This window comes from Streptomyces sp. NPDC088350, assembly GCF_044753545.1.
Taxonomy (GTDB): Bacteria; Actinomycetota; Actinomycetes; order Streptomycetales; family Streptomycetaceae; genus Streptomyces.
This window is the reverse complement of record NZ_JBIVNL010000003.1, coordinates 224,784-281,340: the sequence shown is the minus strand read 5'-3', so window position 1 is coordinate 281,340 and position 56,557 is coordinate 224,784. Positions and strand designations below refer to the sequence as shown.

Here is a 56,557-nt window from a genome sequence, read left to right as displayed (position 1 = left end):
CGGTCATCAGCCGGTCCCGGATCGCCACGGCCTCCTCCACGTGCTTGAGGCCGATGGCCTGCTGCGCCAGTCCGGGGATGGGGAAGGTACGGGTCACGGCGCCGGCGGTGACCACGAGGATGTCGTAGCGCAGCTCGTAGGCCTCGCCGCGCACCGGGCGGACGGTCACCGTACGGTCCGCGTCACGGATCTCGGTCACCGTCCCCGCGATCAGCCGGGTACGGCCCAGATGCCTGCGCAGTGAGACGACGGCGTGACGCGCCTCCACCGACCCGGCCGCCACCTCGGGCAGGAAGGGCTGATAGGTCATGTACGGACGCGGGTCGACGACCGTGACCTGCGCCTCGCCCGGACGCAGCCTCTTCTGCAGGCCCCATGCGGTGTAGAAGCCCGCGTAGCCGCCGCCGACGATCAGAATCTGTCGCATGATTCCCTCTGCTTTGTTGTCCGTCACCCCATAGACCGCGCGGGCCGCGCCGATGTGACACGCGGGGGTGGCTCGGTTCGCGTTCCCGCGCCGGTGCGTCCGGCTCGGACGGTCGCTATCGAAGTGACTCACCGGGGTCGTTCAGGAGCTGGTGGACGGCCGCGTCGACGTCCAGATGGCATTCCTCGGTACCGGCGGGCACCATCGCGAGGGTCCGTCGCAGGAAGGCATCCAGGGCTCGCGCCGGGACGGTCACCACGACCGCCTCCTGCCTGGGGCACGGGCAGAGCGCGATGTGCACCCTGCCCGCCCACGGGTGCCGGGAGGGCCAGACCTGAATGTCGCCGACGCCGACGAGCTTCTCCAGCCCGTCCAGCAGGAGTTCGCGGCCGACCACCCAACGCACGGTCGCATCGGTGTACAGGTGGAACGTCAGGGACACCGCGTAGGGATCGGCTCTGTCGTAGGACAGGTCGAGCATCACGGGCCTGTCCACTCCTTCGGCGACGACCAGGCGGACACGCATCCGGCACATCATCAGAGTGAAGCTGTCGGGTTCTCTCATCACATCACCGCTCGGTAAACCGGTGGGATCAAGGGGTTTCGGACGGCACACGGTGTGCTGCGTCGTGTGCCTGATCGTGTGATTCGGGCACATCACGATTCTGCGAGACCTCGTAGGCTCGCGCCATCAGTCAAACGACCCCCGAGTCGCCGCGCAGTCACGTTACTGATGTTTGTCCCGGTGAGCCGGGTGCACGGTGAGCCCCAGCCTCCTCGCCGTGCGGCGGGAAGGACGGTGCAACGTACGGAGTACCCATGTCACCAGGCGCGCGCGTCGAACCGCTGCCCCCCGCCCCTGCCGGACACCTGCCCTCACGACGGCCACGCCACCGCCCGGCACCGGCACCGCACAGGGCCGTACCCGAACCGTCGAGTGACACCGTGTGGTGGGACGCGGACGGCGGCCCGCCCCCTGAGGTGGTGGGCCGCGCCCGGCAACTCCAGGAGATCAGGGCACTGCTCGGTCCGGTCACGGCCGCGGGCCGTCCCCTGCTGCTCTCCGGGGAGCCGGGGGTGGGCAAGAGCGTCCTGCTCGGCGAGGTCGCCAGGGCCATGTCCGGGGCTGGTGCCCATGTCCTGTCCGCCGTCGGCGTCCGGTTCGAGGCCGAACTCGCCTACGCCGGTCTCCACCAGCTCCTGTCGCCGCTGAACGACCGGTTCGCGCGGATGGAAGACACTCATCGGAAGGTTCTGCGCAGTGCGCTGGGCTACGGCGGTGCTCCGGTGCCCGACGGGACGCACGTCGCCGACTCGGTGCTCTTCCTGCTGCGTCAACTGGCAACCGAAAAGCCTGTGTTCCTCGTCGTGGACGACCTCACCTGGCTCGACCTGGCCAGTTCGGCGGTGCTGGGCTTCGTCGCCCGGCGGCCGGCGGGCAGCCGTATCGGATTCCTGGCCGCCTCCAGGTCGGGAGCCGAGACCTTCTTCGAGGGAGCCGGTCTCGCCCGGTACGAGGTGCCGCCGCTGGATCGCGACGCGGCCGTGGAACTGCTCGGAGCCCGCTTCCCGGGGCTGGCCGCACCGGTACGCGACCGTGTCCTGGCTCAGGCGCAGGGCAATCCGCTGGCGCTCGTGGAACTGCCCGTCGCGCTGAGCGGCCCGCAATGCGGCGCGCCGGCCGATCCGCCCGACGTACTGCCCCTGTCCCCACGCGTCCGGAGCCTCCACGCTTCGCGCGTGGCCGGCCTCCCGGCCGCGTCGCGCCGGCTCCTGCTGCTCCTCGCCCTCGACGACACCGGGGATCCGGGTGTCCTCCGCGCCGGGTCGGAGGACCCCAAGGCGCTGGCGGCGCTGGCGGCGGCGGAACCGGACCGCCTGATCACCGTCGACGGCGCGAACCGCCGGGTCTCCTTCCGCCATCCGCTCATGAAGGCCGCGGTCATCGGGACCAGCACCCTGACCGAGCGCTGCCAGGCTCATCGCGCGCTCGCCGACATGCGCGCGGACACACCCGAACGGCGGGCCTGGCACCTGGGCCGGGCAACCCTCGTTCCCGACGAGCGTGTCGCCGCACTGCTGGAGGAGGCCGGGCGGCGTGCCGCCCGCCGGGGTGACGCCACGGCAGCGGTCGCGACCTTCACCAGGGCCGCCGAGCTGAGCCCCCGTCCCGCGGACCGAGGACGCCGGCTGGCCCGGGCCGCCCACCTCGGTGCCGACGCGGCCGGTGACCTGCGCGCGGCGTCGGACCTCCTGGACCGAGCCCGGCGCGCGGACCTCACCGGGTCTCCGCTCGCCGCCGCCACGGCGGCGCTGCTCCTGCTCAACGGTGGTGACGGCGACCTCGACATGGCCCATCGCGTCCTGGTGGAGGCCATCGAGACCGGCGCCCACGGATACGACGCCGGGGACGAAGCCCTCGTCGAGGCACTGCACGTCCTGCTGCTGGTGTGCTGGGCCGGCGGTCGGGACGACCTGTGGGAACCCTTCCACGCCGCGCTCGACCGTCTGAAGCCGGCCCCTCCGGCGCTGCTCTCCGCCTGCGTCCGGATGCTGGCGGACCCGGCCCGCACCGGCTCGACCGGCCGTCGGGAACTCGACTCGGTCCTCGCCCGCATCCGGAACGAGGAGGACCCGGGACGGATCGTCCGCGCCGGTACGTTCTCCGTCCACCCCGACCGGCTCGCGGAGCTGCGGAACGTCTCCTGGCGTGTGATCCGGCAGGGACGCGGGGGCGGTCACGTCCGCCGGCACCTCGACGCGCTCATGCACCTGTGCGGACAGGACTTCCCGGGCGGCCGGTGGGAGGAGGCCGCAACCCTGGCCGCCGAGGGCCTGAGGATCTGCGAGGAGCGCCAATACCCCTTCTTCTCCTGGTACTTCGCGTACCACCAGGCCCTGCTCGCCGCCGTCCGCGGGCATGCCGAGGAGAGCCGGAGCCTGGCCGACCGGATCACCCACTGGGCTGTGCCTCGCGGGGCCTTGGGCGCGGTGGCCCTCGCCGACCACGCCCGCGTCCTCGCCGAACTCGGTACGGGCGACTACGAGAGCGCGTACCGCCACGCCGTGGCGATCAGTCCCGCCGGTCGACTCGCGCCGTACGCCCTGTCGTGCTGCATGGACCTCGTGGAGGCGGCGCTGCGCACCCGGCGTACCGCTGAGGCGGAGGCACACGTGAGCGCCATGCGGGAGGCCGGACTGGCGGCGCTCTCCCCGCGACTGGCGCTGCTGGTGGCCGGCTCTGCCGCGCTCGTCGCGCCCGAGGACCGCGCCGTCGGCTTCTTCGAGGAGGCCCTCGCCGTTCCCGGTGCCGAGCGCTGGCCCTTCGATCTCGCCCGGATACGGCTGGCCTACGGGGAGCGGCTGCGGCGTATGCGCTTCGTCACCGAGGCCCGGGCCCAACTCGTCGCGGCGGCCGAGGTGTTCGAGCGCCTGGGCGCCCGGCCGTGGGCGGACCGGACGGCGGCCGAACTGCGCGCCACCCGCCGGTCCCGGACCGGGGCCACGCACGGTTCCGTGACGCTCACCGCACAGGAACAGGAGATCGCCGCACTCGCGGCGTCCGGGATGACCAACAAGCAGATCGGCGAACGGCTCCACCTCTCGCCCCGAACCGTGGGTACGCACCTGTACCAGCTGTTCCCGAAACTCGGCATCGCCTCACGTGCGGCACTCAGGGACGCGCTCGCGTCCCTTTCCCCCGGCGCCGCGTTCTAAGACTGCGGCGAAGGGGGAGACCCCTGTGTTCCGGGCCGGCCCGGCGGCAGTGCGGCGAGGGCCTCGCCGAGCGTGACACGGGAGGTGACGCCGAGCTTCGGGAAGATCCGGTGCAGGTGGGCCCCCACGGTTCGGTGGGAGAGGAACAGACGTTCACCGATCTGCTTGTTGGTCATCCCGGAAGCCGCCAGTGCGGCGATCCGGTGTTCCTGCTCCGTCAGCTGGACGGCCCCCAGGTCCTGGTGCGCCCGGGTGGCGGCACGGCCGGTGGCACGCAGTTCCTCGGCCGCCCGCGCCACCCAGGGGGCGGCCCCGAGACGGCGGAAGGCCTTGAGGGCGGCGGCGAGGTGCACCCGGGCGTCCTTGGCGGCCCGTGCACGACGCAGGTGTTCCCCGTAGGCCAGGCGGACCCGGGCCAGGTCGAAGGGCCAGCGCTCCGCCCCGGGAACGGCGAGGGCCTCCTCGAAGAAGCCGGCCGCGCGGTCCTCGGGGGCGGCGAGCGCGGCCGAGCCTGCGGTGACGAGTGCCAGCCGGCTGGAGATGCCGGGCAGGCCCGCCCGCCGCATCGCGGCGACATGGGCGAGCGCCTCGGCCCGGCGCCCGCTGCGGACGGCGGCTTCCACGAGGTCCATCGGAACCCACAGGGCCAACGGGGCATGGGGGGCCAGCACGCCCGAAGGGCTGATCGCCGATGCGTGGCGGTAGGCCGCCTCGTGGTCACCGCGTCCCAGGGCGGACAGTGCCGTCATGTGCCGTGCGAAGTGCTCGATGGTCCGAGCGCCGCGAGGCACCGCCCACTCCGTGATACCCCGCGCCAGTTCCCGCACCGTGCCGTCGTCGCCGTGCGCCGCGGCGAGCAGGCCCCGGGCCCGGTGGAACTGCTGGGCCAGCAGCCCGTAGCCGTGGGCCTCGCACAGCGCCAGACCCTCCGCGGCGAGACGCCCGCACTCGTCCCACCGACCCGTCATGAAGTCGTCCAGGCACAGCACGACCAGCGCGATGAGGGCCGAGGTGACGGCGCCGCCTTCGCGCCCGTCGTCGACGACGGGCCAGAGAGCGGCGCGGCACCCCGTCGCCCGGTCCACGAAGAGTGCCGCCATCGCGATCCGTTCGACGCGGCTCGGGTCCGCTTGCAGATGCAGGTCGTGGATCACCGCATCGAGCAGGGCGAGGGAGGCCGCGGAGGAGCGTGCCGGGTCGGCGTAGACATCGCCGAGCAGTTCCTGGAGGGGAGGCATCGGCACGGTCAGCTGGGACATCGCCGCGTGATAGGCGGCCCAGAGCTCCGGTCTGCCCGCGCACAGACACACCCTGCGCAGGGTGCACAGCGCCTCGAAGAGCGACTCGTCGTCACCGTCGGACCTGCCGTCGCGGGTCGTGATCGCACCGACGAGCAGCCGGTGCGCGGTGTTGACGTCACCGTCGCGGTTGAGCAGCACGTGGGACGCGGCGGCAGCCGCCCGCAGGGATCCCCTGAGTTCGGGGTCGGCGCGCCGGGCTTCCACGAGCAGTTCCGCCGCCGTGCGCAACTCTCCGGCGACGTCCGCGCCCACGAAGGCCGCTTCGGCCAGCCGCCTGCTGCGGTCCACGGGGCCGGGAGTGAGGTCGGCGGCCCGTACCAGCGCGTTGAACGCGCCGACGGCGTCGCCGCGCCGACGGACCCGATGGGCGGTGTGTTCCAGGAGTGCCGCGACCCGCTCGTCCGGGGCGGGTGTGGCCTCGGCCAGGTGCCACGCCCGGCGGTCGGGCTGATCGGTCAGGGCCTTGGCCAAGGCGTGGTGGGCTGCCAGGCGTTGACGGCCGGTCGAGCCCGACACGATCGTCGCGCGGATCAGCGGATGACGGAAGGACACCTGCCCCAGGCCGCGGTGTTCGACCCGCAGCAGCTCCGCCCGCTCGGCCGGGGCGAGCAGGGACAGCACGTCCTCGCCGGGGGCGGCGGCCCGCAGGACCGGCAGGTCGCCGCTGTCCTCCAGCGCGGCCAGCAGCAGCAGTCGGCGGGTGGGTTCAGGCATCTCCGCGACCCGGGAGGCGTACAGGGTCTGCAGCCGACGGCTGAGCGGGAGCACCTCGGACAGCACCACTCCGGCGCTGCCTCGCGAGTCGTCGAGAGCGGCCGGCAGTTCCAGCAGGGCCAGCGGATTGCCCTGGGCCTGTGCGAGGACCCGCCGCAGCTCCCGCCCGGCGAGCAGCGGGAACCGGGCGCCGACCAGGCCTGCCGAGGCCGTGTCGTCCAGCGGCGACACGATGAGTTCGGGAAGTCCCGAACGTTCGAAGAAGCTCTCGTACCCCGGCCGTGAGGCGGCGAGGAGGCCGACCCGGCTCCCGGTCAGCCGCCGGGCGACGAACGCGAGCGCCGCGGCGCTGGCCCGGTCGACCCAGTGCAGATCGTCGACGACGAGCAGGACCGGGCGGGTGCTCGCGACCCGGCGGAGCAGCGCCACCACGGCCCCGTAGACGACCAGCCGATCCACCGGTGCACCGTCGCCCGTGCCCAGGGCGACGGTCAGGGCCTCGCGGTGCGCCGGGTCGAGCCCGGCGCACGCGGGCAGCAGCGGTTCGAGGACGTGGTTCAGCCCGGAGAAGCTCAGATCCACGAGGAACTCGACCCCGGCGGAGCGCAGCACCAGCGCACCCGCCGCGGTCGCCGTCTCCGCCGCGGCGTCCAGGAGAACGGACTTGCCGACGCCCGGCTCCCCGGACAGCAGCAGCACCCCACCGCCGCCGAGCACCTGGTCGACGTACGACCCCAGCAGTTCGAGCTCCCGGTCGCGTCCCACCAGCCCCTCGGCCGTGCTACGCGGCATCGACCCGGCACCGGACACAGCGGCCCCCTTCGAGAACTGACGTGATGAACTCCCCGCCTCCCGGCCCTGGTTCAGCCGGCGGACGGCCGCGGGGCGCGCAGGTGGGCCCGCTTCTCCAGCTCGTTCTCGTCGACCAGCGTGAGCATCGGCAGGCCGGGCGCGCCCAGCATGACGACGACGTACTGGGCCGGCGTGTCCGACGAGGCGTTGCCGTTCTGGTAGTGGATCACTTCACCGCCCGGTTCCCAGAACGTCTCACCGGCCCTGATCACGCGCTCGGGTTCGCCTTCGAGTTCCCACCGGACGGCGCCTTCGGTGACGTAGCCGAAGCACGGCCCCGAGTGCCGGTGCGGTGGCGTCCCGGGGTGACCCGGCGGCCACTCGACCAGCACTGTCATCGCCGCAGCGCCCTCCGGTACGAAGGGCGGCCTGACGTCCGCCAGCATCCTGGGGCCGGTCCCTTCCTGGCCCCCGTGCCCGCCGTGTCCATCCGTTGATCCGGTCTCCAACACCGTGTCACACCTCCGTCGATCCAACGTGCTTCACGGGAGAAGACCGGGCACGGCCCGCATGTGTGACACGACGGGTGGACGACGTCCAGGACGCAGTCGAATGACTGAAGCGACTCGCCCCCGGATCAAGGAGGCTGGAGCAGTCCCCGGGCCGGCGGCGAACCGTCGCTTCCGGGGTGCCGAAGCCACCGTGCCCGGTATTCCGGATGCCGGTGAGCCGACTCCGCGCCGCGTTCACACGGCATCACCACGTTAGGGATCACACTATGTTTCGACACGCGTTTGGGAACGCGCACCGTCGGTCCGATCGTGCGGGCGGTGCCGCATGACCGAACAGAACGGCGGTCTGACCATCGGCGTCGACCTCGGCGGCACGAAGATCGCCGCAGGGGTGGTCGACCCCGGCGGAGAGGTCGTCGCCCGGGTACGCGTCCCCACCCCGCACGACCCGGACCGGATCGCCGAGGTGATCGCCGAGGCGGTCCAGCGGATCCGCGGGAACTGGGACGACATCCGGGCGATCGGCGTCGGAGCCGCCGGGTACGTGGACGCGGACCGCTCGACGGTGCGCTTCGCGCCCAACCTCGGCTGGCACGACAAGGCGATCCGGGACATCGTCCAGGAAGCCACCGGACTGCCGGTCGTCGTCGAGAACGACGCGAACGCCGCCGCATGGGGCGAGTTCATCCACGGAGCCGGTGCCGGGCACGACGACATGCTGATGGTCATGGCGGGCACCGGCCTGGGCGGAGGCATCATCAGCAGAGGCCGGCTCTTCCGCGGTCGCTTCGGCATGGCCGGCGAGATCGGCCACTACCGTGCCGTCCCCGACGGGCTCCCGTGCCCCTGCGGTCAGCACGGCTGCATGGAGCAGTACGCCAGCGGAGCGGCCCACACCCGCCGCGCCCGCGAGATGGCGGCCGGCGATCCGGCACGCGCCGCGGCGGTGCTCGCGCTGGGCGACGGCACCCCTTCCGGCGTCGAGGGGCACCATGTGACCAAGGCGGCCCTCGGCGGCGACCCCTTCTCCCTGGAGGTGTTCGCGCGGTCGGGCCGCTGGCTGGGCCAGGTCCTCGCCGACCTCGCGTCCGTCCTCGACCCGTCCGTCCTCGTCATCGGCGGCGGCCTCGGCGACACCGGCGAACTGATCAGGCGTCCGGCCGAGATCTCCTACCGCCGGGCCCTGGGCGGCGGCGAGCACCGCGTCTACGCCGAGGTCCGCACCGCCACCGTCGGATCGGACGCAGGCATCGTCGGCGCGGCCAATCTCGCCCGCCTCCACGAACTGCTCTCGTCCCCGGCAGCCCGTCTCTGACCTGCGGCGCACACGCCGACGGGCCCGAAGAGCGGTGTCCGGGCGCCGGCGCAGTCGTCATTCCGATCCACGTCCGCCACGACCGGTGGGTGGACCCGCCCGGCCGGGAGTCCCCACCCGCACGTCCGCGCACCCGGTCCTGAGAAGGAGCCTTGTCCATGACCGCGAACGCCTCTTCCAGGGGGCCGGCCCACTCAAGGGCCGCGCTCACTCCGACCAACCTCCGCCGTATCACGGCCATCTCGGCCGCCGCCTCGATCGGCGGCTTCCTGTTCGGCTACGACAGCGCCGTCATCAACGGTGCCGTCACCGGAATCCAGCACCGGTTCGATGTCACCTCCAGCGAGACGGGCACCATCGTTGCCTCCGCGCTGCTCGGTTCCGCCTTCGGAGCGGCCGTCGCCGGGCGCCTCGCCGACCGCATCGGCCGTCCCCGTGTGATGCACCTCGCCGCCGTCCTCTTCGCGATCAGCGCGCTCGGCTCGTCCATGCCCTTCTCCGCCTGGGACCTGGGAGCGTGGCGCGTCATCGGCGGGACGGCGATCGGCCTCGCGTCGCTGATCGGTCCCACCTACATCGCCGAGGTCGCACCGCCCGACCACCGCGGTCGGCTGGCCTCCTTCCAGCAGGCGGCCATCGTGCTCGGCATCACCGCCTCCCAACTCGTCAACTGGGGCATCGCCCAAGGGGCCGGCGGCAGGAGCGAGAACCAGCTCGGTGCCCTGCACGCCTGGCAGTGGATGCTCATGGCCGCCGTCGTACCGGCGCTCGCCTACCTGTTCCTCACCCTGCGCATCCCGGAGTCGCCGCACTACCTCGTCGCCACGGGCCGTGAGGTCCAGGCCCTCGCCGTAGTGCGCGACCTGCAGGGCACGTACGCCGGCGCCGAGGACCGGATCGCCGAGATCCAGCACGCGCTCAAGACCGACCACAAGCCGCGGGTACGCGATCTGCTGGACGGCCGCTTCGGGCTGCTGCCGATCGTGTGGGTCGGCATCGGTCTGGCCGTCTTCCAGCAACTCGTCGGCATCAACGTCATCTTCTACTACTCGTCGCTGCTGTGGCAGTCGGTGGGCATCGACCAGGCCAACTCCCTGCTGATCAGCCTTTCTACGTCCATCGTCAACATCGTCGGAACCGTCGTGGCGATGCTGCTGATCGACCGGGTCCGCCGCAAACCGCTCGCGCTGACCGGCTCGGCCGGCATGGCCGTGTCGCTGGCCTTCGCCGCCTGGGCGTTCTCGTACAAGACGGGCAGTGGCGGCGATCTGTCCATTCCGGACACGCAGGGCACCGTGGCGCTGGTCGCCGCCCACTCCTTCGTCTTCTTCTTCGCGGTCTCCTGGGGTGTCGTGCTCTGGGTGATGGTCGGCGAGATGTTCCCGCTGCGCATCCGCGCCGCCGCGATGTCGGTGGCGACCGCCGCCAACTGGATCGCCAACTGGGCCGTCACCGAGAGCTTCCCGCGCATGGCGGACTGGAACCTGTCGTCCACCTACGCCGTCTACGCGGGCTTCGCCGTGCTCTCCTTCGTCTTCGTCGCGCTCCGGGTGCGCGAGACCAACGGCAGGAAACTGGAGGAGATGGGATGACGACGTCGCGCACTGCTCTGCTGAACAACCGTGCCCTGCCGGCCCGTTCGGCGGCGGGCTGGTGGTCGGCCGCGTCCTGCCGAGGCGCCGACATCGACACCTTCTTCCCCTCTCCGGGAGACCTGGCGACCGTCCAGCGGGCGCTGACGATCTGCGATCGGTGCCCGGTGCGGATCTCGTGCCGCCGCTACGCGCTCGACCACCGGGAACGGCACGGGATCTGGGGCGGCCTGACCGAGGAGACACGCGAGACGCTCCTGCGCATCGGGCCGCCGTCGCGCCTTCGGACCCCGCCGGAGAGCCGGGGCGCGAGCGGAGGTTAAGTCGTCCTACCGATGGTGCACGAGCGACGAGGGTGTAATGGGCCGAGGCTAGGATGTCGTGCGATGTGACCCCCTGCACGGAGGAAGCCGCACATGCTCAGCCCAGCAGCCGGGGCCCTCCCGAGGCCGAACGCGGTACCCGCGCGATGATCGGCCGGGACGACGAGCTGCGCGTCCTGCGCGGGCTGCTGGCGGACGCGGCGGACGGACGCGGCGGTGCGCTGTTGATCCACGGCACCGCCGGCGTCGGCAAGTCCGCGCTGCTGCGCACCATCGGCGTCGAGGGCGCCGAGGACGGTTTCAAGGTGCTGAGCGCGGCCGGGGTGGAGACCGAGCTGTGGCTGCCGTTCGCGGCCCTGCAACTGCTGCTGCGACCGGCGGCCGACGGCATCGGGAAGCTGCCCTCCCCGCACCGGACGGCGCTGGTCGACGCGTTCAGTGCGACGCAGACCGAACCCCACATCTTCCGGGTCGCGCTCGCCGTACTCGAACTGCTCGCCGACGAGGCCGACCGGCAGCCGCTCCTCCTCCTCGTCGACGATCTGCAGTGGATCGACGCGTCGAGCCGGGACGTCCTCAGGTTCGTCGCCCGGCGCACCCGCGACCTCCCCGTACTGATCATCACGGCCTCGCGGCTCCACGCCCCCGACTCCTACGACACGGGCGCGCAGCCGGATCTCCCGCTGCGACCGCTCGCCGGGCCGGCCGCCGCCGAACTGCTCGACGCGGGCGCGCCGGACCTCCTGGCGTCGACACGGGCCCTCATCCTGGAGCGCGCCGAGGGCAACCCGCTGGCCCTGGTCGAACTGCCCAAGGCGGTGCAGGACACGGCCCCGCAGCTGGACGATCTGCCACTGACCCAGCGGCTGGAGGACGCGTTCGCCGCGCGCACGGACTCCGTGAGCCCGGAGTGCCGCACCCTTCTGCTGGCCCTGGCCGCCGAGCCCAACGCACCCCTGAACCGCCTGCTGGACGTGGCGAGCCGGCTGCGGGACACGGTGGTCTCCGTGGACGCCGTACAGGAGTCGGTGGACGCCGGTCTGGCCAGTCTGGTCGGCCGTACCCTCCAGTTCCGGCATCCGCTGATGCGCTCGGCGATCTACACCCGTGCCACTGTCACGGACCGGCTGGCCACCCACCGCGCCATCGCCGCGGCCATGGCCGACACCCCCCAGCACCAGCTCCTCCACCTGGCCGCCGCGACGCTCGGCCCGGACGAGGAACTCGCCGCCCGGCTGGAACGTTTCGCCGGCACGGCACTGGCCCGCGGCAAGGTGGCGTCGGCCGTCCCGGCCCTCCGCCAGGCGGCCGAGCTGGTCCAGGACCCGCGCCGTAGAACCGAAATCCTGGTCCGGGCGGCGGAGTCGGCCAGCGAGATCAACGACCGGGTCCACACCCAGTTGTTGCTGGGCCGGGCCGACATGAGCGAACTCGGCCCGGTGGAGCGGGCCCGCCTCATGGTCGTGTCCGACAAGGCGGCGTTCGAACCCGACGACCCGCACCGCCGGATCGAGGACATGGTGACGACGGCGGCCGGTGCGTTCGACACCGGAGACGTACAGGTCGCCGAGAACCTGCTGTGGCGGGCCGCCGCCCGATGCTTCTTCCAGGACGGTGACGCACGTGTGCGCACGCTGGCCGCGGCCGAACTGGACCGCTGGAATCCCGACCCGGACGCTCCTGTCGTCCTGACGGTACGGGCGTACACCGAACCGTACCGGCACGGCGCCGAGGTGATCGCACGGCTCGACGCCCTCCGGCCGGACCACCAGGACGGCCGGATCCTGCATTTCCTCGGCAGCGGCGCGATGGTCCTGGGCGATGTCACCCGCGCCGCCCGGTACCTGTCGCTGGCGGCCTCGGTGTGGCGCTCGCAGGGCAGGCTCGGGCTGCTCGCCCGCTCACTGGCCGGCAGCTGGCCAAGGGTGTACCTCGGTCAGCTCGACCGGGCCCGCGAGGAGTCCGGCGAAGGACTGGCCCTGGCCGAGGAGACCGGGGAATGGATCGTCTGGCTGGGCATGAAGGCGACCGGGAGCCTGGTGGCGGCCCTGCGCGGAGAGACCGAGGACGCGGCGCGGATGCTGGGCGAACTGCGCGGGCACCGGCTGTTCCCCGGCATGCCGTTCGCCGCCGTGATGGCGCAGCAGGTCGAGGGCCTGCTCGCCCTCTTCGACGGCCGTACCACCGAGGCGTACGACGTTCTCGCGCGCGCGTTCGACCCCGCTGACCCGCACTACCACTCGGTCAGCCGCTGGCTGCTCGCCCCGGATCTGGCGGACGCCGCGGTGGCCGCGGGCACCGTGCGGCAGGCCCGGGAACTCCTGGACGGACTGGCCGAGTCGGCCTCCCGGCTGCCCTCGGAAATGATGGTGGTGGCCCAGGCCTACACGGAAGCGGTGCTCGCGCCGGACGACACGGCGGAGGAGCGCTGCACGGCGGCGCTGGCCGCGCTGCCCGCCGGCTGGGTCCTCGCCCGGGCCCGACTGCAACTGCACCACGGCCGCCGGCTGCGCCGGCAACGGCGCTACGTCGACGCCCGGAACCCGCTGCGCGGCGCCCGCGACGAGTTCGACCGGATCGGCGCGCGGCCGTGGGCCGAGATGGCCCGCGAACAGCTGCGCGCCGCCGGTGAGTCGAGCGGCCGGCGGCATGCCAACACCAGCGACCGGCTGTCGGCCCAGGAGATGCAGATCGCGGTGCTGGCGTCACAGGGGCTGAGCAACCGGGAGATCGGTCAGCGCCTGTTCATCTCGCACCGCACCGTCGGAGCCCATCTGTACCGCATCTATCCCCGCCTGGGCATCACCAGCCGCGGCAAGCTCGCCGCGGCGCTCTCCGCACTCCAGGACGGACACCCGTCGGCCGACTGATCGACTCACCGGCTGCCGGCACCGTCCTCGGCGGCGGAACTCCCGACCGTCAGGCTCGGGCCAGCGCGGTGCGGAGCTTGTTCCGCGACTTGACGTCGAGCTTGGTGAACACCTTGTGCAGGTGCCATTCCACCGTGCGAGGGCTGATGAACAGCTCGGCGCCGATCTCGGAGTTGGTCATTCCGTCGGCGGCCAGTCGGGCGATCTGGGCTTCCTGCGCGGTGAGGGCCTCACGCACGTCGACCGCGTGCTGCCGTACCGACTCGCCGGTGGCCAGGAGTTCGCGACGGGCGCGCTCGGCGAAGGCGTTCGCTCCGAAGCCGTGCAGCATGTCGTAGGCGGTGCGCAGTTGCTCGCGGGCGTCGACGCGCCGGTTCTCGCGGCGGAGCCACTCGCCGTACACCAGGTGGGTGCGCGCGAGGTGGACGGCGGCCCGGCTCCGCGAGAGGCGCTCGACGGCCTCGCGGTACAGCAGGTCGGCGGCCCGGCCGTGGGCGAGCAGTGCTCTCGACCGGGCCAGAGCGCCGAGGGCCCAGTCCGTGCCGGCGGCGAGGGCTTGTTCCTCCAGCCGGTGCAGGGCCGCCTCGGCCGCCTCGAGAGCATCACTGCGGGCACCCGCCTCGACCAGTTCGAAGAGGGTGAACCCGAAACCCGCCAGTTCCTCGTGCTCCCATGCCCGTTCGGCCCTTGCCAGGGCTTCCTGGTAGCGGCCCAGGCCGTTGTACAGCACCGCGATCACGTAGTTGCTCAGCCCGATCGCCCGCCCCTCGCCCCAGGTCGTCGCGTCCCGGACCCTGCCGTCCGTCCACTCCGCCACCAGGACGTCGTCGCCGCGCCAGACCTGGAGGAACGCTGTGGCGTACCCGAGGGGCGAGTTGCCGGTCACCTCCGTCATGGTGTCGGACTCGTCGATCAACGCCGAGGCGAGGTCGAACTCCCCGGCATGCACATGCTGGATGGCGCGGTAACAGAGCGCCAGGGGAAGGAAATTGAGCGCGCCGGTCTCGCGAGCCGTCCGGACCGCGCACGTCGTCAGTTCCTGGCATGTCTCGTCGTCCCACATGTCACTGGCGACCAGCCACGTCAGCCAGAGCCAGCGCATGACGTCGTCCTCGCCCCGTTCGGCGGCCTGCCGGAACGCCCGCAGCGCTACCTTCAACGCCGGCGCACCCTGGACGTAGCCTTCGGTGAACCGGGTCGCCAGACCGTCGAGAAGGAGGTCCGTCAGCCGTGGCGGGTGCGGGGCGGGCGGTGCGGTGCGGGCGGCCTCGGCCACCTCCCGCAGTCCGGTACGGCCACTGAGACGTCCGGCGACGGCCGCTGCTCCGATGGCTTCGAGGTACGCCTCGCGCGCCTGTCCGTCGTCGATCCCCTCCAGCCGACCGGCCGCGTCGAGCAGCAACGGCAGAGCTTCACCGCCGCGCCTGCGCGCGAAGGAGATCTGGGCGCGCAGCAGGACCAGCCGGGCCTGCTGGACCTCGTTCAGCGGGCCCAGCTCCGTGGCGGCGAGGAGTTCCAGCGCGGCGTCGGGGGCTCCTGCCTCGAAGGACGCCCGCGCGGCGGCAGCCGCCCGGGTACCGCGCCTGACCGGGTCGGGTGTCAGCTCGGTCGCACGTCTCAGGAACGCGGCCGCCGCCGCGACACCGCCGCGGGCCTGGGCCCGGTCGGCCGAGCGCTCCAGCTCGCCCGCCAGGGCCTCGTCGGGTTCGACCGCCGCGTGGGCGCGATGCCAGGCCCGGCGATCCGAGTCGAACTCGGGATCGGTCGCCTCGGCCAGCGCGCGGTGCACGTCCCGGCGTACCTCGGGGTCGGCCGCGCGATTGGCCGCCGAGCGCACCAGCGGATGACGAAACCGCACCCGCGCGCCGAACTCGATCAGCCCCGCCGCCTCGGCCGCCCCCGCGGCGTCCGCCCCGATGTCGAGCCGCTCGGCCACTCGCCGCAGCAAGGGCACGTCCCCCATCGGCTCGGCTGCCGCCGCCAGCAGGAGCCGTTGCGCCGCGTCAGGGAGCGAAACGATTCGGCGCAGGAAACTCTGCTCGATCTGACTCGCCAGCGGCCGGGCGTCCGGACGCCCGAACCCGCCGGCCAGCTCCGCCGCGGTCAACCCCCGTGTCAGTTCCAGCAGAGCCAGGGGGTTGCCACGGGTCTCGGCGACGATCCGGTCCCGGACCCGCTCGTCCAGCCGGCCGGGTGCCACCGAGTCCAGAAGGGCGCGGGCGTCGTCGTCGCGCAGACCCCGGATCACGAGCTCCCGCAGCGCCCCCCACGGGTCGTCAGCCGGAACGGGCGTCGAGGTACGCACCGCGAACACCAACGCCACCCGCTCCGCGAGCAGCCGGCGCGCGACGAAGGCCAGTGTCTGCGCGGAGACCCGGTCGAGCCACTGGGCGTCGTCCACCACGCAGACGAGCGGCTGCTCCTCCGCCACCTCGGCGAGCAGGCTGAGCACCGCGAGCCCGACCATGAAACGGTCCGGCGCGCTCCCCGCCCTGAGACCGAACGCGATGGCCAGGGCGTCATGCTGGGGGCCGGGAAGACGATCGAGCTGTCCCAGCATCGGCATGCACAGCTGGTGCAGTCCGGCGAACGCCAGTTCCATCTCGGACTCGATGCCGGCAACCCGCAGGATCTGGCACCCCGGCGCGTTCCCCGCCAGGTAGTCCATCAGCGCGGACTTGCCGACCCCGGGCTCGCCGCGCAGCACCAGCACCTGGCTCTGACCCACCTTCGCGCTGGCCACCACCTGGTCCAGCGCCCAGCACTCGCCACGCCGGCCACGCAGCCCGCGCCGAGGAGCGCTGCTCGACATCCACCACCACCGCGCAGGTCAAAGGAGCCAGACCCTGAGGAACTCGGGCCGTCCCCATCATGCACCACGTGCGCGCGGCCGGACGATCAAGCGGACCGCCGCCGCGGAGCCCGGTCGAGGCCTCGTGAACTGCTGGTGGCGGAATGGTCACCAGGGGCGATCATCGGGGCTGCGGCAGGGTGTGAAGCCCCCTGGAGCAGGTCGATGAGGTGCGCCATGTCGCCGGCGCGCGCCGCGTCGAGGAAGGCCTTGAGCAGCCCGTCCCGCTCCGCCGAATCGACCGGGTTGTACCGATGTTCGGTGAGACGCCTGCGTGCCCGGACCGCCAGTTGCCGCGCGTTGACCTCGCTGAGATCGAGCATGTCGCCGATTTCACTGAACGGATATGCGAACGCCTCGCGCAGTACGTACACGGCACGTTCGACGGGGGACAGCCGTTCCATCAGGAGCCGGACCGCGTGTGCGAGGGCCTCGCCGCGTTCGGCCTCGCCCGCGGGATCGACGGCTGCGGGATCTCGTTCCGGACTCCATCCGCCTACACTGACCTCGCGACGAGCGCGGGCCGAGGTCGCCGTGTTGAGCGCGACCCGGGTGGTGACGGCCACGAGGAACGCGACCCGATCCCGCACCTGTGCCCGGTCCGCGCCCTGCCAGCGGACCCATACGTCCTGAACGACGTCCTCGGCGTCGACGGCGCGGCCCAGCCTCCGGTAGGCGATCCCGAACAGCAGGGACCGGACGCTCTCGAAGTCCGCAGCCGTCTCGTGCCCCGCGCGGACAGCGGTCGTTGTCGTGTTCCCGGTGGTACCCGCGCTCGACGAGCCCGGCTTCGGAATGACGTCGATGCTGGACAGGCCCATGACGATCTTCCCCGCTCCTGGTGCGCTGGGTCGCCGGGGCCGGCTCATCGTGTGCCGGGGCCCGGCTCGGTGACCCAGCCACCGTCGTACGGAGCGGGTACCGGGCGCGCCCGTGGAATCCCCGGTGTACCCCCGGGTGGAGCGCGATGGTCAGGTCGAGGGGGACGCCGGTGCGGGCACCGTCGAACTCGGCCGTCCCCGAGCTGTGCCAGGGACGGCGGGACCACTGCGGAACGGGACATGAGGGCAGGGCCGCCGATCGTGGGATCGGCGGCCCTGATTCCGGGATTCCGAAGCGCTCAAGGCGTCGACGGTAGGTGATCGAGTGAACGAGTGCCCAGCCGTCCGGGTCACTCGGGCCGGACGCCCGCCTCCTCCATGACCCGCTCGGCGGCGCTGGGCCAGTTGTCGTCGGTGACGACGACGGTGCCGGTCACCGTGTTGCCGCGCACCCCGGCACGGAGGCTGATGGAGCCGTTGCTGGTCCAGTTGTCCGTCACCGTGAGCGCGCCCGTGTTGTTGGTGGCGTTGGAGTTCTCGTGGTCCCAGTCGCCGGTGTCGCGGAAGACGTTGTTGACGTCCGAGTAGTCGCGTGATCCTTCGTCGTGGTAGATGCCGTAGTGGCCGTTGTTGTCGGCGCAGTAGTTGCGGTCGATGAGGGTGCCCGGCGCGGCGGAGAGGGTGTAGATGCACGCCCCGTCGTCCATGGTCCGCATCACGTCGTGGATGTGGTTGCCGGTCACCCGGACGTTCTTCAACGTGGTGGGGGTGGTGTACACGGGCTGGAAGTCGTACAGGCCGCGGTTGACGTAGTCCTGGCTGCCGCCCGGGTCGTTGGTGCCCCAGCCGTAGCCGATCGCGATGCCGGTGTAGGGCATGTCGTAGATCTCGTTGTGGGAGACGGTGGTGTCGGTGGCGTAGGTCACCAGCACGGCCGTCATGTCGCGGTAGTCCAGCGCGAGGTCGTGCATCACGTTGTCGCTGATGGTGATGTTCCGGTTGGTCATGCGGGGGTCACCGGGGTGGTGGGCGTCGGCCTGGATGCCGCCGACCACGACACCGCCGCCCGCGTCCTGGGTGAAGACGTTCCCGGTCACGCTGATGGTGTCGGCGCCGAGCCCGACCCCCGTGGCGTGCGCGTTGGCGTCGTTGCCGATACCGAGGGCGACCTGGCCGAGCTGGGTGAACCGGTTGCCGGTGAAGCTGATGTGGGAGGCGGCCGACACCTGGACGGCGGCCGGCATCTGGTGCCAGTGGGGGCGGGTCGCCTCGAACTGCCGGCAGCCGTACTGGCAGGAGTTCAGCGCGTCGGAGGGACGCTCCCAGTCGCCGTAGACGAACGCGCCGGTCTGCTGGTCGGCGTACCCCTGGCCGGTGGACGGCTGGAGCCAGCTGGTGTGCGAGAACTGCAGGCCCGAGAAGGTGATGTGGGTCGCGGGGGAGCGGTAGGTGCCGCCGACGGAGAGGAGCGACTCCAGGCGCGGCATCTCCACGTCGGCGGTGGACATGTTCTGGCCGGCGAGGGGCTTGTAGTACAGCGTTCCGGTACGGGTGTTGAGGTACCACTCGCCCGCCGAGTCGAGGAACTCGTAGGCGTTCTCGATGTACAGCGGTCCCTGCCGGAAGGGGTTGCCGATGGTGTCGTACCCGAAGGTGTTGTTGTTCCAGGCCGGCTGCCTCATGGTGATGACGCCGTCGCTGATGCCCGCCACCGGCGAGTAGCGGTTGGTGAAGGAGCCGAGGGCGTCGATCTCGGTACGGCCGGGATCGGAGAGGGTGTTGAGGTACTTCAGCGCGCTGCTGGTGAAGGTGTAGCCGTTGGCGTCGGAGGTCAGGTCGGCGCGGTTGAGCTGGGTACGGGCGCGGGTGGCCTGGACGCCGTCGACGTACAGCTGGCGGATGTCGAAACCGGTGCCGACCCTGGCCTTCCAGATGTTCTTCGCGCGGTCCTGCAGTGTCCAGCCGGTGGCCTTCCGCGCTCCCGACAGGACGGGGTGGGCGCCCGGTTCTGCCGTCCAGACGACGGTGTGGCCGTTGGTGCCGGAGTCGGCCCGGTCGAAGGTCAGGGGCGCGGCGAGCCGGTAGACGCCGTCCGCGAGCCGGACGACGATGTCGGCCCTCATGCGTGCGTTGAGGGTGCGGACCTTCGCCTTCGCCTGCTCGATCGAGCAGGGGCGGGACGCCGAGCACGCGGTGCCGCGGCCGTCCGGCGAGACATGGAGGACCGTCGTCCTCTGCGCCGCGAAGGCGGGTGTCGCCTGGCCCAGGGCCGTGGCGGTCACGGTGGCGAGGGCCGCGACGGCTGTCAGGCAGGCTCTGCCGACCGGGCTCTGAGGCGTCACCTGGCCCTGGGACGAGGGAATTGAACGTGTGAACCGCACGTGGCACCTTCCAGTGGCCGGAACGAAACGGCGGTTACATTAGTCGTCATACGAATTGCGGCAAGAGATACCGCGCAGTAACTTCGCCCGGCCGCCCGTTACGAGCTCGACCGGCGGCCCGCCGGTGAGCGGCGGCGCTGCCAGGCGTCCTCGATGTGCGACGTCATGGCCTTCGCGGCCCCCTCGGGATCCCGGGCGAGCAGACACGCCATCAGCTGCCGGTGCTCCGCGTTCGCCAGTTCGCAGGCGCGGCTGTCGGGTGCGCCGCTGTACAGGGAGGTGGTCCGGGCCTGGGTGTGGACGCTGCGGACGATGGAGCTCGCGAGCCGGTTGCGGGACGCCTCCATGATCCGGCCGTGGAAGACGAGGTCGGTCTCGATGAAGTCGTAGGGGGCCGCGGTCTCCCCGTCCAGCCGCACGAGCAGCTCCTCGACGGCGCGGAGATCGGCCTCCGTCGCGAGGACCGCCGCCTGGGCGGCCATCTGGGACTCCAGTGCCGATCGCACGCCGACGAGCTGGTCGAGGACCACGAGTTGGTCGTCGTGCCGGAAGGTGGCGGCCAGTACGACGGGATCGAGGAGGTTCCAGTCCTCCTGCGGGGTGACGGTCGTTCCCGATCCCTGCCTCGCGCGGAGCAGCCCCTTGGCCTCCAGGGCCTTGACCGCCTCGCGGACGGTGGTGCGGCTGACCCCGAAGGTCTCGCACAGCTCGGGTTCGATGGGCAGCGTCGAGCCGGGGGGGAAGTGGCCCGCCACGATCCGGTCGGCGAGCGCCTCCACGACGGCGTGCGCGAGCCGGGCCGGCCGCCTGAGCCAGGGCTGCAGCGCGGGCGGCCCGCCCCCGCTGTCCGTGCCCGTGTCCGTCATGCCGACCGCCCCCTCCGCTCCGATGCGTGCCCGCATTCTAGCCGCACATCCCTTGACGGCATTCGTATGACGAATTATGTTTCCCAGGCATTTCGGCTTCTCTGTGAGGTGGGACACCGTGCGCATCACCGATGTTGCGAGCCATCCGATCCGGGTGCCCGCCGCCGATCCGCCGTTCGTCTGGCGGGACGGGCTTCAGGGCAGCCCGCCGGAGGGTGAGGCCGCCGTGCTGCACATCCGTACCGACGAGGGAGTCGAGGGTGTGGCGATGAGCCCGCGGCGCGGCTCCGCCGTCGTACTGGCGGATCTGCTGGACCGGGTGCTGCGCGAGGAGTTGGTGGGGCAGGATCCGCTGCGCCGCGAATGGCTCTGGCACCGGCTGTGGGAGCTGGACCGGACCGAGGAACTGCCGCTGTACCTCCTCGGCCTCGTCGACACGGCGCTGTGGGATCTGGCGGGACGCCTCGCCGACCGGCCCACCTGGGAGGTGCTGGGCGGCTACCGCACCTCCATCCCCGCGTACGCCTCCACCGTCACCTACTCCTCCGTCGCGGAGTACCTGGACATCGCCGACCAGGCGCTGGAGCTGGGCTATCAGGCCATCAAGCTGCACGCCTGGGGCGACGCGCGACGCGACGCCAAGCTGTCCACCGCGCTGCGCGAGCATGTCGGCGACGACGTCCCGCTGATGTTCGACGGCTCCGCGGGCTTCGACCTGCCCGACTCCATCCATGTCGGCAACGCCCTCGCCGACGCCGGATACCTCTGGTATGAGGAACCGATGCGCGAGTTCAGCGTCACCGCGTACCGGCGCCTTGCGGACGCGGTGCGGGTGCCCCTGCTCGTCGCCGAGACCTCCGACGGGGCCCACATGAACTCCGCCGACTTCATCCAGGCGGGCGCCGCCACCTTCGGCGTCCGTGCCTCCACCCAACTGCGGGGCGGCTTCACCGGCGCCCTGCGCACCGCCCACCTGGCCGACGCCTTCCGGCTGCGCGCCGAGGTGCACGGACCCGAGATCCCCAACCGGCACCTGTGCATGGCCATCTCCAACACCACCTACTACGAGTCCCTGGTGATGGGGAACCCCATCAGCCGGGAGAGCGGTATCGACGCCGACGGCATCGTCCACGCGCCGACCGGCCCCGGCGTCGCGCTGCCCGCCGGCCTCGACTACCCGGCCGTACTCCGGCACTTCGTCGACGCGGAGACGGCCACTCCGCCCAAGGCGTGACCCCCAGGGTCCATCGCCCCTTCCATCCCGCACGACCGTCCCGCGTCCCCGCACGAACGAGGTCAGCCATGAACAACGGTGTTCGGTACCCCTCCCGCTCGCGCTTCTCCCGGCCACGGCTCACCGCCGCCGTCGCGGCCCTCGGCGCCGGGTGTCTGCTCGCGCTCGCCGGGTGCGCCAGCGCGGATCCCACCCCCACCGGCGGCGGGGCCGCCGCGACGTTCTCCCCCGTGCCCCAGAAAGCGGGCAGCGAGATCACGGTCTGGGCGGACGCCACCCGCGTACCGGGCGTGCAGGCCTACCAGAAGGCGCACCCGGACGTGAAGATGAAGATCGTCACGTACAGCGGCGACGCCAACGGAGCCAACGACCTCCAGACCAAGGTCCAGCTCTTCGACCGGACCGGCAGCGGCTGGCCCGACGTCGCCTTCACCGCGAACGTCAACGACGGCACCTGGGCCTCCCAGGGCAAGTCCCCGTACGCGGCCGCCGTCGACAAGGGCATCATCCCGAAGAGCACCCTCAGCGGCTTCGCCGCCGGAGCCCTCGACCCGTGCGTCTTCAACGGCGACACCTACTGCGTCCGCAACGACCTGGCCCAGAACGTCCTCTGGTACGACAAGAAGCTGATGGACTCCTTCGGGTACACCGTCCCCACCACCTGGGAGGAGTACCAGGCCCTCGGCGAGAAGGTCGCCAAGGAGCACCCGGGCTATCTCGTCGGCACCGCGGGTGACTCCTACGCCCCGGAGGTCTACTTCTGGGCGAGCCAGTGCCCCGCGAGCACGGTCACCGGCGGCAAGAAGGTCACCGTGAACCTCGAAGACCCCAAGTGCACACGGATGGCCAAGCTGCTCGACGGCCTCATCGCCAAGGGCGCGGTCTCCAAGGACACCGTCTTCAGCGCCGGCTTCATCAAGAACAAGGCCGCCAAGGTGCTCATGCTCCCGGGCCCCTCCTGGTACGGACAGGTGCTGTTCAACTCGACCTTCAAGACGCCCAAGGGCCGGATCGCGGCAGCCGCCCCCCTCAAGTTCGCCGGCGGCACCACGAACTACACCGGCAACGTCGGCGGCGGCCTGTGGTTCGTCTCCTCCCACAGCGAGAACCTCAAGGCGGCCTCCGACCTGGTGACCTGGATGACCACCTCCGACGACTACCAGGCCACCGCCGGCACCTACCCCGCCTACAAGACGGCCGCCACCGCCTGGCTCGCCAACCAGACCACCACCGGCTACTTCGCCGGTGACATCGGCCCCGTCTTCCAGCAGGCCGCCGAGCGGGTGTGGCCGGGCTGGTCCGCCACGCAGTACAGCCAGGAGGCGATCTACGCCTCGACCGTCGTCCCCGCCCTCAACTCCGGGAAGTCGCTCACCGGCACACTCGGCGAGTGGCAGACCGCCATCACCGACAAGGCCAAGTCCCTCGGCTACACCGTCGGGCGGTGAGGTGATCCCATGACCGCCCCCTCCGCCCTCCCCGCCGTCCGGCCCAAGCGCGGCGACCGCAGCGCCCGCAACCCGCTCGGCCGCGCCGGATACCTCTTCGTCTCCGGCTATGTCGTCCTGCTGCTCGCCTTCGGGGTGCTGCCCACCGGATACGCCCTGTGGCTGGCACTGTCCAACTCCCGCGGCCAGTACGTCGGCCTGGGCAACTTCACCCGTACCTTCGCCGACTACCGCTTCGGCCCGGCCTTCACCCACATCGGCCTGTATCTGCTCGTCTGGCTGACGGTGCTGATGCTCCTGGTCGTGCTGCTCGCGTTGATGCTGCACGGCCGGATGCGCCGGACCGCTTCCGCCCTGCGGTTCCTCTTCTATCTGCCGGGCGCCCTCGCCGGGGTGGCGAGCGTGCTGCTGTGGCTCATCCTGCTCGACCCGGCCTCCAGCCCGGCCGGAGGGCTGCTGGACGCGCTCGGCTGGCACAGCCTCGCCCAGGTCATCGCGCCCGGCCATCTGCCGGTGCTCTTCACGGTCATCGCCTTCTGGACCGGCGCCGGCGGCTGGATCGTGATCATGTACGGGGCGCTCAACAACATCCCGGACGAGATCCTGGAGGCGGCCCGGATCGACGGCGCGAACACCCTGCAGATCGCGCTGCGCATCCAGATCCCGATGCTCACCAAGTGGATCGCCTACATGCTGATCCTCGCCTTCGCGGCGGGCACCCAGCTGTTCGTCGAACCGCAACTGGTGTCCACCGCCAGCTGGGGCATGATCCCCGACAGCTGGTCCCCCAACCAGCTCTCGTACCAATACGCCTTCCAGGCGGGCGACTTCAACGGCGCCGCGGCGCTCTCCGTCGACCTGCTCCTCCTCGGGCTCGGCTGCGCGGCACTCGTCGTCTTCCGCGCCGGGCTGTTCGACCGGGACTGAAAGGCCGTCATGACGCTCACCTCCTCCGCCGAGCCCCGCACCGGCGCACGCTCCGGCCGTCCGGCAGCGCCGGTGCGGCGGACCCGCCCGAAGAGCCTGGCCGCGCGCGCCGCGTGGATCATCGTCCTGGGCTTCTTCCTGCTGTTCTTCGTGCTGCCGGTGGTCTGGCTGCTGCTCGCCCCGACCAAGAGCGACGGCCAGATCCTGCGCGGCGCCCCGTTCTCCGTCGGATCCCTGAGCGGGCTCGCGCACACCTGGCGCAACCTGTACGGCTTCCAGGACGGGGTCATCCTCGACTGGCTGCGGAACTCCGCCGTCTACACCTTCGGCGCGCTGGTCATCACCCTCGTCACCGGCATCCCCGCCGGCTACGGTCTGGCGCTCACCCGGTTCATCGGCCGCCGACTGCTGCTGACCATCACCCTGCTGGTGATGCTGATGCCGTCGGCCGCGCTGGTCCTGCCGCTGTACCTGGAGATCAACGCGGTCCATCTGGACGGCACGATCTGGTCCGTGATCCTGCCCTTCTCGTTCTTCCCGTTCGGGGTCTACCTCACCTACATCTACTTCTCCTCCAACCTCCCGGCCGACCTGCTGGCCGCCGCGCGGATCGACGGCTGCTCGGAGTGGCAGGTCTTCCTGCACATCGCCCTGCCGCTGGCCAAGCCGGTCGTCGCCCTGGTCGGCTTCTTCAACTTCGTCGGCAACTGGAACAACTTCTTCCTGCCCTTCGTGATGCTGCCGGACAGCTCGCGGTACCCGGCCCAGGTGGGGCTGAACAACCTGCTCACCTCGTCGTCGGCCTTCAACACCTCCGCGGGCGTCGGAGACCAGATCATGCGCCCGGAACTAGCCCTGGCCGCCCTCGTCACCGTCCTGCCCGTGCTGCTGGTGTTCCTCTTCTCCCAGCGAGCCCTGGTGTCCGGCATGCTGGCCGGCGCCACCAAGGAGTGAACTGCCGCGATGTTCCGGACCAGTTACCGCGTCGAAGCCGACGGGGTGGTCGTCCTCGCCGACGCCGGCCGGCTGAGGATCCAGGTGCTGGACCCCGGGATCATGCGCGTGGTGCAGACCCGCCGGGACCGCTTCGGCACCGCCGAGAGCCTCATGGTCCTCCCGGCACCCGCCACCGCCCCGCACGTGTCCGAGGTCGACGACGGACTCCTCCTGTCGGCCCCCGCACTGCGACTCGCGATCAACTCCCGCAGCGGCGCGTTCACTTGGACGGACGCCACCGGACGGCTGCTGGTGCGCGAACCGCACGAGGGGACGGCGACGAGAACCCTGGAGGAGACAGAGGTCCACCGCCCCCTCCGCGCCACGGACGCACACCGGACACACGCGCGAGGAGTCGACGGACCGAGAACGGTGACCGACTCCGGGCCGCGCGTCGTGGACCGTATTGCGTACTCGACCACGCTGCGCCTGGAACTCTCCGGGGGAGAGGCGATCCACGGCCTGGGCCAGCACATACCCGGACGCCGACGGCCGGTTCGACCTGTACGACGACAGCGGTGACGGATTCGGCTACGAGCAGGGCGAGTTCACGTACACATCGCTGCGCTGGTGCGACGCCGAGGATCGGTTCCTCGTCGAGGCAGCCGCCGGCGCGGGCGGCGACAGGCCCGCGCACCGGGACTTCCGCCCCGTCGTGGTGGGTGCGGGAGACGGCCTCGGGCCGAGCGAACCCGCCATGGACGGCCCCGTCGTTCACTGCGGCGGCCGGCCGGTGAGCCGTCGGCTCAGGTGAGGGAGACGTCCTTCGGTGTCCCTGCGATCGTGGCGTAGCGGTCGCGCATCGCGTCGCTCGCGGCGGGGCCCGCCGCGAAGACGTACGCGGTGCTGTCGTCGAGGCGGCGGCCGGTTCCGGCGTCGACGACGACGGGCTCGACCTCCTCGCCGGTGTGCGCGTCGACGAGGATCATGCTGCGTTCCGCCGGTGCGAGGCGGGAGTTGCCCCAGGCGGCCAGGGCGACGATCACCGGGCGCAGGGAGTGGCCGAGTCCGGTCAGCACGTACTCGTGGCGGACGGGGTTGGTCCGGTACGGCCTGCGTTCCAACAGCCCGTCCTCGACGAGGGTCTTCAGCCGGGTGGTGAGCATGCTGGAGGAGATGCCGAGGCTCTCCTGGAACTGGTCGAAGCGCGTGTAGCCGTCGAAGGCGTCATGGAGGATCAGCAGCGTCCACCACTCGCCGACGTGCTGCACCGTCGTGGACAGCGGGCACTCCCGGTCCTCCAGCCTGATCCGGCTTGCCACGGCGACCATCCCCTTAGTTACTGCTAATGTCGAAGTCAGTTACTTCTATTTTAGCAGTCTCCTCGGGGGCGGTGTCTCGCGTGCCCGCACCCGGAAACGGAATACACGATGACCCCACCCATCAGCGAATCCCTCGAAGGCCGGCGCGCCCTGGTCACCGGCGGCACCAAGGGCACCGGAGCCGCCATCGCCCGGCGTCTCGCGGAGGCCGGCGCGACCGTCCTCGTCACCGCGCGCAGTCGCCCCGAGGAGGTCGACGAGAAGACGTTCATCGCCGCCGATCTGTCCACCGCCGAGGGCGCCGCCCGCGTCGCGGCCGAGGTGGACGCCCGTACGGGAGGTGTCGACGTCCTGGTCGACAACCTCGGTGGATCCACGGCACCGGCCGGTGGATTCGCGGCGCTCGGCGAGGACGAGTGGGCGACGGAGCTGAACGTGAACCTGCTGGCCGCCGTCCGCCTGGACCGCGCCCTCCTCCCGCACATGATCTCCAGGGGCAGGGGCGCGATCGTGCACGTCACCTCGATCCAGCGCCGTATGCCGCTGTGGAACGGGACCCTGGCCTACGCCGCCGCCAAGGCCGCCCTGACCACCTACAGCAAGGGCCTGGCCAACGAGGTCGCCCCGCACGGCGTCCGGGTCAACACCGTCTCGCCCGGCTTCGTCCGGACGTCCGCGGCCGACCATCTCGTCGACCGGATCTCCGAGGAGGCGGGGATCACGACGGAAGCGGCTCTCGGCCGCCTCATGGACTCCCTGGGCGGCATCCCCCTCGGCCGCCCCAACCGGCCCGAAGAAGTGGCCGAGTTGGTCGCCTTCCTCGTCAGCGACCGCGCCTCGGCCATCGTCGGGGCCGAGCACGTCATCGACGGCGGCACCGTCCCCACCGTCTGAACCACAACAGGAGGAGCGTCATGCACGACGACCAGTACCGGACCATCGCCCCGGACACCCTGCCGGAGGTGGTCATCCGCTATCTGAAGGCGCACGGTGTCCACGACACCGCCGCCGCCGTCTCGGCGTTCACCGGTGACGCCACCGTGATCGACGACGGCACCCCGTACGAGGGCACCGCGGCGATCACCGAGTGGCTGGACCGGTCCGCCACCGCATTCACCTACACCACCCGGCTCACCGGCGCCCGGCGGGCCGACGCGGACCACTGGGTCGCCGCGCAGCGCCTCGAAGGCGACTTCCCCGGCGGAGTCGTCGATCTGCACTACCGGTTCAGCCTCCGCGACGACCTCGTCGAACGCCTCGTCATCGAGCCCTGAGGCGTCGGACACCCGCGTGCCCTGCGGCCGTCGTGGTCCGGATCGATGACCGCCAGGCATCGGACCATGCCGAATCGATCATTGTTCGCCCAGCTCACCTGGGGTGAGGTGAAGGAGACGGCGGTCGTTCGGGCGCACGTCGACGATACGAGCAACGGAGATTTCCATGGGTCAGCTCGACGGCAGGGTCGCGGTCGTGACGGGTGGCAGCAAGGGCATCGGATACTCCTCCGCCCTGCGTTTCGCCGAGGAGGGCGCCCACGTCTACATCACCGGGCGCGGGAAGGCGGAACTGGACGAGGCGGTGGCACGGATCGGCGTGCGGGCCACCGGTGTTCAGGGTGACGTCACGGATCTCGCCGACCTCGACCGGCTGTTCGCGACCGTCGGAGCCGACGGGCGCCGTATCGACGTCCTGTTCGCCAACGCGGGCGGTACGACCTTCGCGCCCCTGGCGGACGTGACCGAGGAGGACTACGAGTACGGGACCGGGCTCAACCTGCGCAGCGCGCTGTTCACCGTGCAGAAGGCGCTGCCCCTGCTCAACGACAACGCGTCCGTCATCCTCGCCACGTCCACCACGGGTGCGCGCGGGGCGGCGGGCGTCGGGCTGTACGCCGCCGCCAAGGCCGCGGTCAGGTCCTTGGCCCGTACCTGGGCCAACGAGCTGAGGCACCGCGGGATCCGGGTCAACGCCCTCGCACCGGGTGCGACCCGGACGCCGGCCCTCGCGGCGGCGACCCCGGAGGGTGTGACGCCGGAGGAGTTCGGCGCGATGGTGGCCGCTCCCGTCCCTCTCGGCCGTACCGCCGAACCGGAGGAGCAGGCCGCCGCGGCCCTGTTCCTCGCCTCCGACGAGAGCAGCTACATCACCGGCATCGAGCTTCACGTGGACGGTGGAATCAACCAGATCTGACACATCCGACACCTCTGACGGTCGGTGCGCGGAGGTTGGTGGCCGTCGGCCGGTTCACTTCGCCGTCGCGAGCGCGGCGCGGACGAGCCCCTCGCGCGCCGCCGTCGGAGTGGCTCGCGGCCAGGCCAGGACGAGTCGGCTGCGGGGCGCGTCGAGCACCGGGACCGCGATCACGGACGGCCCCAGCCGAGGGATCGCGCTCTCCCCGAGCACGACCACCAGTTCGCCCAGCGCGACCCGGTCGATCACCTCGTCCAGGCCGACCGGCGGGGCGTGTTCGCGGAAGAGGGGCTCGTCCCGTACTTCGAGGACGGTCAGGCTCGCGCGGTCGGCGAGGCGGTGTCCCGCCGGGAGGAGGGCGACCGGGGCCTCGTCGAGCAGATCCACCGTGTCCAGCCCGTCGAGATCGTGGCCGGCGCACAGGAGCGCCAGGTCCGCCGTGCTGTCGCGCAGGGCTCCGGTCGGGTCGGGGGTGAACCGCACTTCCACGGGCACCGGATCGGGACCGCGCCGGTAGGTCTCCAGCACATGGGACAGCAGTCCGGTCCCGGTACCGGCCGGAGCGGCGACCACCAGCCGGTCCGGCCGCGCCGCCTGCTGGGTCCGGCGTACCGCGCCGTCCACCGAGGCGAGGACGGTGCGGCTCTCCCGGAGGAACACCTCACCGGCGCGCGTCAGCCGAACCTGCCTGCTGGTGCGCTCGAACAACCGGACCCCCATACGGCGCTCCAGCCTGCCGATGGCGCGGGACAGCCCCGGCTGCGCGATGCCCAACTCCTCGGCGGCGCGGCCGAAATGGAGGCTCTCCGCCACGGCGACGAAGTAGACGATCTCCCGGGTCTCGAGTCGGTCCACGGCCCGCGCTCAGTTCCGGACGGCGTTCAGCGCGGTGTCGAGGAGGTCACCGATCGGCCGGGTGCCGCCGGTTCGCGCCCACTCGTCGACGGCGACGTTCAGACAGGCCAGGGCGGAGGAGACGATCGCGCGGGCCCGCAGTTCCCGGGTGCGGGTCGGTCCCCGGAGCCGTCGGGTGACGTCCGGGAGCAGGGTCTCCGCCCAGCGCGCCCGCTTGTTCAGCAACGCCGGCCGCAGCGCGGGGGTCGCGTCGAGCATCCTCGCCACCGCGACGTTGGTGTCGGCGTCGGCGGTGAGCTGGTCGAGGTGGGGTCGCACGGCGTGGCGCAGCGCGGTCCAGGGGTCCTCGTCGAGGGGGCGTGCCGCGAGGGCCTCGGCGAGTCTGTCGCCGATCTCGTCCATGTGGCCGACGACCATGTCCTCCTTGGTCGGGAAGTAGCGGAACACGCTGCGTCCCGACATGCCGACCGCGGCGGCGATCTGATCGACCGTCGTCTGCTCGAAACCGTGCGCCACGAACAGCGTCATCGCGGTCTCGGCGATCTGCGTCCGCACGGCGCGCCGGGTCATCTCCCGCAGCCCCGACTTCGCCCTCGCTGTGTTGGCCATGTGCCCAGAATAGCGGTTACCGCCTAACCTGTCAGTGGGTGACAAGTTCGTCTATGGTTGACGCATGCGTCGGCGTCGACCCGGGGCCGTGCGTGAAGCGATCGATGATCTTGAGGAGTGGGTGCACCATGAAGGTGATCGTTGTCGGGACCGGGACGATCGGGGCGGCCGTGCGGGACACGCTTGCCGCTCATGGCCACGAGGTCCTGTCGGTGGGCCGTACCTCCGGCGACCGCCGGGCGGACATCACGGACACGGCGAGCCTGCGGGCCCTCTTCGCCGGGGTCGCCGGGGCCGGGGGCTTCGACGCCGTGGCCTGCGCGGCGGGGGACGTGTTCCCGGCGCCGCTGGAGCAGACCACGGACCAGCAGTGGGCCGACTCCGTGGCGGCCAAGGGCATGGGGCAGATCAACCTCGTACGGGCCGCCCTGCCGCACATCGCCGACCGGGGCTCGTTCACGCTGGTCTCCGGCGTGCTGACGGACGAGTTCACGCAGGCCGCCACGATCGGCGCGACGGTGAACCACATGGTGGAGGGCTTCGTGAAGGCGTCCGCGACGGAACTGCCGCGCGGTGTCCGGATCAACTGCGTCAGCCCCACGGTCCTGACGGAGTCCGTGGCCTACCACCCGTACTTCCCCGGATTCCCCCCGGTACCGGCCGCCGAGGTCGCCCTCGCTTACCTCCGTGCCCTCGCGAATCCCTTCACCGGCCGCGTCCTCAAGCTGCACAGGACCGACGGCTGACGTGTCTCAGGCCCAGGTGTCGAGCCACAGCCTGGCGCGCCAGCCGTCGTACGGAATCGTCGAACCCGAGTAGATCGGAAGGAAATAGAGGAAGTTCCACGCGATGACCAGGACGAGGAAACCCGCGGCCACCGCACCCACCGTGCGGCGGTTCGGGTCCGCCCCCGGCGGACCCAGCAGCGCGCCCAGCATCATCGCCACGGCCAGGCACAGGTACGGCACGAAGGCGACGGCGTAGAAGGAGAAGATCGTCCGGTCCTGGTAGAGGAACCAGGGCAGGTAGCCGGCGGCCACCGCGCACAGGACGGCTCCCGCGCGCCAGTCGCGGCGCAGTGCCCACCGGAAGAGGAGGTACACCAGCGCGCAACAGGCCGACCACCACAGCAGGGGCGTGCCCAGGGCGAGGATCTCCTGCGAGCAGCCGGACGCGGCATGGCAGCCGTCCTGCCCGGCTTTCGGTGACTCGTAGAAGAAGGCCACGGGGCGGCCGAGGACCAGCCAGCTCCACGGGTTGGACTGGTAGGGGTGGGGAGTGTGCAGCCCCACGTTGAACTGGTAGACGAGATATTCGTAGTGCCACAGGCTGCGGAGCGGCGCCGGGATCCACGACCAGGTGCCGCCCCGGCCGTCCGCCCAGTGCCGCCCGTAGCCGTTGTCGGACAGGAACCATCCGGTCCACGTCGTCAGATAGGTCAGCACGGCGACCGGCACGAGGGACAGCACCGACCCGCCGAGGTCCCTGCGCAGTACCGCCCGATAGGGGTGGCGTGCCCCGGCGACGCGGCGGGCGCCGACGTCCCACATCACGGTCAGGACGACGAAGAAGGCCAGGAAATACAGGCCGTTCCACTTGGTCGCGGCCGCCAGCCCCAGGAAGACGCCGGCCGCGAGCCGCCAGGGACGCGGTCCCGTCCCGGCGCGGTCGCCGACGTGCTCGTCCGGGCGGGCCCAGCCGTCCCCGTCCACCGGCAGGGCTGCCGCGAGCCGGGCCCGCGCACGGTCGCGGTCGACGAGCAGGCATCCGAAAGCCGCCAGCACGAAGAACATGACGACGAGGTCCAGCAGGGCGACCCGGCTCATCACGTAGTGCAGGCCGTCCATGGCCATCAGCACGCCGGCCAGGCAGCCCAGCAGGGTCGACCGGAACAGACGGCGGCCTATTCGGCACAGCATCAGCACCGACAGCGTGCCCAGGACCGCCGTCACGAAGCGCCAGCCGAACGGATCGAGGCCGAACACGGACTCGCCGAGGGCGATCACCCACTTGCCCGCGGGCGGGTGCGCGACGAAGGACCCGGTGTCGGAGAGCGGGATCACCTGAGGGTGCGCCAGGACCTGCGGGTCGGCGACCTTACTCTTCGGCCAGGTGCCCTCGTAGCCGAGGCGCAGCAGGGCCCAGGCGTCCTTGGCGTAGTAGGTCTCGTCGAAGACCAGAGCCCGGGGCTGCCCGAGGTGCCGGAAGCGGAGCACTCCGGCGAAGGCGGCGACGAGCAGCGGCCCCAGCCAGCCCATCGCCCGCGCGACGCGGTACGCCGCTAACGGGCCGAGGCCCAACAACTCCCAGACGCGGGTGGCCGGTTCGGAGAAGGGCGGAACGAGACGTTCGCGTACGTCGGTCCGAGGCGGGGCCACGTACCCGAACCGGCGCAGCCGCTCCGCCCAGGCGCCGGTTCGCACCGCGGGACCGGAGCCGCCGAGGTCACGGGAACGTGTTCGAGTGCTGTTCGTCACCCGGTGACCTTAACCACTCGGTGGGCGCCGGAGACGGGGGCGCCCCCTGGGACGGTGGACCGGCCCGGCCGACCGGGCTCGGTCCCTTACGACGTCGGGGTGTTCGCGTCAGACGCCGGCAGCGGCGGTGTGCAGGTTCTTCGCGGCCAGGGCGAGACCCTCGGTCTGCGAGTACGCGGCGTCCTCGTGCTCGATGTTCACGGCCATGTCCGGGTCGATCTCGGCCAGGGCGCGCAGGAACTCGGTCCAGAACGGGATCCCGTTGCCGTTGCCGACGGCGACGAACTTCCACGCCGGGTTCTCGGGCCACGCGTTGCACCAGAAGCCGTAGCCGGTCGGGACCTTGCCGGGGTCGTCGGCGGACACCCGGGTGAACGAGGTGTCCAGCACACCGCGGATGTCGGCGCCCGGGCAGAGCGTCGCGTCCTTCGCGGCGGCGTGGAACACCAGCGGGCCCAGCCACTTGATGGACGCGATGACGTCCATGCCCTGCCACATCAGGTGCGACGGGTCCATCTCCGCGCCGACGTTCGTCAGGCCGCCCGCGTCGACGAGACGCCTGAGGGTGACCGGCGAGAACACGAGGTTGTGCGGGTGCATCTCGATGGCGACCCGGACGTCGTTCTCCCGGGCCAGCGCGTCGATCTCCTTCCAGAACTCGACGGCCACACCCCACTGGTAGTCCAGGACGTCCATGTAGACGCCGTCCCACGGATTGACCACCCAGGACGGGTACTTGGCGTCCGGGTCGGAGCCGGGCGTGCCCGACATCGTGACGACGTGCCGTACCCCGAGCAGGCCCGCGAGACGGATCGTGCGGCGCAGGTCGTCGGCGTGCTTGGGGCCGACCCCGGGGAGCGGGTTGAGCGGGTTGCCGTTGCAGTTGAGGCCGGTCAGCTCCATCCCGCGCTCGGCGAAGGTCGCCAGGTACTCCTCGCGGGCGGTCGCCGAGGACAGCAGCAGGTCGACCGGGCAGTGCGGGGAGGGGATGAAGCCACCGGTGTTGACCTCGACGGAGGTCAGGCCGTTCTCCTTGAGGACGTCGAGGGCCTCGGCGAGGGGGCGGTCGTGCAGACAGGCGGTGTAGGCGCCGAGCTTGAGAGCCATGCGGGTGCTCCTTGGATACGTGGGTGACGGTCAGACGGCGGGCGGGACCTGGACGGCCGCGCCGTGGGACTGCGAGGACTCGACGACCGCGCGGATGATCTCCATGGTCCGCAGTCCCTCGGCGAACGAGGCGCAGGCCGGAAGCGGTTCGGCGACCCCGGCGACCTGGTCGAGGAACGCACGGGCCTGGTAGGTGAAGTTGTCGGCGTTGCTCGCGCCCACGCCCGGCGCCTCCATCGGCACCCCGCCCGCGAAGTACGGCATCTGGGGACCGGCGATGATCTGCCGGGCACCGCGGGTACGGACGTCGGGCTGGGCGTCGTCGAAGAGGTACTCGGCCGGCCGGTGCTGGTCGAACGCGGCCCGGCCGCCGACCCCGAGGACGTCGAAGGCGAGCCCGTTGGGCAGCCCGAAACCGGTGCGGGTCACGGAGAAGGTGCCGACGAGCCCGGACTCGAAACGGGCCGTGAAGGACGCGGTGTCCTCGTTCTCCACCTCGCCGAACTCGTCGGAGACGGGAGCGGCGTTGTGCCCGACGACCGCGCCCAGCGGCAGCGGACGCTTGGTGATCTGCGTGGACAGCGTGGCACCGGAGACCGAGACGATGGGACCGGCGACGTACTCGGCGGCGTCGATGACGTGCGAGCCGACGTCACCGAGCGCGCCGGAACCGGCGCCGCCCTTGAAACGCCAGCTCAGCGGACCCCTGGGGTCGGTGGCGTAGTCGCACCAGTAGCGCCCGCTGAACAGGGTCAGGTCACCCAGCTCGCCGCGCCGCACGTGGTCGCGGATCGCGGCGATGCCGGGGGAGCGGCGGAAGGTGTACCCGACGGCGGTCACGACACCGGCGGACCGCTCCAACTCGGCCATCGCACGGGCGTCTTCGAGCGAACCGGACAGCGGCTTCTCGCACAGCACGTGCTTGCCGGCGGCGACCAGCGCCTCGGCGATCGGCCGGTGCAGCGCGTTCCCCACGACGATGCTGACCGCGTCGATCGTCGGGTCCTCGGCGACGGCCTCCCAGCTCGGCAGCGCCTTCTCGAAGCCGTAGCGGCGGGCGGCGTCCTCGGCGAGCGCGGTGTTGGCGTCGGCCACCGCGGCCAGCCGGACCGGCGGCAGGCCCGCTCCGAACACGGTGTTGACGTTGCGGTACCCGGCGGCATGGCTGCGGCCGGCCATACCGGCTCCGATCACCGCGACGGACAGGGGCTTGGCGGAGGAGGTCATGAGGTGTCCCTTGGGAAGAGAGGTCAGCTGGAGGTGGGGAAGTTGAAACCGGCGGCGACCTGCTGGGCGGGCTGCGGCCAGCGGGTGGTGACGACCTTGGGGCGGGTGTAGAAGCGGATGCCCTCGGGACCGTGGATGGGGGAGTCGCCGATGAGGGAGTCCTTCCAGCCGCCGAAGGAGTAGTACGACATCGGCACGGGCACCGGCACGTTGACGCCGATCATCCCGACCTTGACCTTGCGCTGGAAGCGGCGCGCGGCCTCACCGGAGGCGGTGAACAGGGCGGTGCCGTTGCCGTACGGGTTGGCGTTGATGACGGCGATGGCCTCGTCGAGGGTGTCGACGCGGACGATCGCGAGGACCGGGCCGAAGAGTTCGTCGCGGTAGGCGTCCATCTCGGCGGTGACGTGGTCGAGGAGGGAGGGGCCGGTGAAGAAGCCGTCCTCGTGGCCCTCGATCTTGAGGCCGCGGCCGTCGACGACGACGGTGGCGCCCTGCTCGGTCGCGGTGGCGACGGCGTTCTCGACCCGCTCCTGCGCGACCTTGGTGATGAGCGGTCCCATCTCCACGCCGGGGACGTGGCCGGGGCCGACCTTCACCTCGCGGGCCTTGCGGGCCAGCACCTCCACCAGGCCGTCCGCCGCGTCACCCACGGCCACGGCGACGGAGACGGCCATGCAGCGCTCGCCGGCCGAGCCGTAGGCGCCGGCGGTGATGTGGTTGGCGGCGAACTCCAGGTCGGCGTCGGGCAGGACGACGGCGTGGTTCTTGGCTCCGCCGAGGGCCTGGACGCGCTTGCCGTGCGAAGTGGCCTGCTCGTGCACGTACTTGGCGATCGGCGTCGACCCGACGAAGGAGACGGCCGCGATGCCGGGGTGGGTGAGGATCGCGTCGACGGCGTCCTTGCCGCCGTGCACGACGTTGAACACACCGTCGGGGAGCCCGGCGCGCCGGTACAGCTCGGCGACGAAGTTCGCGGCCGACGGGTCCCGCTCACTGGGCTTGAGGATGAACGTGTTGCCGGTCGCGATCGCGATCGGGTGCATCCAAAGGGGCACCATCGCGGGGAAGTTGAAGGGGGTGATGCCCGCGACGACACCGAGCGGCTGACGGAAGTTGTGGACGTCGACGTCCCGCGAGACCTGGTCGGAGAAGGACCCCTTCAGGACGTCGCCGAGACCGCAGGCGAACTCCACGACCTCACGGCCGCGGGTGATCTCGCCCCGCGCGTCGGCCACGGTCTTGCCGTGCTCCGCGGAGATGATCCGCCCCAGCTCCTCCTCGTGCTCGACGAGCAACTGCCGGAAGGCGAACATCACTTGGGTGCGCTGCGACAGCGACGACTCCGACCAGGACTCGAAGGCCCGCCCGGCGGCGGCGACCGCGGTGTCCACGGCGTCGGGTCCGCCCAGGACCACCCGGGCCTGCTCCTGGCCGGTGGCCGGGTCGAACACCGCGGCGGTGTCCGTGCCGGGCACGGACGAACCGTCGATCCAGTGCTGAATGGTATTCACGGCAAGGTGTCCTTACAGGTAGTGGCGCTGGGACTGCTTGTGGGCGGCGTAGGTCTCGTGGGCGGTGCGGGTGGTGTCCAGGGCGGAGACCTGGCTGACGGGCACGTCCCACCAGCCGTGCGCGGGCGGGTTGGGCCCGTACAGGTCGGTCTCGACATGGACGACGGTGGTGCGGCTCGCGGCCTTCGCCTTCTCCATCGCGCTGCGGAACTCGTCGACGGAGGTGGCGTGCAGGACGTCCGCGCCGAGCGAGGAGGCGTTGGCGGCGAGGTCGACGGGGAGGACGTCTCCGTCGAGCTGGCCCGAACCGCCGTTCCGGTAGCGGTACTTGGTGCCGAAGCGCTGTGAACCCAGGGACTCGGACAGGGCGCCGATCGACGCGAAGCCGTGGTTCTGGACGAGGACGACGATGACCTTCAGGCCCTCCGAGACCATGGTCACGATCTCCTGGGCCATCATCAGATACGAGCCGTCGCCGACGAGGACGACGACCTCGCGCGAGGGGTCGGCCATCTTGGCGCCGACGCCGGCGGCGATCTCGTAACCCATGCAGGAGTACGCGTACTCGACGTGATAGGCCTTCGGATCCCTTGCCCGCCACAGCTGTTGGAGATCGCCGGGCATGGAACCGGCCGCGTTGATGACCACGTCACGGTCGCCGAGCACGTCGTTCAGGGCGCCGAGGATCTCCGTCTGCGCGGGCAGCGGGCCGTGGCCCACCGTGAAGCAGCCGTCCTCGATCTCCCTTGTGCGGGCGATGAGTTGACGGGTCCGCGCACGGTACTCCGGTGCGACCTCCCAGTCGGCGAGGGCATCCGCGAGGGCCTCGACACCGAGCCGGGCGTCGGCCACCAGCGGTTCCGCGGAGTGCTTGACGGCGTCCAGGCGGGTCACGTTGAGGTTGACGAAGGCGACGTCCGGGTTGGCGAAGACGGTGTGGCTGGCGGTGGTGAAGTCGCTGTAGCGGGTGCCGATACCGAGGACGACATCGGCGTCCTTCGCCAGTTCGTTGGCCGCGTAGGAGCCGGTCGAGCCGATGCCGCCGACCGCGCAGGGGTGGTCCCAGGGGACCGCGCCCTTGCCGGCGTGGGTGTCGGCGACCGGGATGCCGGTGGCCTCGGCGAAGGCCCGCAGCCGGGTCTCGGCGCCGGAGTACACGGCACCGCCGCCGGCCACGATCAGCGGCCTGCGCGCGTCGCGCAGCAGCCGTGCGGCCCGCTCCACGGCGGCGGGCTCCGGCACCGGGCGGCCCACATGCCAGACCCGGCGCCGGAAGAACGCGACCGGCCAGTCGTACGCCTCGGCCTGTACGTCCTGCGGCAGGGCGAGGGTCACGGCGCCGGTCTCCACCGGGTCGGTCAGCACCCGCATCGCCGCGAGCGCGGCGGGGATCAGCTGCTCGGGGCGGGAGATCCGGTCGAAGTACTTCGACACGGCGCGGAAGGCGTCGTTGACGGTGACGTCCCCGCCCCGGGTGTCCTCCAGCTGCTGGAGCACCGGGTCGGCCGCGCGGGTGGCGAACATGTCGCTGGGCAGCAGGAGCACGGGTATGCGGTTGGTCGTGGCGAGGGCCGCGCCCGTGATCATGTTGGTGGAGCCGGGACCCGTCGATGCCGTGCAGGCGAAGGTCGCCAGGCGGTCGCGCATCTTCGCGTAGGCCACCGACGCGTGGACCATGCCCTGCTCGTTGCGGGCCAGGTAGTAGGGCAGGTCCGCCTCTTGGGTGACGGCGGCCTGCAGCAGCGCCTGGCCGACGCCGGCCACGTTGCCGTGTCCGAAGATGCCCCAGACCCCGGGGATGAGGCGCTGCTCCTGGCCGTCGCGCTCGCTGTACTGGTTCGCGAGGAAGCGGACCAGGGCCTGGGCGGTGGTGAGTCGTACGGTGGTCATCGCTGCGTGAGTCCTTCGAAGGGCAGGCGGTCGTCGACGTCCTGGGACCGCCAGGTCTCCCGCACCCATCCGTGGGCGGGGTCGTCGCAGATCAGCCAGGCGCGGTCCTGGCCCGGGCCGGCCATGACGTTGAGGTAGTAGAGGTCGTAGCCGGGTGCCGCGATCGACGGGCCGTGCCAGCCGTGCGGGATGAGCACGGTGTCGCCGGAGCGGACCTCGGCGAGCACGTCGATCGGCCGCTCCTGGGTGCCGTAGACCCGCTGGTAGGCGAAGCCGTCCTCGCCCGCGACCTGGAAGTAGTAGATCTCCTCCAGCTCCGACTCCTGGCCCGGCCGGGCCTCGTCGTGCTTGTGCGGAGGGTAGGAGGACCAGTTGCCGCCGGGGGTGAGGACCTCGCACACCAGGAGCTGTTCGGCGTCGAAGGTGCCGGGCAGGCAGTAGTTGTTGACCTGGCGGGAGCAGGCTCCGGCGCCGCGGAGTTCGACGGGCACGTTCTTCTGGGACCCGTACCGAGCGGAGAGTGAGCTCCGCCCGGTACGGGCGTTGGGCAGTGCGAACGTTCCTCCGCTCGCACTGCTGATCAGGGCCTCCGACTGGCGGGGGAGGTACGCGAAGTCGGTGGCCGAGGCGAACACGCCTGTCCGGCCGGCGAGTTCGAAGGCCGTGCCGTCCGTGGTGACGGTGCAGGAGCCCGTCAGCGGCAGGACCAGGAACTCGGAATCCCCGGTGGACAGGGCGTGTGCCTCGCCCGGCTTCAGGGTCAGGATCCTGAGGCCGGAGTATCCCCAGCCCGCCGACTCGGGCGTGACCAGGAGGTCGTAGGGGCCGTCGGCCGAACTCCCGTTGGGCAGGTGGTACTTGCTGGTGTCGCTCACAGCAGGCTCACCGCCTTGTCGACCGCGCCGGCGACATCGCCGTTCGAGGGGTAGAGCAGGGAGCGGCCGACCACCAGGCCCTGTGCGGTGGGGAGTCGGAGGGCCTTGCCCCAGGAGGCGAAGGCCGCTTCGGCGTCCTTGACCTCGCCGCCGAGGAGGAGTGCCGGGAGGGTGGAGGAGGCCAGGACGCGTTCCATACCGTCGACGACCGGGAGCTTCAGCCAGGTGTAGGCGGTGCGGCGGCCCAGGCCCGAGGCGATGGTGATCGACTTGACGACGGCGTCCGTCGAGAGGTCGTTGCGTATCTTCCCGTCCTGCCAGCTGGAGAGGAACGGCTCGACCATGGCGATGAGTTGACGGTCGTTCAGCTCGTTGACGGCGCGGGCGGTGTTCTCCAGGACGGAGGGTGTCGCCGGGTCGTCGAGGGCGATACGGGTGAGCATCTTGCCGCCGTCGAAGCCCATCGCGGCGATCGTCTCGGCGTCGTAGCCGGTGAAGCGGTCGTCGATCTCGAAGGCGGAGCCCGCGAGCCCGGCCCGGTTCATCGAGCCGAAGACGCTCTTGCCGTCCAGGACGCCGAGCAGCAGCAGGTCCTCCAGGATGTCGGCGGTGGCCAGCACCCCGGTGACACCGGGCCGCTCCAGCGCGACGCACAGCCGGTCCAGCAGCTCGAAACGGTCGGCCATGGCATGGGGGTTCGCGCCGACGCCGTTGGCGCCGCGGGCGGGATGGTCCGCCGCGATGATCATCGCCCGGCCGTGCTCGCCGAGCGGCGAGGTGGCCTTGACCCGGCGCGCGGCGGCGAGGGCGACGGCACCGGGGTCGCCCACCCGGGCGGACACGATCCGGCTCACGTTGTCGGACAGCACGTCGTCACGCCCTTCGTTCGGTGGTGGGGGAGGTGGCGGCGAGGGATGCCTCGTGGAGCTTGGCGTCGACCTCGGCCTCGGTGGGCATCGCGTCGGAGCAGGAGAGCCGGCCCGCGACGACGGCACCGGCCGCGTTGGCGAAGGCGACCGTGCGGCGGGTGTCCCAGCCGGACAGCAGACCGTGGCAGAGCGCGCCGCCGAAGGCGTCACCGGCGCCGAGGCCGTTGACGACGTCCACCGGGACCGGCGGTATCTCCACTGCCGCCCCCGTGCGGTCGACGGCGAGGACACCCTTGGGGCCCTGCTTCACCACGGCCAGTTCCACGCCGGCGGCGAGGAGTGCCTTCGCGGCGGCGTACGGCTCGCGTTCGCCCGTCGCCACCTCGCACTCGTCCCGGTTGCCGACGGCGACCGTGGTGTGGCGCAGGGCCTCGGTGTAGTAGGAACGGGCCTGATCGGCGTCCTTCCAGAACATCGGCCGCCAGTCCAGGTCGAACACCGTCGTCCCGGACTTCGCGCGGTGCGCGAGCGCGGCGAGGGTGGCCGAGCGGCTGGGTTCCTCGCTCAGCCCGGTGCCGGTGACCCACAGGACCGAGGCCTCGCGCACGGCGTCCAGGTCCAGTTCGTCCGGCCGGATGTCCAGGTCGGGAGCCTTGGGCAGCCGGTAGAAGTAGAGCGGGAAGTCGTCCGGCGGGAAGATCTCGCAGAACGTCACCGGCGTCGGCGCGATGTCCGACGTACCGACGAACCGGGTGTCGACGCCGTAGCCCGCCAGCGCGGTACGGACGAAGTCGCCGAACGGGTCGCGACCCGTCTTGGTGACCACGGCCGAGGAGTGCCCGTACCGGGCGGCGGCGACGGCGACATTGGTGGGACTGCCGCCGAGGTACTTGCCGAACGTGGTGACCTCGGCCAGGCCCACGCCGGTCTGGAGCGGATACACATCCACCCCGACACGGCCCATGGTCAGCACTTCCAGCGGCATTTCGCGATTCCCTTCGCTCCGGAGAGACTCCGGTGACGGTTGACTTAAAGCGCTTTAAAAGCGCCTACAGCGGAGTACTGTGCCTGCGCTGAAATGTCATGTCAATAGTTTGTTACGACGAAGCGGCGAGGTACTCGTCGATCTTCGCGCGCATGAACAGCGAGGACTCCTTGGCCCGTTCCTCCCAGGCGAACACGCACGCCGTGAGAGTGCCGTCGAAGTCGTTCTCCCGCAGGGCCCGGAACAGCTCGCCGAAGTCGACCTCGCCCTCGCCCATGTCGAGGTGCTGGTGGATCCGGGCCGTGGTGCCGGGCGGGTTGAGGATGTAGCGGTTGCCCGACGACGCCGTGTGGTCGAAGGCGTCGGCCAGATGGACATGGGTGAGGAGATCGCCCGCGTGCCGGATGATGCCCGGGGCGTCGTCACCGATGTGGAAGGTGTGCGGCGCGCAGTAGAGGAAGCTCACGCTCGGGTGGTTGATGCCCCGGATGAAGTCGACCGCCTGGTGGCCGTCCTCGATGAAGTCGTCGGGGTGCGGTTCCAGCGTGAGCCGGATGCCCTCCTGCTCGAAGAGCGGGAGGAGTTCGTCCATCGACTTCCAGAACTGGGCCTCGCTGCGGTCCGCTTCCTCGGGCCGGCCGTTGAACTCCGAGATCATGCTGTCCACGCCCAGCTCGGAGGCGATCTGGATGGACCGCTTCCAGTAGCGCACGGCGGCCTGCCGGGCGTCCTCGTCGGGGCCGGACCAGCGGAACAGCGGCAGCAGGGAGGAGATCCCGACGCCGGCCGCATCCAGCGCCTTGCGGAACTTGCGCACGGTGGCGTCGTCCACGCGGGGGTGCCGGAAGAACGGGATGAAGTCCTCGCGGGGTGACAGCTCGATCCACTCGTAGCCCAACTCGGCCACCACGCCGGGTAGTTCGAGCAGGGGGACATGACGGATCATGTACGGGTCGAGGGCGATCTTCATGAGGGAATGCCTTCGGGTATAGGGGGGAGCGGGGGGTGCGTCGGACGAGGCCGTCCGCGCGCACGGGGTACGGCCGGTGTCCTGGTGTCGCTGTCAGCCGGCGCTTTCGGCCGAGGTCGTGACGTCCTCGTCCTCCGGCAGCTCGTTGACGTCGACGCCGCGGACCTGGGACAGCTCGTGTTTGAGTGCGGCGAGTTCGGTGCCGCCTGCCATGTGGTTGGTGAGCTCTTCGAGGGTGATCTCGCTGCGTTCGGCGGAGAGTTCCATGGTGCCGAGGCGCAGGACGCTGAAGTGGTCGCCGACCATGTAGGCGTGGTGCGGGTTGTGGGTGATGAAGATGACGCCGAGGCCGCGTTCGCGGGCGGCGGCCACGTACTTGAGGACCACGCCGGACTGCTTGACGCCGAGGGCGGCGGTGGGCTCGTCGAGGATGAGGACGCGGGCGCCGAAGTAGACGGCGCGGGCGATGGCGACGCACTGGCGCTGGCCGCCGGAGAGGGTGCCGATGGGCTGGTCCAGGTTGTCCAGGACGATGCCCATGTTGCGCAGTTCCTCGTCGGCGGTCTTCTTCATGCCCTCGATGTCGAGACGGCGTACGGGCCAGGGGCCCTTGGTCATCTCGGAGCCGAGGAAGAAGTTCCGCCACACCGGCATGAGCGGGACGGTCGCCAGGTCCTGGTAGACGGTGGCGATGCCCTTGTCGAGTGCCTGGCGGGGGGTGGTGAAGTGCACGGGCTCGCCGTCGACGAGGAACTCGCCCTCGGTGTGCTGGTGCAGGCCGGAGATGATTTTGATGAGGGTGGACTTGCCGGCGCCGTTGTCGCCGAGGACGCAGGTGACCTGGCCGGGGCGGACGGCGAGGTCGACGCCGTGCAGGGCGCGGACGTTACCGTAGGACTTGCCCGTGTTCCGCAGCTCGACTACGGGGGCGCCGTTGCCCGTTGCGGGGTCCGCGAGAGGGGTCGGGTGGGTGGTGGTCACTGGGGTCACCTCCGGGTCGCCGCGCGGCTGACCCACAGATTGATGAGGGTGGCGCCGAGCAGCATCACGCCGAGGAACGCCTTGAACCAGTCGGGGTTCCAGCCGGCGTAGACGATGCCCTGCTGGACCATGCCGAACATGAACGCGCCGAAGACGGGGCCGATCGCGGAGCCCGCGCCGCCGGTGAGGAGACAGCCGCCGATGACGGCCGCGGCGATGTAGATCAGTTCCTGGCCGACGCCTTCACCGGACTGCACGGTGTTGAAGGAGAACAGCTGGTGCATGCCGATGAACCAGGCACCGAAACCGACCAGCATGAACAGGGAGATCTTCGTGAAGTTCACCGGGACACCGACGGCGCGGGCGGATTCCTTGTTGCCGCCGACCGCGAAGATCCAGTTGCCGTACTTGGTGCGCAGCAGGACCCAGGTGGCGATGGCCGCGAAGACCAGCCACCACACCACGGTGATCTTGACCTCGACGTCGCCGATCCGGAACGAGGAGGCGAAGACCTTCTTGGCCTGGCTGAACCCGTCCATGGTGCTGATGTCGTCGGTCGCGACATTGCCGGTGATCAGCTTGGTGACGGCGAGGTTGACGCCCTGGAGGATCAGGAAGGTGCCCAGGGTGACCAGGAAGCTGGGCAGCCCGGTCTTGACGAGTAGCCAGCCGTTGAGGAATCCGATGCCCAGCGACACCGCCAGGGCGACGAACACACCGACCCATACGTTCATGGTCAGTTGGTAGCTGAGCATGCTCGCGCTCAGTGCCGAGGTGATGACCGCGACACCGGCGGAGAGGTCGAACTCGCCGCCGATCATGAGCAGGGCGACCGGCAGCGCCATGATGCCGATCGTCGACGACTGGTACAGGATGTTCGCCATCGAGGCGCCGTCCCGCACCGGCGGGGCCGTGATCAGGAAGAACACGAAGACGGCGGCGGCGCCGAGGAAGACGCCTATCTCGGGGCGGGCCAACAGCCGTATCGCCAGGGGCCGTTCCGCGGTCCGGCCGTCGGTCGGCTTGGGGCCGGAGGCCGGCGGTGTGGTCACCGCCGGCTCGGCGTGCTGGGTCATGCTCATCACCGGGTGCCCTTCGCGGCGAACGTGGCGACGGTGGCGACGTTGGTCTTGTCGACGAAGGCCGGGCCGGTCAGTACGGGCTGCTCACCGCCGCCGCTGTAGTTGCCGTTCGTCTTGTAGAGCCACAGCGAGTCGACCGCCAAGTAGCCCTGGAGGTAGGGCTGCTGGTCCACGGCGAACTGGATGGTGCCCTTCTCGATCGCGGAGATGAGGTCCTTGTTGAGGTCGAAGGTGGCGACCTTCGCCTTGCTGCCCGCGTCGGACACCGACTGCACGGCGGTGAGCGCGAAGGGGGCGCCGAGGGTGACCACGTCGTCGATGGTCTTGTCCTGGGTGAGCTTCGCGGTGATCGTCGACTTCACCGACGGCATGTCCGTGCCGTTGACGTAGAGGATGTCGGTCTTGCCGCCGAAGGTCTTCTTCACGCCGGCGCAGCGCTGTTCGAGGTTGACGTCGCCCTGGGCCTGGATCACGCACAGCGTGTGCTTGACGCCGGTGGAGTTGAGCTTGGTGCCGAGCGCCTGGCCGGAGACGGACTCGTCCTGGCCGAAGAAGGAGAGCAGGCCCTGCTTCTTCCATTCGCTCAGTCCGGCGTTGAAGCCGACGACCGGGATGCCGGCCTGCTCGGCCTTGGCGACGACGGCCTTCATGGCGTCGGGCTTGGCCAGGGTGACCGCGATGCCGTCGACCTTCTGGTCGATCGCGTTCTGGACCAGGTTGGCCTGGTCGGCGGCCGTCTCGTCGTTCGAGTAGATGAGCTTGACGTTGTCCTTGGCCGCGGCGGCCTCGGCGCCCTTGCGGATGGTGTCCCAGAAGGTGTCGCCGGAGGGCGCGTGGGTGACCATCGCGATCGTCATGCGGGGAGTGGTGGCCTTGCCCGCCGACGCGTTGCCGGTGGACTCCTCGGACTTCTTGCCGCCGGAGCTGCTGGAGCAGCCCGCGAGCGCGAGGGCGGCCACGGTGGCCGCGGCCACGACGGGGAGGACTCTGCGGGAGTGGGGAAGGGATGTACGGCTCATGGCTAGTGCACCTCGCTGTGCGACTGAAAGAGGTAGCAGGGCGGTGGGTCCGCGCCTGCTTGATGGGCCGGGGTCGGTATGGAGGGTCGGAGTGGGCTCACATGGAGCCGTGGCGGCCGGATGTGCCGACCGTGACCGCTTGGTCCGCCTTGTGGGCGGCTTCCGCGGTGGGGAGGTGTCCCCGCCGATCGCGGGCGACGTGCCAACGACCTTCGTTGGAACATCAGGACAATTTAAAGCGCTTTAATTCCTGGTACTATCGACTCGTTTCGGGAGCGTGTCAAGGGTGTTGCGCGAGAAGATTGCAGCCGGGAGGCACAGGTGGAGGACGCCGGGGCGGAACGTCGCCGGACGGGCGCGAAGAAGCGCCCACGACTGGAGGACGTAGCCGCGCGCGTGGGTGTCTCCACCGCGTCCGTGTCCCTCGTGCTGCGCGGTGTGGCGGGCCCCAGCGAACGCACCCGGCAGCGTGTCCTGAGGGCCGCCGCCGACCTCGGCTACCAGGTGGACCGCACCGCCAGCCTGCTGGCCAGCAGGCGCACCAGGATGCTCGGCGTCATGGTCGACGTCCACAGCCCCTTCCACGCGGACCTCGTCGAGCACCTGCACTCGGCCGCCGAGGAGGTCGGCTACGACCTCGTCCTGAGCACCCAGACCCGCACCCGCGACGAGCGCACCGCCGTCGAGACGCTGCTGGCCTTCCGCAGCGAGGCCCTGATCCTGCTCGGCCCGACCGCCCCCGTCGACACGCTCGCCGCGCTCGACGGCAAGGCCCCCGTCATCGTCGTGGGCCGGCGCATCGAGGAGGGGGAGCTGGACGTGGTGCGCACCGCGGACGACGACGGCGTGGGGCAGATCGTCGACCGTCTGGTGACGCTGGGGCACCGCGAGATCACGTACGTCGACGGCGGCAAGGGTGTGATCGCCACCGACCGGCGCCGCGGCTACCGCACCGCCATGCGGCGCCACGTTCTGGACGCCCACATCAGTGTGCTGCGCGGCGACAACACCGAGGCGGCCGGCGAGCGTGCCGCCCGCCACCTCCTCGACGCGGGCGAACTGCCCACCGCCGTAGTGGCGTTCAACGACCAGAGCGCGATCGGTGTGCTGGCCGGTCTCGCCCGCGCCGGGGTCTCCGTCCCCGGCGAGGTGTCCGTCGTGGGATACGACGACGACCGGCTCTCCCGCCTGAGCTGCTTCGACCTGACCACGGTCAGCCAGGGGGCCGAGGAGCAGGCGCGCTACGCGGTGGCCGCCGCGGTGGAACGCCTCGACCAGGGTCGTACCGAGCCCCGGGAGGTCGTCCTCGCCCCGCACCTCGTCGTGCGCCGCACCATAGCCGGGCCGCGGTGAGCGGTTTCCGAAGCCCACAGGGCTGATGAACGGTGGGCCCGTTGGAGGGCGCGGAGTGGCTGAACCCAGTGCTGCGCGGCCTCGGAGCGTCGCGGGTGCCCACCATGTGACCCGCATTCTCGGTGTGGGGTCGGGGTGGTTGTCACGGTCGCCCGGTCGGATGAGAATGTCGCGCTGTGGGACACCGGTATCGGCCGCGTGATGTGTTCAGCGCGGACGTCCCCCGGCTGCGGAGACAGGGAAGTGTCCCGTTCCCCTCTGTGACCAGGCGTCCGAAGAGCGTCGGGCTGCTTCGCCGGTGCCGGGGCGGCTCTCGGCCCCGGGCGTCGACGGTCGGCCCTCGCGACCGATGCGTCCGGGACGCACCTGACACGCCGGAGACCCGCGCCGGAGCTGCTCCCCCGTCAGGGGGGAGCAGCCGACGTCGGATCAGACGCGTTCGTAGAAGCCGTCGAGACGACCGCGTGCGAGGACGTCACCGGCGGCGGCCAGCACGTCGCGCGGCTTGGCCGAGGCCGGCACGGTGTCGCTCTTTCCGACGGTCAACGGCTTGGCCAGCGCGAACAGTTGGAAGACATACCGGTGCGGGCCGTGGCCCTTGACCGGTGCGGGCCCGAGGTAGCCGCGGCGCGAACCCGAACTCAGGAGCCGTACGCCGTCGACGGTGTTCTCGGCGGCGAGATCACCCTGTGCCAGACCGGTCACCGTGGGGTCGAGCAGGGCGATGCCGTGGTTGTACGGCAGGGCCGTCGGCGCGTCGGGATCCTCGATGACCAGCAGCAACTGTGCCGTGCCGGCGGGGACCGCGTCCCACGTCAGAGCCGGTGACAACTCCTTTCCGCCCAGACGCCTCCCGGCGTGGACGGTCGGGATCGCCGCCTCGTTCGCGAAGTCGGGACTGCTCAGTGCGAACGTGTTCTCGCTGGCCAGGTTCGGTGAGTTCCAGGCGAGGCCGTCCTGCCCCGCTCGCTTGTTCTTCAGTAATTTGCCCATGACTGCCATGCGTTTCTCTCTTGTCCGTGATGATTTCCGGGTGGATCAGAGCCGCCGGGTGGCGGCGGAGGCGAGCAGGGGCTCGGCGAACCGGCAGATCTCCTCGGCCCCGTCGAACTCCTGAGCGGTCGGTTCGTCCCACTCGGATCCGACGGGCGCCCCGGCCAGTTGTGGCCGCCAACGAACACGGTCCGGGCGACGACCTGGGTGCCGCCGATCCCGCCCTCGGCGACGACGCGTCTGGAGAACTCCGTGGTCCGCGTCTCGGCAGCCTTGGGCGGGCACCGGTTCGTGGCCCGCCAGTGCTGGGCCGTCTTGTGGGGCGACAGTGTCCGACCGCGCAGGCGGCCCCTGGGTCCGCGGCGCCGGGAGTACCCGGGGCCGATCGGCGTGATCACGTCCGCCGTGCCGTGGATCAGCATCGCGGACACCGCGTGCGTCGGCCGGGTGCCGAGCAGCGCCGCGGGCAGCCCACCGGCCATGGCCGCCATGACCGCCACCCGGTCACCCGCCTTCAACGCCGGCCGGTGGGCCATGAACGCGCCGTTGGACATGCCCGCCACCACCGCCCGATCGGGCGGGGTGCCGTACCGGCCCGCCGACCAGCCGATGATCGCCCGGCGGAAGGCCACGTCGTCCACTCCCGCCAGGTCGGCGCTCGTGACACCGCGTCCGTCGGCCCGGCACCCGCCGAAACCGTACGGGTGGACGACCGCGAAACCCCAGGCGTCGGACTGCCTGTCGAAGGTCGTCCACTCGCGCATCACCTGGCCGGTGACGTTCCACTGGTTGCCGTGCGGCACGAGCACGAGCACGAGCATGAGCACCAGCGCCACCGGCGGCTCGTACCGCGCGGCGCGCGGCAGTCGGACGGCGAAGCGGCGGTGCGTCCCGCCGATCCTCGGTTCACAGGCGAACGGGTCGCCATCGCCCCACATGTGTGCTACCCCCAGATATCGGGGCGATACCGCCGATTCCCGACGGGACGCCGTGACCGGCCTGGATTCTTATACACCGGAAGCGCGGCGACTCGCACAGGCAGATAACGGACATGGCGAGCTCCAGGGTGTTCGCCGGCGACCCGTTCCGCAGGTTCGGCCGGTCGCGGGACGGTGTCCCGCTGTGGTGGAAGGTTTTTAACCGCAACAAGAAAAGTGTGGTGCTCGACCTCGCCGACAGCGGTTGCGTCATGCCTGCGGCCGGTCCGCCGCGGTGCGCTCCAGAGCGGCGACGTACAGCTGGGGATCGCTGGTGCTCAGCTCCCGCAGGGCCCGCGCGTGCGGGGCGAACTCCGGGTGGGACAGGGCCTGTTGGAACTGTTCCCGGCTCGCCCACTCGGCGATGTTGACCTATGCGCCGGGCCGGTCCGCGTGCCGCAGCAGGCGGTGCCGCAGAAAGCCGGGGCGGGCGCTGAAGAACTGCGAGGTCTCGTCGAAGACGCGCTCGAACTCCACCGTGGAGCCGTGCACGCCGAAGCGGTTGACGAAGGTGATCACCTGGGGGTTGCCTCCTCCTGGGGTGGGCGGGATCCGCGGGATCCATCGTCGCCGTGCCGGCTCGACCGGGGGTCGAGAGCCCGGCCCGTCCCGGCAGGTCGGCCACCCCCGTTCATCCCTCCTCGCCGCTGAGGATTGCCCAGGCGTACCCGGCGGCCCGCCGTACGAGTTCGGCCAGTGCCTCGGTGTCGGCGTCGTCGCCGCCCGGTGGCGGACCGAGTCCGCGCACCTGCCGGTCCGGGGCGACCGGCGGCAGTGGATGCAGTGCCGGCCCGGTCAGGTCACCGCCGGCGAAGAAGCACTCGTCGGCGGGGAGTCCGGCGGAATCGGCGGGTCCCTCGGCGGAGGGCGCGCTGCGTGCCGCGCGGAGCCCGGCGAGCAGTTCCTCCCGGTTGCGGCCGCGCAGCGCGGGCAGCAGGAAGGGGTTGTCCTCAAGAGCGCCGGCGAACGTGTAGTGCACGGCGGCGCCGTGGACACACGGATCACCGGTGTCGCGGCATCCGCACTGCGACGAGAGCTCGCCGCGCCGGGGGAACAGCGTGAGGCCCACCTGCGCGAAGGTCTCGTCGATGGTCTCCGGCATCCGGCCCTGGAGGAGGCCCGCCGCGTGCTGGAGCCGGCCCGCGAGGGCGTGTTCCGCCGTCTCCCACTCCTCGTCGGTGAACACGGGCAGGGTGAGTGTCACCTGGTAGGGGCGCCCGCCCTGCTCGACCCGTGCGGTCACCTCGCCCGGGCCGACCCGCAGCCCCCGCACGGCGCCGTTGCGGGCCAGCGAACGACCGCGCGGCAGGCGGGTGTTGGGGTAGGTGGCGCCGATCGACTCCAGGGCACGGATCCAGCGCCTGCTCGACCAGGTCGCGCCGAAGGCCTGCTGTCGCTCGCGGGTGATCGTGGTGCGGCCGGTGGCCGGGCTCATACGGTGTCTCCCGAGTCGGCGAGCCGGACCAGGGCGCGCAGCGCCTCGTCGTCCAGCTCGGTCAGCCAGGTCTCGCCGGTGCCGACGACCGCGTCGGCCAGCGAACGCTTGCTCTGCAGAAGGGCGTCGATGCGCTCCTCGAACGTGTCGGCGGTGACCAGCTTGTGCACCAGCACGGTCTTGGTCTGGCCGATGCGGTGGGCGCGGTCCGTGGCCTGGTCCTCGACGGCCGGGTTCCACCACCGGTCGTAGTGCATGACGTGCGAGGCGCGGGTCAGGTTCAGGCCGAAGCCGCCCGCCTTGAGGCTGATGAGCAGCAACGGCGGTGCGCCGTCGTCGTCCTGGAAGTCCCGCACCATCCGGTCCCGCCGCTCGGGCGGGGTGCCGCCGTGCAGGAACGGGACGCGGTCCAGGCCGAGTTGTGCCGACAGATGGCTCGCCAGCAGGTCGCCCATCACCCGGTACTGGGTGAACACGAGTGCCCGCTCGCCCGCGGCCACCACCTCGCCGAGCATCTCGGTGGCCCGCTCCAGCTTTCCGGAGCGCCCGGCGAGCTGCCCCGCGTCGGTGTCCTCGGCGCCGAGGTACTGGGCGGGATGGTTGCAGATCTGTTTGAGGTGGGTGAGCAGCCGCAGGACGTTGCCCTGGCGCCGGATGCCGGTGCCCAACCCTTCCTGGCCCGTGTCGAACGCCTCGTCCACTGCCGCCCGGTACAGCTCCGTCTGCTCCGCGGTCAGGTCGCACGACACCGTGGACTCCAGCTTGGCGGGCAGTTCGTCGACGACCGTGCTCTTCATCCGCCGCAGCATGAACGGCGCTGTGACGGTGCGCAGCCGCTCGGCGGAACGGGTGTCGCCGTCGCGCTCGATGGGAACGGCGATCTGTTCCTTGAAGCGGTGGTGCGAGCCGAGCAGGCCAGGGTTGGCGAAGTGCATGATCGACCACAGCTCGGAGAGCCGGTTCTCCACCGGGGTGCCGGTCAGCGCCACCCGGGCCTGCGCCGTCAGCCGGCAGGCGGTGCGCGCGGTCTGTGCCGCCTGGTTCTTGATCTGCTGGGCCTCGTCGAGCACGACCAGGTCCCAGTCGACCGAGGTCAGCAGCTCGGCGTCCAGACGCAGCAGCGCGTAACTGGTCACATGGACCGTGCCGGGCGTGAACTCCTCGGGGCGGGTGGCCCGTCGGGGCCCGTGATGCGGTATGACAGCGAGGTCAGGGGCGAAACGAGCCGCCTCGCGGGACCAGTTGCTGACCACCGAGGTGGGGCAGACGACGAGCTGGGGCCGATCGCGGGGCCGTCCGGCGAGCAGGGCGATGGTCTGGAGGGTCTTGCCGAGGCCCATGTCGTCGGCGAGCAGGGCGCCGAAGCCCAGCCCGGTCAGCGACTGGAGCCAGGCGATGCCCCGCTTCTGGTAGTCACGCAACTCGGCGTGCACACCGGTGAGTTGGGGTTCCTCGTTGGCGAGCGCGTCGCGCAGGCGGCCGACCAGTTCGGCGACCGATCCCTCGGCCGGCGCGGGCACGTCGCCGAACTCCTCCGTACGGTGCCGGCCACACAGCGCGACGGACAGGGCCTCGGCCGTGGACAGCCGCCCGGTCCGCCCCACCAGAGCGGCGAGTTCGGCCACCCGCTCGCAGTCGACCCGTACCCACGCACCGCGCCACAGCGCGAACGGCTCGCCGCGCGCGGCCAGTTCGGCCACCTCGTCCGCGGTCACCACCTCGTCGCCGACCACCGCCTCCCAGCGGTAGGTGACGGTACGGTGCCGGGTCCCGGCGGTGTCGCCGCGCCTGCCGCCGCGCCGGGACCCGACCCGCAGCCGGGGCCCGAGCACGCCGCCGCCGTCGGCCAGCTCCTGCGGGACGATCACCTCGATGCCCGCGTTGCGCAGGTTGTTGCCGGCGTCACCGAACAGGTCCGCGGCCTCCACGGCGGTGAGCCGCACCTGGGCGGGCCGCGCCTCCCCGAGGCAGCCGGCCAGGGGCCGGAACCAGCGGGCGGCGATGCCGAGCGACGCGGTGAGGGTCTCCTGCGGGTGGTCCAGGAGGCGGTCGCCGAGCGCCATCGCCGGGGCCCGGCTGCTCCACACCCGCTGCGCGGGCAGCAACAGCGCGGGTGCGTCCGGGGCCTGGAGATGGAAGGTCAACGGCCAGGGCGCGTCCGGCCCGTCCGGCAGCCCCAGCCGCAGACAGAGCCGGCCCACGACGCGCTCACCCGACGCGGCGGACGCCCATCGCCCGATGTCGTCGGCGGAGGGAACACCGGGGTGCACCGTCTCCGCCCGGTCCCCCGCCAGCGCGGCGATCCACACACCGGCCCACGTCGTCCCGGCACCACCGGTCTCCGGAGTCCGTGCCAGGGCCGCCGGGGCGGCAGCCCGTACGCAGGTGTCGGCGACGGCGTCACCGAAGGCACCCAGCAGCGCCCGCGCCGACCAGACCCGTTCACCGGAGGAGCCGTCGGTGCCGGCGGTCGAGGCGCCGGACCGCCCCGCGTGCCGCAGCGCGTGCGCCGCTCCCGGCAGGGCCTCGGCGAGCGTGTCCAGGCGCGGGTCGCCGGCCGGTTCGATCCGCCAGTGCGCCAGGGCCGGCGCACCCGCACCCGGGCCGAGGAGGGGAATCGCGTGCCCGGCGACCACGTGTTCCAGGGCCCAGCGGGCGGCCACCGACCAGGCGTACACCGACCGGTCGAGCCGTGTGCCGTCGTCCCTCGGCGCCAGCTGGGCCAGCGCGCGCAGTACCTCGCTCAGCGGCACCAGCAGCGCGGGCACGTCCGCATCGGTCAGCCGGCCGCCACGGGGCAGCAAGGTGGGCAGTCGATCGAGGGCCCGCGTCCCGCCCTCCGGGCCGAGCAGGCCCCCGGACGCGGCATCCGCCGCCGGGTCCGCCGTGCCCCAGAAGGCCATCCGCCCCCGCCCCGGCAGGCGGGCGTCCGGTACGAACGTCGCCTGCAAAAGGCCGGGAAATCCCGGGGTTTCCACTGCATTCATCCGGTGGTCCTGTCTTTCGGAATGCGAGGGGCCGAGGGGCCGAGGGGCTGACACGCCGTGCACACGGGAATACAGAATAGACATGCCGGGAGTGGTGGCATGACGGAACCGCCGCCGAAAGAGATATCGGCGGCGGTTCCCTGGCCGAAATTACTCGCCGCGTTCCGGCGCGGTGTACCAGCTGCGCGGGTCGACGTCGCGCGGAACCCAGGAGGGGGCGCCCTGCTCCGTGTTCACGCTCTTCTCCACGACGACCAGGTTGCGATGGACGTGCACCGCGGCGACGCTCCGTTCCCAGCGCGCGGCGGGGGAGTGGGCCGCATCGGCCGCCGGGGTGCGCTCCTGGTGGTTGAGCCCGTCGATCAGCGCCTTGACGAACCCCATGGAGGTGGTCGGATCGTTCAGGTCCCGTTTCGTTGCCGCCCCACCCCCGCCAGTACGCGGTCTGGGTGTCTTCGATCACACGGCCACGGGGGTCTTCACCGAGGGTTCGGGGAAGAGACGGGCCCGACCGGCGGTCTCGCGCAGCAGTGCCTCGGCGCAGCGGGCGACGCCCAGGTCGGCGAGGCCGGCGGCGACGTTGGAGAACGCGGCTCGAGTACAACTCGACGACCGAAAAGATTCGGACATAGTGCCCGTAGTATTCCCGGGCGGCCCGGAGCAGATTTCCGAGAAAAGTCAAGTCGATATGGGTTATCCATTCCGGGAACAGAATTTATTCCGGCTGTCAAATCCGAACGTCGGCGACGCCATGCGAAACCGAATGGGAAATGGGTGTACGGGCATCGGCCCTGCCGGGAACCCGGGCGGGCTCGAGTGCGCCGGGCGAGTCTGGACCGGTTTCCGGAACACCGGCGAAGAGGGAGCAGATGCGCGTTCTGATCACCGTGCCGCCACTCGATGCCCATTTCAACGGCAGTGTGCCGCCGGCCCGGGCCCTGCGGACCGCGGGCCACGAAGTGCGGGTGGCCGCACAACCACCCTGACCGGCGGCATCACCGCCACCCGGACTCACCGCCGTGCCGGTGGGCGACGACCCCGACCTCGCCGGTGTCATGGCCCGACAGAGGCCGCTGATCTACGCACACCACGAGGGCCGGGACCTGCCCCGGGTCGCCACCGGATCCGACGGCCCGGAGTTCCTGCGCACCAGCAGCGCGCTGCTCACCGACGCCTTCTACTCCCGGATCGGCAGCGACCGCACCGTCGACGACCTCGTCGACCTGTGCCGCACGGACAGTCTTGTCGAGCGGCTCGTCCTGACCGGCACCGCGCCCGACTCCGAGCTCATCCTCCTCGTGAAGGAAGCGGGGCTCCAGCGTCTCGTCGGCTTCCTCGTCGACGAGGTGTTGTTCCGTTGCGAGGAGCCGGTCAACACCACACCTGTCGACGTCGCGCTGGAGGTGACCCACGAGGACGAACTGCGCCGCACGGTACTGCGCATGGAGCGGGGCGAACCGATCCGGGTGCTCGACGCCGACGATCCGGCGCTGGTGATCCGACGGCACTTCCGCTGCGCCCTGCCGGACCTGGTCCGCAGGCTGTACGGCCCCGCGCAACCGCCGCACAGCCGGGACTTCACCGATGTCTTCCTCCCCGAACGACCGGCCGACCTCGCCGAGTTGCCGCAGATCCTGCAGGCCACGCACCAGGCGGGCAGCACGCTGCTCTCCGGGTGCACGACAGCGGGCCCCGGCCTCGGCGCGCTGTCGGTGGCGTACGGCTCCGACAAATGGGCCAGTTTCCACTGGTACACCCAGCACTACGAGCACCACTTCGCCCGCTACCGGGACCGGCCCGTACGGGTGCTCGAGATCGGGATCGGGATCGGCGGTTATGCGGGTGACCTGGGCGGTCCCTCGCTGAAGATGTGGAAGCGGTACTTCCATCGAGGCGTGGTGTACGGGCTCGACCTGTTCGACAAGTCCGCGCTCGACCAGCCCCGGCTCACCGCGCTCACCGGCGACCAGGGCGACCCGGCGGCGCTGCGCGAACTCGCTGAGAAGTACGGGCCGTTCGACATCGTCATCGACGACGGCAGTCACGAGAACGAGCACGTACGGATCTCCTTCGACGCGCTGTTCCCCCATGTCCGCCCCGGCGGCCTGTGCGTCATCGAGGATCTACAGACCGCCTACTGGCCCCGGTTCGGCGGCACCGCCGGGCCCGAGACCGCGCCCGAGACCTCGATCGGCCTGCTGAAGCGGCTCCTGGACGACCTTCACCACGCCGAGTTCGACCCCAAGCCCGAGGGGGCGCCGACGCTCACCCAGCGACAGGTGATCGCCGTTCACACGTACCACAACATCCCGGTGTCCGCGGACCGCACCGTCGTGCGGGGTGGTGCCGTCATGCCGCGCCAACTCGTCGAACAGGCGGGGATCGACAACATCCGGCCGCCGCTCGCGCAGTTCACGGAACGGGTCGACGAGGAGGACCGGCGGGGACTGGAAGCGGTGCAGCGTGCCGTGGGGTCCCGGTACGCGGCGCGCGGGCACCTCAGCCCCAAGGAGCCCGGGGTGCTCGCCTTCTACCGCTCGCTCACCCACGCGCTGACCCGCTGAGCACCCGTGGCCCGTCGGGTGGGGGAGCCTCCACCCGACGGGCCACGGTATGCCGTCGGCGCCCTTGGTCACGGCCGGTGCCGCGACGCCTCCGCCCGTGCCGTCCCGGTCTCGCGCCCGCCGGCCAGGGTGAGTTCGAGGATGCGCCCGACCAGTGCCGCATGGCTCAGCAGGTCCGGTGGCGCGGCAGCCGCCTCGGGGCAGGCGTGGTGCTCGGAACCGTGCACGGAGAACCGCCGGAACTTCGGGTCCCTCGTCATCTGTCACCCCCGTCGTCCGCGTGTGCCGGGAAGGTCCCGGTCCGGATCTCCCCAGGTTCGCGCAGCGTCCTACACGCCGACTGGATCCACGGTCGACGCGGGACGCGGCGGCCTCGGGGCGTTGCCCGAGCGCTGACTGGTGACTGGATTCTGGACTGTGGGTATAGTGCTTGGACGTGCAGTCTGAGTCGGCGAGGTGGGAATGGCGGACGGCAATCGGGCCCTGGACGCCGAACGGGACGCGATCATCGGTGCGTTGAGGCCCGTCGCCGACGGGATCGCGGCGACGTTCGGCCCGGTGTGCGACGTGGTGCTGCACGACTACCGGCACCCGGAGAAGTCCGTGGTCGCCGTCGCCGGAGCCCTGACCGGGCGCTCGGTGGGCGGCGCGATGAGCGAGATCGGGCTACGGGTGCTGGCGCGCGGGGACGAGGCAGCCGACGAGCTGAACTACCTGACCCGGACCAAGGGCGGCCAACTGCTCAAGTCGTCCACGATGGTGCTGCGCGACTCCACGGGCGCGGTGTTCGGCGCGCTCTGCGTCAACGTCGACGTCACCGCCGTACAGCAGGCACAGGCACTGCTGGCCGGCATCGGCGGGGGCGGTGCGAGCGAGGCGTCGGCCACCACCACCTTCGGCAACGACATCGGCTCCGTCGTCGAGGCCATCGTCGACGCCCATCAACTGCGGCGCAGCAGGACCTGGGTCCAACTCGACCGCGCCCAGCGGCTGGAGCTGTTCCGCAGTCTCGACGAGCACGGGGTCTTCGCCGTCCGCCGGGCGATCGAGCAGGTCGCCGTCCGGCTCGGCATCTCCCGTGCCTCCGCCTACAGCTACCTCTCCCAGGCGCGGGCCGCGACCGGCACCCCCGCCCCTTCCGATCCCGCTTCCGATGGAGGAGCCGAGTGACGACCACCACCCCGCCCATCACCCTCGACGACGTCCGTGACGCCGCCGCGCAGATCAAGGGCGTCGCCCACCGCACCCC

At 71.2% G+C, this 56,557-nt stretch carries 51 protein-coding genes (2 of these 51 only partly in view); 20 read left to right on the top strand and 31 right to left on the bottom strand.

Annotation, left to right across the window (positions count from 1 at the left end; all coding sequences use genetic code 11):
* Both ACIQBL_RS11155 and ACIQBL_RS11150 read right to left on the bottom strand, forming a co-directional pair.
* Positions 1-427 carry the 5' portion of an NAD(P)/FAD-dependent oxidoreductase gene (locus tag ACIQBL_RS11155; RefSeq protein WP_401939472.1) on the bottom strand. It extends 929 nt beyond the left edge of the window, so the window shows 427 of its 1,356 coding nt (coding positions 1-427); its start codon is at positions 425-427; the stop codon falls past the left edge of the window.
* A 115-nt stretch (positions 428-542) separates the two neighbouring features.
* Positions 543-992 carry an SsgA family sporulation/cell division regulator gene (locus ACIQBL_RS11150; RefSeq protein WP_401939469.1) on the bottom strand — a complete coding sequence of 150 codons (450 nt, stop codon included), beginning with the start codon at positions 990-992 and terminating at the stop codon, positions 543-545.
* Positions 993-1,246: 254 nt separating this feature from the next.
* Between ACIQBL_RS11150 and ACIQBL_RS11145 the strand changes: the two genes are divergently transcribed.
* Complete coding sequence (locus ACIQBL_RS11145) at positions 1,247-4,144, top strand: AAA family ATPase (RefSeq protein ID WP_401939467.1); 2,898 nt, start codon at positions 1,247-1,249, stop codon at positions 4,142-4,144.
* On the opposite strand, the gene ACIQBL_RS11140 is transcribed toward ACIQBL_RS11145, so the two are convergent.
* Together ACIQBL_RS11140 and ACIQBL_RS11135 are read right to left on the bottom strand one after the other, a co-directional pair.
* The gene (locus ACIQBL_RS11140) at positions 4,141-6,951 is read right to left on the bottom strand and encodes an AAA family ATPase (RefSeq protein ID WP_401939464.1); all 2,811 of its coding nucleotides are present in this window, start codon (positions 6,949-6,951) and stop codon (positions 4,141-4,143) included. The two genes, ACIQBL_RS11145 and ACIQBL_RS11140, sit on opposite strands and share 4 nt — an antisense overlap.
* A 71-nt stretch (positions 6,952-7,022) precedes the next feature.
* A complete protein-coding gene (locus ACIQBL_RS11135) occupies positions 7,023-7,460 on the bottom strand; it encodes a cupin domain-containing protein (RefSeq protein ID WP_401940686.1) in 438 nt (145 codons plus the stop codon).
* 328 nt (positions 7,461-7,788) lie between these two features.
* On the opposite strand from ACIQBL_RS11135, the gene ACIQBL_RS11130 reads away from it, so the two are divergent.
* The 4 genes from ACIQBL_RS11130 to ACIQBL_RS11115 all read left to right on the top strand — a co-directional run bounded on the left by ACIQBL_RS11130 (position 7,789) and on the right by ACIQBL_RS11115 (position 13,563).
* Positions 7,789-8,778 carry an ROK family glucokinase gene (locus ACIQBL_RS11130; RefSeq protein WP_401939462.1) on the top strand — a complete coding sequence of 330 codons (990 nt, stop codon included), beginning with the start codon at positions 7,789-7,791 and terminating at the stop codon, positions 8,776-8,778.
* A 158-nt stretch (positions 8,779-8,936) separates the two neighbouring features.
* Positions 8,937-10,370, top strand: coding sequence for a sugar porter family MFS transporter (locus ACIQBL_RS11125; RefSeq protein WP_401939459.1), 1,434 nt, complete (start codon positions 8,937-8,939; stop codon positions 10,368-10,370).
* Positions 10,367-10,693, top strand: a complete 327-nt coding sequence (locus tag ACIQBL_RS11120) for a WhiB family transcriptional regulator (protein WP_401939457.1) — start codon at positions 10,367-10,369, stop codon at positions 10,691-10,693. Before ACIQBL_RS11125 ends, ACIQBL_RS11120 begins: the two co-directional genes overlap by 4 nt.
* A gap of 65 nt (positions 10,694-10,758) precedes the next feature.
* On the top strand, positions 10,759-13,563 hold the full coding sequence (locus tag ACIQBL_RS11115) for an ATP-binding protein (protein WP_401939454.1): 2,805 nt from the start codon (positions 10,759-10,761) through the stop codon (positions 13,561-13,563).
* Positions 13,564-13,612: 49 nt separating this feature from the next.
* On the opposite strand, the gene ACIQBL_RS11110 is transcribed toward ACIQBL_RS11115, so the two are convergent.
* The 4 genes from ACIQBL_RS11110 to ACIQBL_RS11095 form a co-directional block, all read right to left on the bottom strand.
* Entirely contained in the window at positions 13,613-16,375 is a 2,763-nt protein-coding gene (locus ACIQBL_RS11110; RefSeq protein ID WP_401939452.1) for a LuxR C-terminal-related transcriptional regulator, read from the bottom strand.
* A gap of 86 nt (positions 16,376-16,461) precedes the next feature.
* Complete coding sequence (locus ACIQBL_RS11105) at positions 16,462-17,235, bottom strand: sigma-70 family RNA polymerase sigma factor (RefSeq protein ID WP_401939450.1); 774 nt, start codon at positions 17,233-17,235, stop codon at positions 16,462-16,464.
* A gap of 350 nt (positions 17,236-17,585) precedes the next feature.
* Complete coding sequence (locus ACIQBL_RS11100) at positions 17,586-19,517, bottom strand: right-handed parallel beta-helix repeat-containing protein (protein WP_401939448.1); 1,932 nt, start codon at positions 19,515-19,517, stop codon at positions 17,586-17,588.
* Positions 19,518-19,714: 197 nt separating this feature from the next.
* Entirely contained in the window at positions 19,715-20,518 is an 804-nt protein-coding gene (locus tag ACIQBL_RS11095) for a FadR/GntR family transcriptional regulator (protein ID WP_401939446.1), read from the bottom strand.
* Between the two features lie 82 nt (positions 20,519-20,600).
* Between ACIQBL_RS11095 and ACIQBL_RS11090 the strand changes: the two genes are divergently transcribed.
* The 6 genes from ACIQBL_RS11090 (at position 20,601) to ACIQBL_RS11065 (ending at position 25,841) form a co-directional block, all read left to right on the top strand.
* Positions 20,601-21,716 carry an enolase C-terminal domain-like protein gene (locus tag ACIQBL_RS11090; RefSeq protein WP_401939444.1) on the top strand — a complete coding sequence of 372 codons (1,116 nt, stop codon included), beginning with the start codon at positions 20,601-20,603 and terminating at the stop codon, positions 21,714-21,716.
* 68 nt (positions 21,717-21,784) lie between these two features.
* Positions 21,785-23,164 (top strand): ABC transporter substrate-binding protein, encoded by a 1,380-nt coding sequence (locus tag ACIQBL_RS11085; protein WP_401939441.1) that lies wholly within the window; start codon positions 21,785-21,787, stop codon positions 23,162-23,164.
* 9 nt (positions 23,165-23,173) lie between these two features.
* A complete protein-coding gene (locus ACIQBL_RS11080) occupies positions 23,174-24,091 on the top strand; it encodes a carbohydrate ABC transporter permease (RefSeq protein WP_401939438.1) in 918 nt (305 codons plus the stop codon).
* A gap of 9 nt (positions 24,092-24,100) precedes the next feature.
* On the top strand, positions 24,101-25,045 hold the full coding sequence (locus ACIQBL_RS11075; RefSeq protein ID WP_401939436.1) for a carbohydrate ABC transporter permease: 945 nt from the start codon (positions 24,101-24,103) through the stop codon (positions 25,043-25,045).
* A gap of 9 nt (positions 25,046-25,054) precedes the next feature.
* On the top strand, positions 25,055-25,609 hold the full coding sequence (locus ACIQBL_RS11070) for a DUF4968 domain-containing protein (RefSeq protein WP_401939433.1): 555 nt from the start codon (positions 25,055-25,057) through the stop codon (positions 25,607-25,609).
* Positions 25,494-25,841 (top strand): DUF5110 domain-containing protein, encoded by a 348-nt coding sequence (locus ACIQBL_RS11065; protein ID WP_401939430.1) that lies wholly within the window; start codon positions 25,494-25,496, stop codon positions 25,839-25,841. The genes ACIQBL_RS11070 and ACIQBL_RS11065 overlap by 116 nt, the downstream gene beginning before the upstream one ends.
* Here the strand turns inward: ACIQBL_RS11065 and ACIQBL_RS11060 are convergent.
* Positions 25,834-26,358 carry a winged helix-turn-helix transcriptional regulator gene (locus tag ACIQBL_RS11060; RefSeq protein WP_401939428.1) on the bottom strand — a complete coding sequence of 175 codons (525 nt, stop codon included), beginning with the start codon at positions 26,356-26,358 and terminating at the stop codon, positions 25,834-25,836. The genes ACIQBL_RS11065 and ACIQBL_RS11060 overlap by 8 nt on opposite strands.
* A 99-nt stretch (positions 26,359-26,457) precedes the next feature.
* On the opposite strand from ACIQBL_RS11060, the gene ACIQBL_RS11055 reads away from it, so the two are divergent.
* The 3 genes from ACIQBL_RS11055 (at position 26,458) to ACIQBL_RS11045 (ending at position 28,539) form a co-directional block, all read left to right on the top strand.
* Positions 26,458-27,243, top strand: coding sequence for an SDR family oxidoreductase (locus tag ACIQBL_RS11055; RefSeq protein ID WP_401939425.1), 786 nt, complete (start codon positions 26,458-26,460; stop codon positions 27,241-27,243).
* 20 nt (positions 27,244-27,263) lie between these two features.
* Complete coding sequence (locus ACIQBL_RS11050; protein ID WP_401939423.1) at positions 27,264-27,623, top strand: nuclear transport factor 2 family protein; 360 nt, start codon at positions 27,264-27,266, stop codon at positions 27,621-27,623.
* Between the two features lie 166 nt (positions 27,624-27,789).
* Entirely contained in the window at positions 27,790-28,539 is a 750-nt protein-coding gene (locus ACIQBL_RS11045; RefSeq protein WP_401939421.1) for an SDR family NAD(P)-dependent oxidoreductase, read from the top strand.
* A 54-nt stretch (positions 28,540-28,593) separates the two neighbouring features.
* On the opposite strand, the gene ACIQBL_RS11040 is transcribed toward ACIQBL_RS11045, so the two are convergent.
* Positions 28,594-29,394, bottom strand: a complete 801-nt coding sequence (locus tag ACIQBL_RS11040; protein WP_401939420.1) for a LysR family transcriptional regulator — start codon at positions 29,392-29,394, stop codon at positions 28,594-28,596.
* Between the two features lie 9 nt (positions 29,395-29,403).
* The gene (locus ACIQBL_RS11035; RefSeq protein ID WP_401939417.1) at positions 29,404-30,003 is read right to left on the bottom strand and encodes a TetR/AcrR family transcriptional regulator; all 600 of its coding nucleotides are present in this window, start codon (positions 30,001-30,003) and stop codon (positions 29,404-29,406) included.
* 128 nt (positions 30,004-30,131) lie between these two features.
* Here ACIQBL_RS11035 and ACIQBL_RS11030 point away from each other — a divergent pair, with 128 nt between their 5' ends.
* The gene (locus ACIQBL_RS11030; RefSeq protein ID WP_401939415.1) at positions 30,132-30,749 is read left to right on the top strand and encodes a short chain dehydrogenase; all 618 of its coding nucleotides are present in this window, start codon (positions 30,132-30,134) and stop codon (positions 30,747-30,749) included.
* Between the two features lie 6 nt (positions 30,750-30,755).
* Here the strand turns inward: ACIQBL_RS11030 and ACIQBL_RS11025 are convergent, their stop codons facing one another.
* From ACIQBL_RS11025 to ACIQBL_RS10970, 12 genes are all read right to left on the bottom strand, one after another.
* Positions 30,756-32,480, bottom strand: coding sequence for a dolichyl-phosphate-mannose--protein mannosyltransferase (locus tag ACIQBL_RS11025; RefSeq protein WP_401939413.1), 1,725 nt, complete (start codon positions 32,478-32,480; stop codon positions 30,756-30,758).
* A gap of 108 nt (positions 32,481-32,588) precedes the next feature.
* The gene (locus tag ACIQBL_RS11020) at positions 32,589-33,587 is read right to left on the bottom strand and encodes a sugar phosphate isomerase/epimerase family protein (protein ID WP_401939411.1); all 999 of its coding nucleotides are present in this window, start codon (positions 33,585-33,587) and stop codon (positions 32,589-32,591) included.
* A 30-nt stretch (positions 33,588-33,617) separates the two neighbouring features.
* Positions 33,618-34,814, bottom strand: a complete 1,197-nt coding sequence (locus tag ACIQBL_RS11015) for a Gfo/Idh/MocA family protein (RefSeq protein ID WP_401939410.1) — start codon at positions 34,812-34,814, stop codon at positions 33,618-33,620.
* 23 nt (positions 34,815-34,837) lie between these two features.
* Positions 34,838-36,328: a CoA-acylating methylmalonate-semialdehyde dehydrogenase gene (locus ACIQBL_RS11010; protein WP_401939408.1), complete on the bottom strand. Its 1,491-nt coding sequence runs from the start codon at positions 36,326-36,328 to the stop codon at positions 34,838-34,840.
* Between the two features lie 12 nt (positions 36,329-36,340).
* Positions 36,341-38,218: a 3D-(3,5/4)-trihydroxycyclohexane-1,2-dione acylhydrolase (decyclizing) gene (gene iolD / locus ACIQBL_RS11005; RefSeq protein WP_401939405.1), complete on the bottom strand. Its 1,878-nt coding sequence runs from the start codon at positions 38,216-38,218 to the stop codon at positions 36,341-36,343.
* Complete coding sequence (iolB, locus tag ACIQBL_RS11000) at positions 38,215-39,093, bottom strand: 5-deoxy-glucuronate isomerase (RefSeq protein WP_401939403.1); 879 nt, start codon at positions 39,091-39,093, stop codon at positions 38,215-38,217. The genes iolD and iolB overlap by 4 nt, the downstream gene beginning before the upstream one ends.
* A complete protein-coding gene (locus tag ACIQBL_RS10995) occupies positions 39,090-39,962 on the bottom strand; it encodes an aldolase (RefSeq protein WP_401939401.1) in 873 nt (290 codons plus the stop codon). Before ACIQBL_RS10995 ends, iolB begins: the two co-directional genes overlap by 4 nt.
* A 4-nt stretch (positions 39,963-39,966) precedes the next feature.
* Complete coding sequence (iolC, locus tag ACIQBL_RS10990; protein WP_401939399.1) at positions 39,967-40,947, bottom strand: 5-dehydro-2-deoxygluconokinase; 981 nt, start codon at positions 40,945-40,947, stop codon at positions 39,967-39,969.
* Positions 40,948-41,059: 112 nt separating this feature from the next.
* Positions 41,060-41,917: a sugar phosphate isomerase/epimerase gene (locus ACIQBL_RS10985; protein WP_318021558.1), complete on the bottom strand. Its 858-nt coding sequence runs from the start codon at positions 41,915-41,917 to the stop codon at positions 41,060-41,062.
* Positions 41,918-42,010: 93 nt separating this feature from the next.
* Entirely contained in the window at positions 42,011-42,898 is an 888-nt protein-coding gene (locus ACIQBL_RS10980) for an ATP-binding cassette domain-containing protein (protein ID WP_401939397.1), read from the bottom strand.
* Between the two features lie 5 nt (positions 42,899-42,903).
* Complete coding sequence (locus tag ACIQBL_RS10975) at positions 42,904-43,980, bottom strand: ABC transporter permease (protein WP_401939394.1); 1,077 nt, start codon at positions 43,978-43,980, stop codon at positions 42,904-42,906.
* Positions 43,980-44,999: a sugar ABC transporter substrate-binding protein gene (locus ACIQBL_RS10970; RefSeq protein ID WP_401939391.1), complete on the bottom strand. Its 1,020-nt coding sequence runs from the start codon at positions 44,997-44,999 to the stop codon at positions 43,980-43,982. The genes ACIQBL_RS10975 and ACIQBL_RS10970 overlap by 1 nt, the downstream gene beginning before the upstream one ends.
* 321 nt (positions 45,000-45,320) lie before the next feature.
* Between ACIQBL_RS10970 and ACIQBL_RS10965 the strand changes: the two genes are divergently transcribed.
* Complete coding sequence (locus tag ACIQBL_RS10965; RefSeq protein ID WP_401939388.1) at positions 45,321-46,352, top strand: LacI family DNA-binding transcriptional regulator; 1,032 nt, start codon at positions 45,321-45,323, stop codon at positions 46,350-46,352.
* A gap of 429 nt (positions 46,353-46,781) precedes the next feature.
* Here the strand turns inward: ACIQBL_RS10965 and ACIQBL_RS10960 are convergent, their stop codons facing one another.
* Together ACIQBL_RS10960 and ACIQBL_RS10955 are read right to left on the bottom strand one after the other, a co-directional pair.
* On the bottom strand, positions 46,782-47,354 hold the full coding sequence (locus ACIQBL_RS10960) for a YbhB/YbcL family Raf kinase inhibitor-like protein (protein ID WP_401939385.1): 573 nt from the start codon (positions 47,352-47,354) through the stop codon (positions 46,782-46,784).
* Positions 47,330-48,283 carry an alpha/beta hydrolase family esterase gene (locus ACIQBL_RS10955; protein WP_401939383.1) on the bottom strand — a complete coding sequence of 318 codons (954 nt, stop codon included), beginning with the start codon at positions 48,281-48,283 and terminating at the stop codon, positions 47,330-47,332. The genes ACIQBL_RS10960 and ACIQBL_RS10955 overlap by 25 nt, the downstream gene beginning before the upstream one ends.
* Positions 48,284-48,396: 113 nt before the next feature.
* Here ACIQBL_RS10955 and ACIQBL_RS10950 point away from each other — a divergent pair, with 113 nt between their 5' ends.
* Positions 48,397-48,693 carry a CoA transferase gene (locus ACIQBL_RS10950; protein WP_401939380.1) on the top strand — a complete coding sequence of 99 codons (297 nt, stop codon included), beginning with the start codon at positions 48,397-48,399 and terminating at the stop codon, positions 48,691-48,693.
* 1 nt (position 48,694) lies between these two features.
* On the opposite strand, the gene ACIQBL_RS10945 is transcribed toward ACIQBL_RS10950, so the two are convergent.
* The 5 genes from ACIQBL_RS10945 to ACIQBL_RS10925 form a co-directional block, all read right to left on the bottom strand.
* Entirely contained in the window at positions 48,695-48,841 is a 147-nt protein-coding gene (locus tag ACIQBL_RS10945) for an antibiotic biosynthesis monooxygenase family protein (RefSeq protein ID WP_401939379.1), read from the bottom strand.
* A gap of 112 nt (positions 48,842-48,953) precedes the next feature.
* The gene (locus ACIQBL_RS10940) at positions 48,954-49,757 is read right to left on the bottom strand and encodes a hypothetical protein (RefSeq protein WP_401939376.1); all 804 of its coding nucleotides are present in this window, start codon (positions 49,755-49,757) and stop codon (positions 48,954-48,956) included.
* Positions 49,754-52,744, bottom strand: coding sequence for a DEAD/DEAH box helicase (locus ACIQBL_RS10935; protein ID WP_401939375.1), 2,991 nt, complete (start codon positions 52,742-52,744; stop codon positions 49,754-49,756). Before ACIQBL_RS10935 ends, ACIQBL_RS10940 begins: the two co-directional genes overlap by 4 nt.
* Positions 52,745-52,894: 150 nt before the next feature.
* Positions 52,895-53,128, bottom strand: coding sequence for a hypothetical protein (locus tag ACIQBL_RS10930; RefSeq protein ID WP_401939374.1), 234 nt, complete (start codon positions 53,126-53,128; stop codon positions 52,895-52,897).
* Between the two features lie 75 nt (positions 53,129-53,203).
* The gene (locus tag ACIQBL_RS10925; protein ID WP_401939371.1) at positions 53,204-53,374 is read right to left on the bottom strand and encodes a hypothetical protein; all 171 of its coding nucleotides are present in this window, start codon (positions 53,372-53,374) and stop codon (positions 53,204-53,206) included.
* A 395-nt stretch (positions 53,375-53,769) separates the two neighbouring features.
* Between ACIQBL_RS10925 and ACIQBL_RS10920 the strand changes: the two genes are divergently transcribed.
* Complete coding sequence (locus ACIQBL_RS10920) at positions 53,770-55,308, top strand: hypothetical protein (RefSeq protein WP_401939368.1); 1,539 nt, start codon at positions 53,770-53,772, stop codon at positions 55,306-55,308.
* Between the two features lie 68 nt (positions 55,309-55,376).
* On the opposite strand, the gene ACIQBL_RS10915 is transcribed toward ACIQBL_RS10920, so the two are convergent.
* Entirely contained in the window at positions 55,377-55,568 is a 192-nt protein-coding gene (locus tag ACIQBL_RS10915; protein ID WP_401939366.1) for a hypothetical protein, read from the bottom strand.
* A gap of 202 nt (positions 55,569-55,770) precedes the next feature.
* Between ACIQBL_RS10915 and ACIQBL_RS10910 the strand changes: the two genes are divergently transcribed.
* Together ACIQBL_RS10910 and ACIQBL_RS10905 are read left to right on the top strand one after the other, a co-directional pair.
* Entirely contained in the window at positions 55,771-56,478 is a 708-nt protein-coding gene (locus tag ACIQBL_RS10910; protein WP_401939363.1) for a transcriptional regulator, read from the top strand.
* Positions 56,475-56,557, top strand: partial view of a pyridoxal-phosphate dependent enzyme gene (locus tag ACIQBL_RS10905; protein WP_401939360.1) — the 5' end (the start) only. The gene runs 895 nt beyond the window's last position; only the first 83 of its 978 coding nucleotides appear in the window; its start codon is at positions 56,475-56,477; its stop codon lies beyond the right edge, outside the window. The genes ACIQBL_RS10910 and ACIQBL_RS10905 overlap by 4 nt, the downstream gene beginning before the upstream one ends.

Coding starts and splice junctions, on each gene's coding strand:
- ACIQBL_RS11150 (WP_401939469.1), bottom strand. CDS start 992: ATGAGAGAACCCGACAGCTTCACTCTGATGATGTGCCGGATGCGTGTC.
- ACIQBL_RS11145 (WP_401939467.1), top strand. CDS start 1,247: ATGTCACCAGGCGCGCGCGTCGAACCGCTGCCCCCCGCCCCTGCCGGA.
- ACIQBL_RS11140 (WP_401939464.1), bottom strand. CDS start 6,951: ATGCCGCGTAGCACGGCCGAGGGGCTGGTGGGACGCGACCGGGAGCTC.
- ACIQBL_RS11130 (WP_401939462.1), top strand. CDS start 7,789: ATGACCGAACAGAACGGCGGTCTGACCATCGGCGTCGACCTCGGCGGC.
- ACIQBL_RS11125 (WP_401939459.1), top strand. CDS start 8,937: ATGACCGCGAACGCCTCTTCCAGGGGGCCGGCCCACTCAAGGGCCGCG.
- ACIQBL_RS11120 (WP_401939457.1), top strand. CDS start 10,367: ATGACGACGTCGCGCACTGCTCTGCTGAACAACCGTGCCCTGCCGGCC.
- ACIQBL_RS11110 (WP_401939452.1), bottom strand. CDS start 16,375: ATGTCGAGCAGCGCTCCTCGGCGCGGGCTGCGTGGCCGGCGTGGCGAG.
- ACIQBL_RS11105 (WP_401939450.1), bottom strand. CDS start 17,235: ATGGGCCTGTCCAGCATCGACGTCATTCCGAAGCCGGGCTCGTCGAGC.
- ACIQBL_RS11095 (WP_401939446.1), bottom strand. CDS start 20,518: ATGCGGGCACGCATCGGAGCGGAGGGGGCGGTCGGCATGACGGACACG.
- ACIQBL_RS11085 (WP_401939441.1), top strand. CDS start 21,785: ATGAACAACGGTGTTCGGTACCCCTCCCGCTCGCGCTTCTCCCGGCCA.
- ACIQBL_RS11080 (WP_401939438.1), top strand. CDS start 23,174: ATGACCGCCCCCTCCGCCCTCCCCGCCGTCCGGCCCAAGCGCGGCGAC.
- ACIQBL_RS11075 (WP_401939436.1), top strand. CDS start 24,101: ATGACGCTCACCTCCTCCGCCGAGCCCCGCACCGGCGCACGCTCCGGC.
- ACIQBL_RS11070 (WP_401939433.1), top strand. CDS start 25,055: ATGTTCCGGACCAGTTACCGCGTCGAAGCCGACGGGGTGGTCGTCCTC.
- ACIQBL_RS11060 (WP_401939428.1), bottom strand. CDS start 26,358: ATGGTCGCCGTGGCAAGCCGGATCAGGCTGGAGGACCGGGAGTGCCCG.
- ACIQBL_RS11055 (WP_401939425.1), top strand. CDS start 26,458: ATGACCCCACCCATCAGCGAATCCCTCGAAGGCCGGCGCGCCCTGGTC.
- ACIQBL_RS11050 (WP_401939423.1), top strand. CDS start 27,264: ATGCACGACGACCAGTACCGGACCATCGCCCCGGACACCCTGCCGGAG.
- ACIQBL_RS11045 (WP_401939421.1), top strand. CDS start 27,790: ATGGGTCAGCTCGACGGCAGGGTCGCGGTCGTGACGGGTGGCAGCAAG.
- ACIQBL_RS11035 (WP_401939417.1), bottom strand. CDS start 30,003: ATGGCCAACACAGCGAGGGCGAAGTCGGGGCTGCGGGAGATGACCCGG.
- ACIQBL_RS11030 (WP_401939415.1), top strand. CDS start 30,132: ATGAAGGTGATCGTTGTCGGGACCGGGACGATCGGGGCGGCCGTGCGG.
- ACIQBL_RS11020 (WP_401939411.1), bottom strand. CDS start 33,587: ATGGCTCTCAAGCTCGGCGCCTACACCGCCTGTCTGCACGACCGCCCC.
- ACIQBL_RS11015 (WP_401939410.1), bottom strand. CDS start 34,814: ATGACCTCCTCCGCCAAGCCCCTGTCCGTCGCGGTGATCGGAGCCGGT.
- iolD (WP_401939405.1), bottom strand. CDS start 38,218: ATGACCACCGTACGACTCACCACCGCCCAGGCCCTGGTCCGCTTCCTC.
- iolC (WP_401939399.1), bottom strand. CDS start 40,947: ATGCCGCTGGAAGTGCTGACCATGGGCCGTGTCGGGGTGGATGTGTAT.
- ACIQBL_RS10985 (WP_318021558.1), bottom strand. CDS start 41,917: ATGAAGATCGCCCTCGACCCGTACATGATCCGTCATGTCCCCCTGCTC.
- ACIQBL_RS10975 (WP_401939394.1), bottom strand. CDS start 43,980: ATGAGCATGACCCAGCACGCCGAGCCGGCGGTGACCACACCGCCGGCC.
- ACIQBL_RS10970 (WP_401939391.1), bottom strand. CDS start 44,999: ATGAGCCGTACATCCCTTCCCCACTCCCGCAGAGTCCTCCCCGTCGTG.
- ACIQBL_RS10960 (WP_401939385.1), bottom strand. CDS start 47,354: ATGGCAGTCATGGGCAAATTACTGAAGAACAAGCGAGCGGGGCAGGAC.
- ACIQBL_RS10955 (WP_401939383.1), bottom strand. CDS start 48,283: ATGTGGGGCGATGGCGACCCGTTCGCCTGTGAACCGAGGATCGGCGGG.
- ACIQBL_RS10950 (WP_401939380.1), top strand. CDS start 48,397: ATGGCGAGCTCCAGGGTGTTCGCCGGCGACCCGTTCCGCAGGTTCGGC.
- ACIQBL_RS10940 (WP_401939376.1), bottom strand. CDS start 49,757: ATGAGCCCGGCCACCGGCCGCACCACGATCACCCGCGAGCGACAGCAG.
- ACIQBL_RS10935 (WP_401939375.1), bottom strand. CDS start 52,744: ATGAATGCAGTGGAAACCCCGGGATTTCCCGGCCTTTTGCAGGCGACG.
- ACIQBL_RS10930 (WP_401939374.1), bottom strand. CDS start 53,128: ATGGGGTTCGTCAAGGCGCTGATCGACGGGCTCAACCACCAGGAGCGC.
- ACIQBL_RS10925 (WP_401939371.1), bottom strand. CDS start 53,374: ATGTCCGAATCTTTTCGGTCGTCGAGTTGTACTCGAGCCGCGTTCTCC.
- ACIQBL_RS10915 (WP_401939366.1), bottom strand. CDS start 55,568: ATGACGAGGGACCCGAAGTTCCGGCGGTTCTCCGTGCACGGTTCCGAG.
- ACIQBL_RS10910 (WP_401939363.1), top strand. CDS start 55,771: ATGGCGGACGGCAATCGGGCCCTGGACGCCGAACGGGACGCGATCATC.